This window comes from Faecalicoccus acidiformans (genome assembly GCF_014202635.1).
Classification (GTDB): Bacteria; Bacillota_I; Bacilli_A; order Erysipelotrichales; family Erysipelotrichaceae; genus Faecalicoccus; species Faecalicoccus acidiformans.
On record NZ_JACHHD010000005.1, the window covers coordinates 57672 to 108749 of the forward strand.

General features: G+C 41.9%; 63 protein-coding genes, 1 tRNA gene and 2 other annotated features (1 of these 66 cut by a window edge). Of the genes, 59 read left to right on the forward strand and 5 right to left on the reverse strand.

The features are described 5' to 3' along the window. The 8 genes from HNQ43_RS03385 to HNQ43_RS03420 form a co-directional block, all read left to right on the forward strand. Positions 1-126, forward strand: partial view of a 3'-5' exoribonuclease YhaM family protein gene (locus HNQ43_RS03385; protein WP_183374769.1) — the final stretch only. Its footprint begins 804 nt before the window's first position; 126 of the gene's 930 nt are visible here — the last part of the coding sequence; the start codon falls outside the window, past its left edge; the stop codon is at positions 124-126. Further along, positions 123-1427, forward strand: coding sequence for a 30S ribosomal protein S12 methylthiotransferase RimO (gene rimO / locus HNQ43_RS03390; RefSeq protein WP_183374771.1), 1305 nt, complete (start codon positions 123-125; stop codon positions 1425-1427). Before HNQ43_RS03385 ends, rimO begins: the two co-directional genes overlap by 4 nt. Then, positions 1412-1891 carry a DNA-deoxyinosine glycosylase gene (locus HNQ43_RS03395; RefSeq protein ID WP_183374773.1) on the forward strand — a complete coding sequence of 160 codons (480 nt, stop codon included), beginning with the start codon at positions 1412-1414 and terminating at the stop codon, positions 1889-1891. Before rimO ends, HNQ43_RS03395 begins: the two co-directional genes overlap by 16 nt. After that, entirely contained in the window at positions 1884-2384 is a 501-nt protein-coding gene (locus tag HNQ43_RS03400) for a dCTP deaminase/dUTPase family protein (RefSeq protein ID WP_183374775.1), read from the forward strand. Before HNQ43_RS03395 ends, HNQ43_RS03400 begins: the two co-directional genes overlap by 8 nt. 113 nt (positions 2385-2497) lie before the next feature. Further along, positions 2498-4159, forward strand: a complete 1662-nt coding sequence (locus tag HNQ43_RS03405) for a Na/Pi cotransporter family protein (protein ID WP_183374777.1) — start codon at positions 2498-2500, stop codon at positions 4157-4159. Between the two features lie 84 nt (positions 4160-4243). After that, positions 4244-5704 carry a DUF1846 domain-containing protein gene (locus HNQ43_RS03410; protein WP_183374779.1) on the forward strand — a complete coding sequence of 487 codons (1461 nt, stop codon included), beginning with the start codon at positions 4244-4246 and terminating at the stop codon, positions 5702-5704. An 11-nt stretch (positions 5705-5715) separates the two neighbouring features. Continuing rightward, complete coding sequence (locus HNQ43_RS03415; protein WP_183374781.1) at positions 5716-6009, forward strand: hypothetical protein; 294 nt, start codon at positions 5716-5718, stop codon at positions 6007-6009. After that, positions 6000-6299, forward strand: a complete 300-nt coding sequence (locus HNQ43_RS03420) for a hypothetical protein (protein WP_183374783.1) — start codon at positions 6000-6002, stop codon at positions 6297-6299. Before HNQ43_RS03415 ends, HNQ43_RS03420 begins: the two co-directional genes overlap by 10 nt. A gap of 12 nt (positions 6300-6311) precedes the next feature. On the opposite strand, the gene HNQ43_RS03425 is transcribed toward HNQ43_RS03420, so the two are convergent. Next, complete coding sequence (locus HNQ43_RS03425) at positions 6312-7820, reverse strand: NAD(P)H-hydrate dehydratase (protein WP_183374785.1); 1509 nt, start codon at positions 7818-7820, stop codon at positions 6312-6314. A 108-nt stretch (positions 7821-7928) separates the two neighbouring features. On the opposite strand from HNQ43_RS03425, the gene HNQ43_RS03430 reads away from it, so the two are divergent. From HNQ43_RS03430 to metK, 11 genes are all read left to right on the forward strand, one after another. Then, positions 7929-9551 carry an oligosaccharide flippase family protein gene (locus tag HNQ43_RS03430; RefSeq protein ID WP_183374788.1) on the forward strand — a complete coding sequence of 541 codons (1623 nt, stop codon included), beginning with the start codon at positions 7929-7931 and terminating at the stop codon, positions 9549-9551. Next, positions 9544-11397, forward strand: a complete 1854-nt coding sequence (gene mnmG / locus HNQ43_RS03435) for a tRNA uridine-5-carboxymethylaminomethyl(34) synthesis enzyme MnmG (protein WP_183374790.1) — start codon at positions 9544-9546, stop codon at positions 11395-11397. The genes HNQ43_RS03430 and mnmG overlap by 8 nt, the downstream gene beginning before the upstream one ends. A 32-nt stretch (positions 11398-11429) precedes the next feature. Continuing rightward, the gene (locus tag HNQ43_RS03440) at positions 11430-11789 is read left to right on the forward strand and encodes an FtsB family cell division protein (protein WP_183374792.1); all 360 of its coding nucleotides are present in this window, start codon (positions 11430-11432) and stop codon (positions 11787-11789) included. A gap of 146 nt (positions 11790-11935) precedes the next feature. Further along, a complete protein-coding gene (locus HNQ43_RS03445) occupies positions 11936-12463 on the forward strand; it encodes a winged helix-turn-helix domain-containing protein (protein WP_183374794.1) in 528 nt (175 codons plus the stop codon). Positions 12464-12528: 65 nt separating this feature from the next. Next, positions 12529-14943 carry a glycogen/starch/alpha-glucan phosphorylase gene (locus HNQ43_RS03450; protein ID WP_183374796.1) on the forward strand — a complete coding sequence of 805 codons (2415 nt, stop codon included), beginning with the start codon at positions 12529-12531 and terminating at the stop codon, positions 14941-14943. Positions 14944-15054: 111 nt separating this feature from the next. Then, positions 15055-16257, forward strand: a complete 1203-nt coding sequence (locus HNQ43_RS03455) for a hypothetical protein (protein WP_183374798.1) — start codon at positions 15055-15057, stop codon at positions 16255-16257. Positions 16258-16344: 87 nt separating this feature from the next. Then, the gene (locus HNQ43_RS03460) at positions 16345-17841 is read left to right on the forward strand and encodes a PHP domain-containing protein (RefSeq protein WP_183374800.1); all 1497 of its coding nucleotides are present in this window, start codon (positions 16345-16347) and stop codon (positions 17839-17841) included. Between the two features lie 49 nt (positions 17842-17890). After that, positions 17891-18091: a binding site (T-box leader), on the forward strand. 32 nt (positions 18092-18123) lie between these two features. Beyond that, a complete protein-coding gene (gene metG, locus HNQ43_RS03465) occupies positions 18124-20049 on the forward strand; it encodes a methionine--tRNA ligase (protein ID WP_244957031.1) in 1926 nt (641 codons plus the stop codon). A gap of 1 nt (position 20050) precedes the next feature. Then, entirely contained in the window at positions 20051-20257 is a 207-nt protein-coding gene (locus tag HNQ43_RS03470) for a hypothetical protein (RefSeq protein WP_183374804.1), read from the forward strand. Continuing rightward, positions 20254-20568, forward strand: coding sequence for a hypothetical protein (locus tag HNQ43_RS03475; protein WP_183374806.1), 315 nt, complete (start codon positions 20254-20256; stop codon positions 20566-20568). The genes HNQ43_RS03470 and HNQ43_RS03475 overlap by 4 nt, the downstream gene beginning before the upstream one ends. 182 nt (positions 20569-20750) lie before the next feature. Further along, complete coding sequence (gene metK, locus HNQ43_RS03480) at positions 20751-21842, forward strand: methionine adenosyltransferase (protein ID WP_183374808.1); 1092 nt, start codon at positions 20751-20753, stop codon at positions 21840-21842. Between the two features lie 20 nt (positions 21843-21862). On the opposite strand, the gene HNQ43_RS03485 is transcribed toward metK, so the two are convergent. Then, a complete protein-coding gene (locus tag HNQ43_RS03485; protein WP_183374810.1) occupies positions 21863-22564 on the reverse strand; it encodes a hypothetical protein in 702 nt (233 codons plus the stop codon). A gap of 65 nt (positions 22565-22629) precedes the next feature. Here HNQ43_RS03485 and HNQ43_RS03490 point away from each other — a divergent pair, with 65 nt between their 5' ends. Both HNQ43_RS03490 and HNQ43_RS03495 read left to right on the forward strand, forming a co-directional pair. Next, positions 22630-23151: a DUF3783 domain-containing protein gene (locus tag HNQ43_RS03490; RefSeq protein ID WP_183374812.1), complete on the forward strand. Its 522-nt coding sequence runs from the start codon at positions 22630-22632 to the stop codon at positions 23149-23151. 80 nt (positions 23152-23231) lie between these two features. Next, positions 23232-23307, forward strand: a tRNA-Glu gene (locus HNQ43_RS03495). Positions 23308-23340: 33 nt separating this feature from the next. Here the strand turns inward: HNQ43_RS03495 and HNQ43_RS03500 are convergent. Next, a complete protein-coding gene (locus HNQ43_RS03500) occupies positions 23341-24162 on the reverse strand; it encodes a choline kinase family protein (RefSeq protein ID WP_183374814.1) in 822 nt (273 codons plus the stop codon). A gap of 71 nt (positions 24163-24233) precedes the next feature. Between HNQ43_RS03500 and HNQ43_RS03505 the strand changes: the two genes are divergently transcribed. The 7 genes from HNQ43_RS03505 to HNQ43_RS03535 all read left to right on the forward strand — a co-directional run bounded on the left by HNQ43_RS03505 (position 24234) and on the right by HNQ43_RS03535 (position 28472). Beyond that, positions 24234-24653 (forward strand): hypothetical protein, encoded by a 420-nt coding sequence (locus HNQ43_RS03505; protein ID WP_183374816.1) that lies wholly within the window; start codon positions 24234-24236, stop codon positions 24651-24653. Positions 24654-24778: 125 nt separating this feature from the next. After that, entirely contained in the window at positions 24779-25195 is a 417-nt protein-coding gene (gene rplK, locus HNQ43_RS03510) for a 50S ribosomal protein L11 (protein WP_183374819.1), read from the forward strand. Positions 25196-25206: 11 nt separating this feature from the next. Beyond that, positions 25207-25893: a 50S ribosomal protein L1 gene (gene rplA / locus HNQ43_RS03515; RefSeq protein WP_183374821.1), complete on the forward strand. Its 687-nt coding sequence runs from the start codon at positions 25207-25209 to the stop codon at positions 25891-25893. A 29-nt stretch (positions 25894-25922) separates the two neighbouring features. Beyond that, positions 25923-26055: a sequence feature (ribosomal protein L10 leader region), on the forward strand. Positions 26056-26085: 30 nt separating this feature from the next. Further along, a complete protein-coding gene (gene rplJ, locus HNQ43_RS03520; RefSeq protein ID WP_183374823.1) occupies positions 26086-26670 on the forward strand; it encodes a 50S ribosomal protein L10 in 585 nt (194 codons plus the stop codon). 26 nt (positions 26671-26696) lie between these two features. Next, positions 26697-27065: a 50S ribosomal protein L7/L12 gene (gene rplL / locus HNQ43_RS03525; protein ID WP_183374825.1), complete on the forward strand. Its 369-nt coding sequence runs from the start codon at positions 26697-26699 to the stop codon at positions 27063-27065. A gap of 127 nt (positions 27066-27192) precedes the next feature. Beyond that, entirely contained in the window at positions 27193-27819 is a 627-nt protein-coding gene (locus HNQ43_RS03530; protein ID WP_183374827.1) for a hypothetical protein, read from the forward strand. Between the two features lie 38 nt (positions 27820-27857). Beyond that, positions 27858-28472 carry an ATP-binding cassette domain-containing protein gene (locus tag HNQ43_RS03535; RefSeq protein ID WP_183374829.1) on the forward strand — a complete coding sequence of 205 codons (615 nt, stop codon included), beginning with the start codon at positions 27858-27860 and terminating at the stop codon, positions 28470-28472. On the opposite strand, the gene HNQ43_RS03540 is transcribed toward HNQ43_RS03535, so the two are convergent. Continuing rightward, positions 28469-29278 (reverse strand): HAD family hydrolase, encoded by an 810-nt coding sequence (locus HNQ43_RS03540; protein WP_183374831.1) that lies wholly within the window; start codon positions 29276-29278, stop codon positions 28469-28471. The genes HNQ43_RS03535 and HNQ43_RS03540 overlap by 4 nt on opposite strands. A 216-nt stretch (positions 29279-29494) precedes the next feature. Here HNQ43_RS03540 and rpsL point away from each other — a divergent pair, with 216 nt between their 5' ends. The 8 genes from rpsL to HNQ43_RS03580 all read left to right on the forward strand — a co-directional run bounded on the left by rpsL (position 29495) and on the right by HNQ43_RS03580 (position 38441). Further along, a complete protein-coding gene (rpsL, locus tag HNQ43_RS03545; RefSeq protein ID WP_183374833.1) occupies positions 29495-29908 on the forward strand; it encodes a 30S ribosomal protein S12 in 414 nt (137 codons plus the stop codon). 24 nt (positions 29909-29932) lie between these two features. Further along, on the forward strand, positions 29933-30403 hold the full coding sequence (gene rpsG, locus HNQ43_RS03550; protein WP_022789367.1) for a 30S ribosomal protein S7: 471 nt from the start codon (positions 29933-29935) through the stop codon (positions 30401-30403). Positions 30404-30424: 21 nt separating this feature from the next. Beyond that, a complete protein-coding gene (gene fusA, locus HNQ43_RS03555; protein ID WP_183374835.1) occupies positions 30425-32521 on the forward strand; it encodes an elongation factor G in 2097 nt (698 codons plus the stop codon). A 72-nt stretch (positions 32522-32593) separates the two neighbouring features. After that, the gene (tuf, locus tag HNQ43_RS03560; protein WP_183374837.1) at positions 32594-33778 is read left to right on the forward strand and encodes an elongation factor Tu; all 1185 of its coding nucleotides are present in this window, start codon (positions 32594-32596) and stop codon (positions 33776-33778) included. A gap of 228 nt (positions 33779-34006) precedes the next feature. Beyond that, complete coding sequence (locus HNQ43_RS03565; RefSeq protein WP_183374897.1) at positions 34007-35422, forward strand: amino acid permease; 1416 nt, start codon at positions 34007-34009, stop codon at positions 35420-35422. Between the two features lie 104 nt (positions 35423-35526). Beyond that, positions 35527-36846: a M18 family aminopeptidase gene (locus HNQ43_RS03570; RefSeq protein WP_183374839.1), complete on the forward strand. Its 1320-nt coding sequence runs from the start codon at positions 35527-35529 to the stop codon at positions 36844-36846. Next, positions 36843-37472, forward strand: coding sequence for a hypothetical protein (locus HNQ43_RS03575; protein ID WP_183374841.1), 630 nt, complete (start codon positions 36843-36845; stop codon positions 37470-37472). The genes HNQ43_RS03570 and HNQ43_RS03575 overlap by 4 nt, the downstream gene beginning before the upstream one ends. Positions 37473-37529: 57 nt before the next feature. After that, the gene (locus HNQ43_RS03580) at positions 37530-38441 is read left to right on the forward strand and encodes an AEC family transporter (protein ID WP_183374843.1); all 912 of its coding nucleotides are present in this window, start codon (positions 37530-37532) and stop codon (positions 38439-38441) included. Here the strand turns inward: HNQ43_RS03580 and HNQ43_RS03585 are convergent. Beyond that, positions 38438-39652, reverse strand: coding sequence for an L-serine ammonia-lyase, iron-sulfur-dependent, subunit alpha (locus HNQ43_RS03585; RefSeq protein WP_183374845.1), 1215 nt, complete (start codon positions 39650-39652; stop codon positions 38438-38440). The genes HNQ43_RS03580 and HNQ43_RS03585 overlap by 4 nt on opposite strands. Positions 39653-39878: 226 nt before the next feature. On the opposite strand from HNQ43_RS03585, the gene rpsJ reads away from it, so the two are divergent. The 23 genes from rpsJ to rpmJ all read left to right on the forward strand — a co-directional run. Further along, positions 39879-40190 carry a 30S ribosomal protein S10 gene (gene rpsJ, locus HNQ43_RS03590; protein ID WP_022789358.1) on the forward strand — a complete coding sequence of 104 codons (312 nt, stop codon included), beginning with the start codon at positions 39879-39881 and terminating at the stop codon, positions 40188-40190. A gap of 14 nt (positions 40191-40204) precedes the next feature. After that, entirely contained in the window at positions 40205-40900 is a 696-nt protein-coding gene (rplC, locus tag HNQ43_RS03595; RefSeq protein WP_183374847.1) for a 50S ribosomal protein L3, read from the forward strand. Continuing rightward, positions 40900-41529 carry a 50S ribosomal protein L4 gene (gene rplD / locus HNQ43_RS03600; RefSeq protein WP_183374849.1) on the forward strand — a complete coding sequence of 210 codons (630 nt, stop codon included), beginning with the start codon at positions 40900-40902 and terminating at the stop codon, positions 41527-41529. Before rplC ends, rplD begins: the two co-directional genes overlap by 1 nt. Then, positions 41529-41825 (forward strand): 50S ribosomal protein L23, encoded by a 297-nt coding sequence (gene rplW, locus HNQ43_RS03605; RefSeq protein ID WP_183374851.1) that lies wholly within the window; start codon positions 41529-41531, stop codon positions 41823-41825. Before rplD ends, rplW begins: the two co-directional genes overlap by 1 nt. A gap of 58 nt (positions 41826-41883) precedes the next feature. Beyond that, a complete protein-coding gene (rplB, locus tag HNQ43_RS03610) occupies positions 41884-42717 on the forward strand; it encodes a 50S ribosomal protein L2 (protein WP_183374853.1) in 834 nt (277 codons plus the stop codon). Between the two features lie 17 nt (positions 42718-42734). Then, positions 42735-43013: a 30S ribosomal protein S19 gene (gene rpsS / locus HNQ43_RS03615; RefSeq protein WP_183374855.1), complete on the forward strand. Its 279-nt coding sequence runs from the start codon at positions 42735-42737 to the stop codon at positions 43011-43013. A gap of 9 nt (positions 43014-43022) precedes the next feature. Continuing rightward, positions 43023-43358, forward strand: a complete 336-nt coding sequence (gene rplV / locus HNQ43_RS03620; RefSeq protein WP_183374863.1) for a 50S ribosomal protein L22 — start codon at positions 43023-43025, stop codon at positions 43356-43358. Positions 43359-43368: 10 nt separating this feature from the next. Beyond that, positions 43369-44229 carry a 30S ribosomal protein S3 gene (rpsC, locus tag HNQ43_RS03625; RefSeq protein ID WP_183374866.1) on the forward strand — a complete coding sequence of 287 codons (861 nt, stop codon included), beginning with the start codon at positions 43369-43371 and terminating at the stop codon, positions 44227-44229. Further along, positions 44216-44632, forward strand: a complete 417-nt coding sequence (gene rplP, locus HNQ43_RS03630) for a 50S ribosomal protein L16 (protein ID WP_183374868.1) — start codon at positions 44216-44218, stop codon at positions 44630-44632. Before rpsC ends, rplP begins: the two co-directional genes overlap by 14 nt. Further along, positions 44632-44835 (forward strand): 50S ribosomal protein L29, encoded by a 204-nt coding sequence (gene rpmC / locus HNQ43_RS03635; protein ID WP_183374870.1) that lies wholly within the window; start codon positions 44632-44634, stop codon positions 44833-44835. Before rplP ends, rpmC begins: the two co-directional genes overlap by 1 nt. Before the next feature lie 12 nt (positions 44836-44847). After that, positions 44848-45105 carry a 30S ribosomal protein S17 gene (rpsQ, locus tag HNQ43_RS03640; RefSeq protein WP_204685150.1) on the forward strand — a complete coding sequence of 86 codons (258 nt, stop codon included), beginning with the start codon at positions 44848-44850 and terminating at the stop codon, positions 45103-45105. Between the two features lie 18 nt (positions 45106-45123). After that, positions 45124-45492: a 50S ribosomal protein L14 gene (rplN, locus tag HNQ43_RS03645; RefSeq protein ID WP_183374874.1), complete on the forward strand. Its 369-nt coding sequence runs from the start codon at positions 45124-45126 to the stop codon at positions 45490-45492. Between the two features lie 12 nt (positions 45493-45504). Continuing rightward, positions 45505-45819, forward strand: a complete 315-nt coding sequence (gene rplX, locus HNQ43_RS03650) for a 50S ribosomal protein L24 (protein ID WP_183374876.1) — start codon at positions 45505-45507, stop codon at positions 45817-45819. Between the two features lie 12 nt (positions 45820-45831). Next, a complete protein-coding gene (rplE, locus tag HNQ43_RS03655; RefSeq protein ID WP_183374878.1) occupies positions 45832-46371 on the forward strand; it encodes a 50S ribosomal protein L5 in 540 nt (179 codons plus the stop codon). A 12-nt stretch (positions 46372-46383) separates the two neighbouring features. Beyond that, entirely contained in the window at positions 46384-46569 is a 186-nt protein-coding gene (locus HNQ43_RS03660) for a type Z 30S ribosomal protein S14 (RefSeq protein WP_022093662.1), read from the forward strand. A 17-nt stretch (positions 46570-46586) separates the two neighbouring features. Further along, complete coding sequence (gene rpsH / locus HNQ43_RS03665; protein ID WP_183374880.1) at positions 46587-46985, forward strand: 30S ribosomal protein S8; 399 nt, start codon at positions 46587-46589, stop codon at positions 46983-46985. 18 nt (positions 46986-47003) lie between these two features. Continuing rightward, positions 47004-47549, forward strand: coding sequence for a 50S ribosomal protein L6 (rplF, locus tag HNQ43_RS03670; protein ID WP_183374881.1), 546 nt, complete (start codon positions 47004-47006; stop codon positions 47547-47549). A 23-nt stretch (positions 47550-47572) separates the two neighbouring features. Further along, a complete protein-coding gene (gene rplR, locus HNQ43_RS03675; RefSeq protein ID WP_183374882.1) occupies positions 47573-47929 on the forward strand; it encodes a 50S ribosomal protein L18 in 357 nt (118 codons plus the stop codon). 12 nt (positions 47930-47941) lie between these two features. Then, complete coding sequence (gene rpsE, locus HNQ43_RS03680; RefSeq protein WP_183374883.1) at positions 47942-48451, forward strand: 30S ribosomal protein S5; 510 nt, start codon at positions 47942-47944, stop codon at positions 48449-48451. Between the two features lie 16 nt (positions 48452-48467). Next, positions 48468-48905, forward strand: coding sequence for a 50S ribosomal protein L15 (gene rplO / locus HNQ43_RS03685; protein ID WP_183374884.1), 438 nt, complete (start codon positions 48468-48470; stop codon positions 48903-48905). Position 48906: 1 nt separating this feature from the next. Beyond that, a complete protein-coding gene (gene secY / locus HNQ43_RS03690; RefSeq protein WP_183374885.1) occupies positions 48907-50199 on the forward strand; it encodes a preprotein translocase subunit SecY in 1293 nt (430 codons plus the stop codon). A gap of 27 nt (positions 50200-50226) precedes the next feature. Further along, positions 50227-50874 (forward strand): adenylate kinase, encoded by a 648-nt coding sequence (locus HNQ43_RS03695; RefSeq protein WP_183374887.1) that lies wholly within the window; start codon positions 50227-50229, stop codon positions 50872-50874. 116 nt (positions 50875-50990) lie between these two features. Beyond that, on the forward strand, positions 50991-51078 hold an 88-nt coding region (gene rpmJ, locus HNQ43_RS03700; RefSeq protein ID WP_183374899.1), incomplete at its 3' end, for a 50S ribosomal protein L36.

Consider the following 51078-nt stretch of genomic DNA (forward strand, 5'->3'; position numbering starts at 1 on the left):
GATAACTTGGATGCTCGTTTGGATATGATGAAAAAGACGATCGAAACTACGCAGCCAGGACATTTTGGTCCCCGTGTTTTTGCTTTAGAGAATCGAATGATCTATCGAAAGAAGGATGCAGAATGAAAATTGGGTTTGTTTCGCTAGGATGTTGTAAAAATCTGGTCGATTCAGAAGAAATCATGGGGATGTTGCAAGCCAATGGTCATCAGATCGTCGCTGAGCCATCCCAAGCAGATGCGATCATCATCAATACATGCGGCTTTATAGAGCCGGCAAAAGAAGAGTCGATTGCCACGATTTTTGAAATGGCACAGTATAAGAAAAAGCATCTGAAAAAATTGATTGTTTGCGGATGCTTGGCTCAGCGGTATACGGATGCCCTGACGACTGAGATTCCTGAAATTGATGCGGTGATCCCGATTCGCGACTATGGACAGTTTGCAAAGCGCCTCCAAAGTCTTTTAGGGGAAGGATTCACAAAAGAAATGGATCCCGATCAACGAGTCCTGTCTTCCATGCCCTATCGAGCTTATTTGAAAATCAGCGATGGATGCTCCAACCATTGTACCTATTGTGCGATTCCTTTGATTCGCGGAGATCAAGTCTCGAAAACGATGGAAGAAGTGCTTGTCGAAGCTAGACACCTGGTACAACTGGGAGTCAAAGAACTGACTTTGATTGCGCAAGATACGACTAAGTATGGCCTGGACAATTATGGATCTTTAAAATTAGCCGATCTGATCCGAAAAGTGGATCAAATCGAAGGCTTGCATTGGGTCCGTATCTTATATATGTATCCGGATGAGATCGATGATGAGCTGTTGACAGCGATGAAAGAATCATCGAAGGTTTTACCTTACTTTGATATTCCGATGCAGCATGCCAATGCCAGAATGTTAAGAGCCATGAATCGCCGTTCTACGAAAGAAGAGGTTCAAAAACTGGTTTCTAAAATTCGGAATATGTTTGAAGAACCGACCTTAAGAACGACGATGATCGTGGGATTTCCTTCTGAGACAGAAGAAGAATTTGAAGAGTTAGTAGATTTTATACAAGAGATTCAATGGGATCGCATGGGTGCCTTCACGTATTCAAAAGAAGAAGATACTCCTGCTTATGATCTGCCGGATTCGATCGAACCGCAGGTTGCGCAAAGACGTCTGGAACGTCTGATGCAGATTCAGGAAGAAATCTCTTCGCAAAAAAACAAACAGAAAATCGGCCAGGTCTTGGAAGTGCTGGTGGAAGAAAAAGAAGCGTTGCGCAATCGCTATCGCGGAAGATCCAAAGCGGACGCTCCAGATGAAGTGGATGGTCAGGTCATTTTTACGAGTGAAAAAGATTTAGAAATCGGTTCGTTTGTCTTAGTTCAGATCACAGAAGCAAAGACTTTTGATTTGATGGGAATATGTCTAGAATCATAGGCTTTGATCCTATCGTCCATGGCAATGACCGAATCTTGATCTTAGGTTCTATGCCTAGTGTAGAAAGCTTGCATCAGGATTTTTACTATGCGAATAAAACGAATCGGTTTTGGCCGATGTTGTCAAAAATCTATGGGGTTGAGACGGATACCCGAATGCAGCGATTGGCTTTGTTGAAAAAAGAGAAAATTGCGTTGTGGGATGTTTGTCATTCTTGTGTTCGGCCAGGCAGTGCAGATTCGGCTATTCGGGATGTTCGCCTTAATCCTATTCAAGAGGTGCTGGAAACCAATTCCAGCATTCAAAAAATACTGTGCAACGGAAAAACAAGCGAGAGGTTGTTGAAATCATTAGATCTTTTTGTTCCTGTCGTTAGTTGCCCTTCTACTTCGGCGGCCAATGCACGATGGCGTTTAGAAGATCTGGTTGAGATCTATAGAAAGGAATTATTAGAAAATGGATAAATTATTTTGGGCAAAAGTCAAAGAAGATGCCATTATTCCTACCAAGAGAGAGGAAGATGCAGGATATGATCTGTATCCTTGTTTTGAAGAGGACTATCTTCGAATCGATCCCTTGACAACGAAACTCGTTCCTTTGGGAGTTGCCAGCGCATTTGATTCTCGCTATGTCATGTTTTTAAAAGAAAGAGGGTCTTCTGGAACGAAAGGATTGGCGCAGCGAAGCGGAGTGATCGATTCTGGATACAGGGGAGAATATATGGCCCCAATTACAAATGTGAATGACAAACCAATCTTTATTGTGAAACAGGAAGCCTTAAAGTCATGGTCGCAACAAGAAAAAGAGAATTGTTTGATCTATCCTTATGAGAAAGCGATCTGCCAAGGAGTTTTGTTGGTGATGCCGCAGCTCGAAAGTGAAGAGATTTCTTACGAAAAATTGCAGGAAATCGCATCTTTGCGAAAGACGGGGAAGCTAGGGAGTTCAGGAAAATAGAAAAATGTAAAAACAGGGTTAAAATTTCGTAATAAGTTCGTAAAATATGTGCTTGCAATCCATAGCTCTGCCTTTTATTATGTAAGAGTAGATTGCATTAAAGGAGAAGAGTTATGGATCTATCACTATTATTGGGACTATTAGGGGGCTTGGCCCTGTTTTTGTATGGCATGCAAATGATGTCTGATGGTCTGGAAAAAGCGGCTGGTGACCGGTTGAAGCAGATTTTGGAAAAATTGACATCCAATCGCTTTTTAGGTGTTGCCGTAGGGGCTATCATTACTGCGATTATTCAGTCAAGCAGTGCGACTACGGTCATGGTTGTCGGGTTTGTCAATGCTCGGTTGATGACGCTTCAGCAGGCTGTGTGGATCATCATGGGTGCCAATATCGGAACAACGATCACAGGGCAGCTGGTTGCCTTGAATGTAAGTGAAATTGCCCCGCTGATTGCTTTTGCCGGGGTAGTACTGATTGTTTTCTTAAAAAATCCAAAGTTGAATTATTTTGGATTGATCATCGCCGGTTTAGGGGTTTTGTTCATTGGTATGGATATGATGTCCACAGCCATGGAACCATTGCGTGAATCGCAGACCTTTATTTCATTGATCACAAATTTCTCCAACCCGGTGATCGGAATCTTGGTCGGAGCTGTATTTACCGCTATTATTCAGAGTTCTTCTGCGTCGGTGGGTATCTTGCAGGCGTTGGCGCGCAGCGGTTTGATTGGTTTGGATGGAGCCGTTTTTGTCTTGTTTGGACAAAATATCGGTACTTGCATCACTGCCGTTTTGGCATCGATCGGTACCAGCCGCGAAGCAAAACAAACGACAGTGATTCACTTGAGCTTTAATATCATCGGTACGATCATCTTTACAACAGTATGTCTTTTGACTCCGTTGACAGCCGTTGTTTCCGCGTGGTCGCCGGATAATGCAGCTCAGCAAATTGCCAACATGCATACGTTGTTCAATGTCGTTACAACGATTCTCTTGTTGCCGTTTGGTACATATCTGGCAGCCTTTGCCCAGAAGGTATTGCCGTCGGAACCGATGCAAGCCGATTCTGAAGGATTGATGTACTTGCAGCCTCTGCCAAAGAGCAATAAGATCATTGGTCTTTCTGCCATTAATATTCAGCAGGTCAATGATGAAGTAATGCGTATGATGAAGTTGGCTTATACCAATGTCAGTGATTCTTTTGATCAGCTGATCCACTATAAAGAAGAGCGTTCTGAACAAATTGAAAAGCGTGAAAAAACAGTCAATTTCTTGAATCGGGCAATTTCAAAATATATTTCAGATGCTTTCGGTTATGCGAGCATGAATATCGAAACTTCTCAAGCCTTGACCGCCTATTACACGATGCTGGTTGATCTGGAGAGAATCTCTGATTATGCGATCAATATGGATCGTCAGGCTGTGATCGTCAATAAAGAGAACATGAGCGATAACGAAAAACGGATCCTGAAAAAGATGAAAAAACGGACTTTCAAGATGTACGATTACATTTTCAATTTGGAAAAGGCCAATGCCTACAACAACGAGATCGATGAGAATACTCAAGAATGGAGAAATGTTCAGATCCAAGGTTTGAAGGACAAGAGCATTTCCAGTGAATTAGGAATCGCATTCTCAAGAATCTTGACAGATTATGACCGTATCAATGATCACGCTCTGAATCTGGCAGAAGAGATCGACAAGATCGATGACAGCTTACATGAAACTATGCTAGATGATGATCTTGTAGCACCTTATATCAATCAAAAAGCATGAGACCGTACCCAAAACGGTCTTTTCTTCTGTGCATTCAAAAGAGGGCTGTGGTAGAATAGACGTATTGAAAATGAAGGTGATGTTATGGAAATCGGGTTTGATAACCAAAAATATCTGGCTATGCAGTCAGAACATATCAAAGAGAGAATCAGTCAATTTGGCGATAAATTGTATTTGGAATTTGGCGGAAAGCTGTTTGATGACTATCATGCTTCCCGTGTTTTGCCGGGATTTCGTCCCGACAGCAAGCTGCAGATGTTGCTGCAGTTAAAAGATCAGGCAGAAATCGTAATCGTGATCAGTGCAAAAGATATCCAACAAAACAAAGTCCGAGCAGATTTAGGAATCACTTATGAGGAAGATGTATTGCGCTTGATCAAGGAGTTTAAAAAAGTTGACTTATTCGTTGGCAGCGTTGTGATCACACAGTATACAGGGCAGACGATGGCGGATAGTTTTAAACAAAAGCTGAAGCGCCGCAAGATCAATTGTTACTATCATTATTTTATTGACGGGTATCCAACGAATACGGAAAAAATCATCTCAAAGGATGGATTCGGCAAAAATGAATATATCAAGACACAGCGTCCTTTAGTTGTTGTCACAGCGCCGGGTCCGGGTTCAGGGAAAATGGCAACTTGTCTGTCTCAGCTGTATCACGATCATGTTCGCGGCATTAAAGCCGGCTATGCGAAATATGAGACTTTTCCAGTTTGGAATCTGCCGCTGAATCATCCGGTCAATTTAGCATACGAAGCAGCTACGGCTGATTTAAACGATGTGAATATGATCGATCCTTTTCATTTAGAAGCGTATGGAAAGGTAACGGTGAACTATAATCGCGATATTGAGATCTTTCCTGTATTACGAAATATATTTGAAGCAATTTATGGAAAGAGCCCTTATCAATCGCCAACGGATATGGGAGTCAATATGGCCGGGTTCTGTATCCAAGATGACAAGACTTGCCAAGAGGCTAGCCGTCAGGAGATCATTCGCCGCTATTTTGTCACCAAGACACGATTCGTAAAAGAAGAATGCGAAGAATCAGAGATCCAAAAACAAGAATTGGTCATGAAACAGGCGGATGTGACAGAACTGGATCGTCGCTGCGTGGTGGCAGCACGCCAAAAAGAAAAAGATACGCATTCCTTCAGCGGTGCTATGGAATTGCAGGACGGAACGATCATCACTGGTCGAACCACTCACTTTATGGGGGCTTGTTCTTCCGTCTTGATGAATGCGATCAAACATTTGGCTGGAATCGATGATGATGTTCTGCTGATAGAGCCAGAAGCATTTGGTCCCATCCAGAAACTGAAAACGAATTATCTAGGCAGTAAGAATCCTCGCCTTCATACCAACGAGATCTTGATTGCCCTTAGTCTGAGCGCCCAAAAGAATCCGCAAGCCAAAAAGGCCATGAGCCAGTTAAAACAGCTGCGGGGAACACAAGCGCACATCACATGCGATGTAGCCCATGTGGATGCCTCTGTCTATAACAGCTTAGGGATCCAGATCACATACGAAGCAGAAAAACATTAGGAGGTAAAGTTATGGGAAAATCAATTCCATCCAGCGGAGCCGGAGCGATACGTGTTTTGTTGAAGAACAAAAAAGATCTGCACTTTGAGCTGCAAAGCAAGAAAGAATCCGAAGCTCGCATCAGTTATTTATATGATATCTATTATGAAAATGTAACGGGCACATTAAATATGTCGGTAAGCGATGGAGAAGTGAAGATCGCCGCTTTAAATTTGAGTGTAGGGAAAGTTATCACGTTGGAAAATGATCAGAATCTGAAAAAATTCTGTCGTTATATCTTGGAACAGGACGGACAATGCGCATAAGACTGCATGTTGTGATCGATCAAGAGTCTGAAACTTTGGAAGCTGAGATCAAGAAACAACTATTGGAAAAGTGCCCAACGTTATCATTTTCGCCCAGCCGACCTCAGCCATCTTTAAAGGACTGTTTAGAGTTTTATGGAACGGCAGAATTGGATTCGAAACAAATCGATTCTTTGTTGGCAAAACTTAATAATGATTGGGACCAGGATGAGGATGATTATGAAGCTTACGGATTCAATACTCTCATGTTTCATCCGCATGTGTATTATTTACACCTTCAGATCTTATAAAAAAAGGGAAAATCAGTTTTCCCTTAATGATGAAAATACGATTGGAATCTGTTCAATCAGATCCTGCGGCATTACGCTGGCAGGATCTTTTTTGATGGCAGCGCATAAGTTATGGATCATCACACCTGTCGTCGCTGCTTGTAGAGGATCTCGGCATTGGCCGTACAGACCGGTTAAGATCCCGCAAAGAATGTCCCCGCTGCCTCCTTTTGCCAGAGCTGAATTGGCGTGATCGAATACATACAGTTTGTCTTGGTGACCAATCAATGTAAAGTCTGATTTCAAGATCAGGGTACATTGAGGATGCTCTTTGCAGAAGGTGGAAACCGTATCGAAAGGATCTTCCTGGATCGTTTTTAAATCTTTTTGACACAAATAAGTCATTTCTTTCAGATGCGGTGTCAAAAGGACAGGGGCCTCTCTATCCAAAAGATGGAGTTGATCTCTTAGGCCCCAGCAAGCATCGGCATCTAATAAGACACAGGCATCACTTTTTAAAGCGTGCTCGACAAAAAGTTCAGTTGCCTTGGTTCGCCCCATGCCGTTGCCCAAAGAAAGAATGTCATATTTTGATTTTTCCTGATCTAGACATGCCACACCTTCAAGAGCAAATGTCCCATCTTGAGAAGGGGCACAAAGATTCATCGCAAATTCCATTTTTTGACCGACGATCTCTTGGATGCAGTCTGGAATCATGCAAGTCAAAGTGCCGATGCCGCTGCGATAACAAGCTTGGCAGGCCATCGTGATCGCTCCGTGCATAGATTGACTGCCGCCGATCATCAAGGCTTTTCCAAAGGTGCCTTTATGACTGTGGCTGTTTCGCAAAGGAATTTGGACATCCTTTGTTTCAAGGAGAAGGGCTGTTTTCAATCGATCGTGAAGATGATCGGGAATGCCGATTGGAAGGCAGAAAAGCTGTCCGGAATATTGTCTTCCTTCATTTCGATAATGACCGGTCTTAAAACAGTCGATGGCTAAAGTCTGGTCGGCATGGACGCAGATGCCTAAAGCTTTTCCGGTAGTTGCCTGAAGACCGCTGGCAATGTCGATGCTGGCGACAAAAGCATTCGAAGTGTTGATCGTTTGGATGATTTTTGAATAAGGTTCCTGGATTGGCCGATCCAGGCCGTTGCCAAAGAGGGCATCAATGATTACATCGGCTTGCTCTATTTTTTTTAAAGCCGGCTCCAGATCGGATATATGCGGAATGTCCAGCGCTTGAATCATATCCCATTGAATTCTTTCATCCATAGACAGATGACAGGGGTCTGGTAAGAAGACGGTACACTGGATCTTGTGATCTTTACAAAGCCGGGCAATGGCCAATCCGTCTGCTCCATTATTGCCGGGGCCGCACACGATCACGGAAGATCTGGCGTTTTGAAGGCGCTTTTTTAGAAGACAGAAGCATTCTTGTGCTGCATGTTCCATCAAGAGCAAAGAAGGTATACGGTATTGTTGTATGGCAAGAGTGTCTGCCTGTCTGGCCTGATTGGCGGTGCAAATCGATTGTGTCATAGTATCCTCTTCTTTCTTTGATTTAACTATAACGCAAACAAGAAAAAAAATCTTCCATACAATCAACGTATGATATAATGAAGCTTACGAAGTAAAGGAGAGAAGTGCATGCAGGAATCCTCACGGGTTAAAAAATCAATCATTCTTAGCGGCCTGGTCGGTACTGGCGGCATGTTTGTTGCGAAGCTGATTGGAATCATTTATGCGATTCCTTTTTCCAGCATTCTTGGTTCGGATGCATATATGGGAATTTATGGGCAGGCATATAATATCTATTCTTATGTGTTGAGCGTGTTCACGGCCGGCTTTCCGTTTGCGATTGCGACTTTGGTGGCTCGTTATACTGTCTTGAAGGATGCGAGAGCAGTCCTTCTGATTCGTAAATGCTCAATCGGAATGTTAGCTGTTTTAGGCTTTTTCGGCATGCTGATGATGTTTGCTTTCTCAGGGGTGCTGGCTCCTTTGATGGTGGCGCAAAGCGTCGAAGTGATGTCTGTCAGTTTAAAGATCTTGTCTTTGGCGGTTTTTCTGGTTCCTGTGTTATCGGCGTTCCGCGGCTTTTATCAGGGCCGTAAGGAAATGGAACAATATGCATTCTCTCAGGCGTTTGAACAGGTTTTCCGTGTCGGCTTTTTGCTTTCTGTTTCATGCTTGTTTGTATACATTATTGGTCTGGAGAGAAAATGGGCCTTGTATGTTTCTGTGTTATCGACATCGGTTGCAGCCATTGCCGGGATTCTTCAGTTTATTCGTTTTGATAAGAACAAGATCAAAGGAATCAAAGCGCAAGCAAAAATACAATCAGAAACCACTCACTCATCCAAGGCTTTATTAAAAGAGATGTGTATCTTGGCTGTGCCTTATATGATCTCTGCCATTTTTGGATATAGCCAGCAGATCTTCAATGCTGTACTCCTTCCTACCGGTCTGCATCTTCATCAATATGATGAAGCTACGATCTCAACCATCATATCTGCTGCTAATTATGTCGGTGTCAAGATCACTGCGATTCCGATGATCTTAGCGCCGGGATTTACGGCGGCCATCATTCCGCATATTACAGAAGCTTTGACGAAAAAAGACTGGAAGCGGACAAAAAAGAATATCATTGATTGTTTGAATGTCGTATTGTGCATCGGCATACCAATTTCATTTTGCATCTTTTTGTATGCGCAGCCTATTAACTATACGTTATTTTATACTGAAAATCTTTCGATGAGCAGTTATGTTCTGGGTTGGATGGCATTCGAAGGATTTTTAGGGACTGTAGGACCGGTCACGACCAATCTGATGATGGCGTTGGGGCTTAAGAAAGCTTCGCTGAAGCGGATCATGATCGCAACTTTGATCAAAGGCTGTCTGATTGTTCCGCTGACGATGATTTTCGGATTTGCAGGCAGTGTTTTGAGTTCTTTGATTGGAGATGGCTATATGATCTTATTCAACTTGCGAGAAGTTCAGAAGAGCTATCAGGTAAATTTCAAAAAGACAGGCATTATCCTGATTCGAACCGGTGTGGTTGTGTTGGTCATGTGGATTGTTTGCAGCCTTTTGAACGCAATCGGATTCACTGGATCCGAAGGTTCAAAATTAATCGCCTTTTTGTTGATGTGCTGCAATGGCTTGATCACCTTTGTGGTAGGACTTGCAGCAGCATGCCTTTTGCGTTTGCCGCAGGCCGTGTTCCATATTCGTTTACGATTGCCTGGAAGAGGTGGGCGTCATGTATGATGTGATCGTTGTGGGGGCAGGTCATGCCGGTATTGAAGCGGTTATGGCTTGTTGTCGAATGAAAAAGAAAGCGGCCTTAGTGACATTGGATTTAAATATGGCAGGTTCTATGCCTTGTAATCCCAGCATAGGAGGTCCGGCCAAAGGAATCGTGGTTCGCGAAATCGATGCTTTAGGAGGCTTGATGCCGCTTGTTGCGGACCGGACGGCTTTGCAGTTTAAAATGTTGAATACGACCAAAGGCCCGGGGGTCTGGTCTTTACGTGTGCAAAGCGACAAAGTGGAATATAAGAAAGAGATGGCTCGAATCTTGTCGCAAACGCCAGGACTAGAGGTGATCGAAGAAGGGTGTGCTTCCTTGATCATAGAAAATCAGTGCGTCAAAGGGATTCGCCTGCAAAATGGTCGGGAGGTTTTCTCTAAGACCGTGATCCTTACTACTGGTACTTATATGGCTTCTACCATTCTGCGCGGGCATACTGCTACAGAATCGGGACCTGAGGATCAGCCGACGATTCAGACCCTTTCCGAGTGTTTAAGAAAACATGGTGTACGTACTTTTCGATTAAAAACAGGGACACCGCCAAGAATACAAAAAGATTCGATTGATTTTTCTCAAGCCGAAGTGCAGCCGGGAACAGATGATTTCTTTGCGTTTTCTGAAACTACAAAACCATCGGATGTCCTCTCTTTTGAAAATCAGGAAGTTTGTCATCTGATTTATACTGCGCCACTGACGCATCAGATCATTCGAAATCATCTTCACGATTCGGCAATGTATTCTGGCTTGGTCAAAGGGGTGGGGCCTCGTTATTGCCCGAGCATTGAAGATAAACTGGTCCGCTTTGCGGATAAAGAACGGCACCAGCTGTTTTTAGAGCCGGAATCTAAAAGCATGGATACGATCTACCTCCAAGGGTTTTCTACATCTATGCCAGTGGATGTACAAGAAGAAATGGTTCATTCGCTTCCGGGTCTTCAAAACGCTAAGATTGAAAAATACGCTTATGCGATCGAATATGATGCGGTGGATCCTTTGCAGATGAAGCCTTCGATGGAAAATAAGATCATAGAAAATCTTTTTACGGCTGGCCAAATCAATGGAACCAGCGGCTATGAAGAGGCGGCCGGACAAGGCTTGATGGCAGGCATCAATGCTTGTTTAAAAATCGATCAAAAACCTCCTTTTATCTTGAAAAGAGACGAAGCTTATATCGGGGTCATGATCGATGATCTTTGTACAAAGGGAACCAAGGAGCCGTATCGGCTTTTAACGTCTCGTGCTGAATATCGCTTGTTATTAAGACACGATAATGCGGATCAGCGCCTGCTGCGAAAAGGATATGAGATAGGGGTCGTATCCAAAGAACGATATGAGGATTTTTTAAAGAAAATGGATATGATCCAGTCAACCAAAGAAGCGTTGGCAACGGTTCATATCAAACCAGGGCCAGATATCGATGCCTATTTACATTCGCTGGGGTTTGATGGACTGGGTCACGGCATGAGTGCCTTAGAGTTATTGAAACGCCCTAAAGTGAAAGTGAAAGATCTTTTGCCGTGGATCCAGAAAACGATCGATCCTAAGATCGCATCCCAGATTGAGATCGAAGTGAAATATGCCGGCTATATTGAAAAGGCAAAACGGGATGCGCGCCATTTGCAGACTATGGAATCTAGAGTCTTGCCTTTGGATCTGGACTATCTGCATATGGATAACTTACGTTTAGAAGCGCGGCAAAAATTGGATCAGATCCGCCCCCGAACACTGGGACAGGCTTCCCGTATTTCCGGGATCAATCCAAGTGATATTGCGATTCTTTCGCTGTTTGTGAAAGGGAAATAAAAATATGCTATACTGTTATAAAGGGGAATACTATGGCTAAACAGTATAAGATCAAAAAAAATAAGGCGCTCAAACCAAAGCGATCACTAAAGGGCTCTCCCTTGAAAAAAATCGTTTTATGCGGAGCTTTATTAGGGGGAACAATGTATTTGACGTGGAGCGGGATCCAGGATCTGCAAACAACGGCTGAACTTCGTCTAAGCATTCAAGAAAATCAGCAGCAGATCGAAGATTTGAAAGAGGAAAAAGAGCAGTTGAAGAAGACTTATGAAAACCTCAGCAATCCGGATTATGCGAGTTTATATGCTCGAGGGCGATATCATGTGACCCAGGATGGAGATCAAGTCTTTATATTCCCGAAAACGGAGGATGAAGAAGAAAAAGAAGAGTAGCGAGTGATAAGATTCAGCTTTTAGTGGAATCTTATCGCTCTTTTTTTTTATTTTTTGTTCAAACAAAAATTTTTTGGTTTATTCAAGAATTCTTGTTTCAAAATGAAATCTATGCTTTCTTAGATGCGCAGAAAGGAGGAGAGATCATGCGTGATTTTGTCGAGATTCGGTTTATGGTGGAAAAAGAACTTTGGGAAAAGCTGGATCTTTCAAACAAGACAGAATGGTATGCCAAAGAGAAAAACAGAATTTATTTAAAAGGCGCTATCACTCGCCATCATATGCAAGTGCTTCGCCAACAGAAGATCTATGGACATCATGGCCTCTGGATAGATCCTGATCGCGTCTTGGAGCCGTCCATTAAAAAAATATTTTCTGGGAACCTTGTGGTAGATTTGCCTAGCCGAAAAGTTATGGTGCATACGAAAACGATTTCCTTGATGCCGGAACAATACGAGATGCTGCTTGTATTTTTGAAACATCCCGGACAGATCTTGACGCGGGAGCTTTTACAGGATCTGATTGAGATTCGCGGAAATAAACAAGTGGATACGAATGCAGTTTCGGCAAGTATCAGTCGGCTGCGACATGGCTTACAAGATGCTTCTATGATCAAAACGATTCATCAAAATGGTTATCAATGGACAAAAGAAGTTAAGATCGTCAAGGAATAGAAAGCGAAAAACCTTTGAAAAATAGGGCTGTGATAGTATAATTAAAACACTGTGGAGGAAAAGTTATGTCAAATCGATTTGATTCAAAAGAAGTTTTTATCGAGCGTTACAAACAAGAAGTATCCGAAACATACGGTCGTGAATTTGAAGAAACTTTTATGGCCGAACGTTATCAAGTCTTAGGGAAGATGATCCGTGATTACGTGGGGATCAATTGGAAGGAGACTAAAAACGCAATTAAAAAATCACAGTCCAAACAGCTGTATTATTTTTCAATGGAATTTTTAATGGGACGTCTGCTGACCAATAACCTGATGAATTTGGGGATCTATGATCTTGTTAAGGAAGGCCTCGAAGAGTTAGGTATGGATATCAATGAAATGGAAGAAATGGAAAGTGATGCCGGACTGGGAAATGGCGGTTTAGGCCGTCTGGCTGCCTGTTTCATGGACTCCTTGGCCTCTTTAGATTTAGCGGGGCACGGAAACTGTATTCGTTATCACTATGGTTTGTTCAAACAAAAGATCGTCAACAACGAGCAAGTGGAGTTGCCAGATTGCTGGTTGAAAAGCGGAAACATTTGGGAAGTATGGAAGCCTCAGCATGTCGTTCGTGTTCCGTTTGGCGGGCAATTAGATGCTTACATGGACCAGAATGGGAAATTCCGTTCCAACTATCGGCCAGAATTTGTGGTTCGCGCCGTTCCTTATGATGAACCGATTATCGGATATCATACGACAACAACGAATACGTTGCGCCTTTGGGATGCAGAGGTCGATGAGGATTCCGTTCAGTCGGGGCAACTGAATAAATATTTGAATGATGTTACGGCGATTACAGCTAACGTATACCCGGATGATTCTACGATAGAAGGAAAACTGCTTCGGTTAAAACAGGAATATTTCTTTGTCTGTGCCGGAATCAACCAAATCATTCGTTCGCATTTGCGTGTATATCCTACATTGGACAATTTAGGAGATAAAGTAGCCATTCAGCTCAACGATACGCATCCGGTCTTGGTAATTCCGGAATTGATGCGCGTATTGTGTGATAACTATGATTATGAATGGGATCAAGCTTGGGAAATCGTAACTAAAACCGTAGCTTATACAAACCATACGGTCATGGCGGAGGCGTTGGAAAAATGGCCGCAAGAGATGGTGCAGTCTCTTTTACCGCGTATTTATATGATTATCGAAGAGATCGATCGTCGTTTTAAATATGAAGTTGATCACAAAGGAATGGGTCACATTTGGAATAATGTAGCCATTCTAAAAGAAGGACAAGTTCACATGGCACATATTGCGATTGTAGGCAGTCACAGTGTCAATGGGGTTGCCAAACTGCATACAGAGATCTTGATCCACGATGTCATGAAAGATTTTGTGAGCTTATATCCAGATCGTTTTAACAATAAAACCAATGGGATCACACATCGGCGGTGGCTGTTGTATTCCAACCCGCAGCTGACAAAATTATTGGAAGAAACGATAGGAGATTCCTTCAAAAGGCATCCGGAAGATTTGGAAAAACTGATGGAACACATCGATGATCCGATTCTTCAGGAACGTTTCATGAACGTGAAAATGGAGCGGAAACAGATTTTAGCGGATTATGTCAAGAAAACATTGGGAATCGATGTCAATGTCAATTCGATCTTTGATTGTCAGGCAAAACGTTTACATGCCTATAAACGTCAGCTTTTGAACATTTTCCATGTTATGCATCTGTACTTAAAGATGAAAGAAGAACCAAGTTTCCGTATTTATCCGCGTACTTTCTTCTTCTCAGCTAAGGCGGCGCCTAGCTATATGTTGGCAAAAGAGATCATTAAACTGATCAATATGGTTGCCAATCGTGTCAACAACGATCCGGAGACGAATCATTATTTAAAAGTGGTCTTCATCCCGAACTATTCTGTTTCGGTTGCCGAGATTTTATTGAATGCTGCTGATGTCAGCGAACAGATCTCGACTGCAGGAAAAGAAGCCAGCGGTACGGGAAATATGAAATACATGATGAACGGGGCTTTGACATTGGGTACATTGGATGGGGCCAATGTTGAGATCGTTGAACGAGTAGGTTATGAAAATGCCGAAATCTTCGGCTTGCGTGTAGAGGATATCGAAGAAGTGCGAAAGGAAAACTCTTATAATGCGTGGGATATTTATCATAACAACTATCGTGTTCGTCGAGTGATCGATTCTTTGAAGAACTGTACATGGTCTAATAATCCGGATGAATTCCAGCTGATCTACAATGATTTATTGTTGCGCAACGATGAATTCTATGTTTTGGCAGACTTTGATGCGTATGTTTATGCACAACGCGAGATTGAAAACCGCTATCAACAAAAATCGAACTGGGCTCGTACCATGTTGATCAATATTGCACAGAGCGGTTATTTCTCCAGTGATCGTACAATCAAGGAATATGCCAAAGAAATTTGGGATCTTCAACCGATTCCATTTGAGAAGTAATTGAGAAAAGACAGGCGGTTTTTCGCTTGTCTTTTGTATTTATAGAGAAGGACTAGAAAATCTAAACATTTTAAGGTACAATTATAAAAGCGAAAAAAGGAGTGGTGGATCATGAAGAAACATCTTGCGTATACAATGGCCTCGTTAATGGCATTATCGGCTATATCGGCTCCGGCAGTGAGTGTATATGCCCAAACCGAAACGAGCACAGTAGAAACTGCAAACGAAACGGGTACGATCCAAACAGCAGAAGAGTTTCTAAATTTGTACTGCTCCTACAAAAATGAAATCAAGGATGCTCAGGGGAATGTGGTTCGGACAGAGTACCTTCGTTTTACAAAAATCGATGAAAAAAACTATCAGATCGTTCTTGAGGGAACAGAGGTCTATGAAGGCTTAAAAGAAGAGCTTAAAGAAGAAATCAATACGGCTTTAAGCGAAGTCATTATCGATCAGGATACTCAAGCTACGCTAAACAAAACATATCCTGAATTGGTAGTCGATGCTCAACAAATAAAAGATGAACAATCAAAGGATCAGACTCAGGAAGAGCCATCAATTCCAGAACAAGAACCGACAGATCCGGCAACGGAAATGCCGGACTCTAATCATGGAGCCATCAAAGAGGAAGGTTCCCTGGAAGAGACTCAGGAAGAGTCAAAAGAAGAATCGGATCCGGTTTCAGAAATGGATTCAAAGGATACAAAAGAGCCTGTGGAAGTTCAATCGTCGGACAATGCGGCCATCGAGACTCCGTTACAACGAACGCAACAAATTGAAACGATATCAGAGCCTGTTTTATTAAAAGTGGCGACGCCGCAACAAGAGTCAGTTTCTATTGAAGAAAAAGCGGAAATGATCTCGACAGCAGAGCCGGAGATCCAACCGGTGCAAGCAAAAATTGAAACAACGGCTCAACCGGTTCAGACAACTTCTTCGAATCGAACTTTGAGCTCCACGGATTCAGAAGTCCAAACTTTTGTGAAGACTTATCTGATGGATGCCAATTCTACTTTATATACATCGGTATCTTCTTATAATTATCAACAGATATTATCGGGAATGTCTGCTTATTCGAAGCTTTCTACTGATCAAGTGGCACAGCTGAACTCCTATTTGGAAACAAACGGGTCTTCAAAATATATCACATTGGTTTCGCAGGCACAGAGAATCGATAATACATCTACAACACCTGTACGCAGAAGTGTCAACACCGCAACATCGAGCGGCTTTGGATTGTATGGTGCTTTGATGACGCTCTCTTTTGTCGGTTTTGCAGGTTTGTGGAAAAAAATGAAAGAGAAAAAAGCTTAGATCGTCTGAATTGACGATCTTTTTTGTTGGCTTTTCTTGTTTCAGTAATTTTTGTATAATAGTAAACAGAAAGGCTGTGATCCTAACATGGTGATCAAAGAATATAGTTTAAAAGATTTGACTTTGGCATATTTCCAAAAGAAATCGCAGTTATACCGTAACGGCGGATATCATCGTGCCAAATATTTGAAACGAAATCTCGACGATATGCAGAGCCATTTTTTTGCGTTCTTGATGGACGTAAATATTTGTCTGCTTCCCGTATATATTTGGGTCATTGAATTCTTATTGATCCTGTGTGGACTGATTCCACCCAACTTTTTTGATTTGTTATTTTACATTATGTATGCTTTCTTGTTCATTGTCAGTGTGCTGCTTCTGCCTATTTTTACAGCCCGATGCAAAGGACAATCTTTAGGATGCATTTTTACGGATTTAAAACTGGTTCAAAGAAATAAAAAAGAAGCTTCCGGATTGAAATTGATCTTCCGGCAAATGTTGGGTTTTGGAATTCCACTGATGGTGTTTGGCTTCTTCTTTGAAACTTTAGGAATCTTGGCATGGTGGCTGCTCAATGGCCTGATCGTTTTGATTACGCCTCGTCAGCAGACTTTGGTAGATCTTCTCTTCCAGACGCTTCTGGTACATGAACCGCCACAAGAGATCCGCTTTGAAAAAGAACCGATTCAAGAAATGGTGCGTGAGATCACACCGATCGATTTGCACATTCGTTCCAATTATAGTGATGATTCCAATAATGATGTGGAAGAAATATTCAAAGAGGCAAAGCAACTGGGAATGGAGACGATATCGATTACGGACCATAACTGTGCCAGAGCCAATGCAGCCGCTGTTCGTTTTGCGCCGCTTTACGATATTCAATATATTCCCGGGGTGGAGATCGATGCGCAATATAGAACAAATCGGATTCGAATCTTAGGATATTATATCGATTGGACAAAAGATATCTTTGATGACATGGAAAGAGAATCTTTACGCCGCGAAAAAGATTTATCCATTGAACGGGTCAAGAAATTTGAAGCGTATTCCGGATTAAGAATTGATGTGGATTCGATTATGGAAGGCTCTCGTTTTCAGACAATCACGCCAACGGATATTACAAATATGGTTTTCAATAATGCGAAGGCACGAGAATTTTCGGTTGTGAAACCATATGTCGAGAAATATGAACCTAAGGAAGCCATGTTACACTTCCGCAGAGATGTATTTGGACCAGGAAGTCCATGTTATGTTCCGGCTGTTTATCCGGATGCTCAAAAGATCGTAGATGCGATCCATGATGCTGGCGGAATTGCGATTCTCGCAAGCTGGCATTTGGATAAGATCAGCGATGATTTGATTGAAGATATCATGGATCTGGGAATGGATGGCATCGAATGTTTTAGCCCCGAAATTCATGAAGAAACAATGGCGGCGGCAATCAAAATCGCCCAAAAACATAAAGCGTTTATTTCCTGCGGCAGTGATTACCATGGTTCTATAAAGCCAAATCGTCATATGGGCGTGACGAACTGTCCAAAAAAGGCGCTGCCTTTAGTACGTATTTTGACTAAGGCTGCTTAGGAAATCACTTGTTTAAAGCGATTTTCTATCGTATAATACGACCAGTAATCAAAAAGCAAAGAAAAGAAGAGTACTGTGGATTAGAACGACTAGAGAACGGGTGGCTGGTGAAAACCTTTCGTCTAAGAAACAGGAACATGGACTTGGAGCTGTTCTTTCGAATCGTTAGAAAGAAACGTTGCCGGCGTTAACGGATCAAGGTGCAGAGATGCATGAACTAAGGTGGTACCACGAAGCTTTCGTCCTTGGATGAAAGCTTTTTTTATTGAAGGAGAGGAAACTATGGAAAATAAAGGACCTTATTATTTAACAACTGCCATTGCGTATACTTCAGGAAGACCCCATATCGGCAATACTTATGAGATTATTTTGAGTGATGCGATTGCTCGTTTTAAGCGTGCACAAGGATATGATGTCTTTTTTCAGACAGGGACCGACGAACATGGAATCAAAATTGAAGAAAAGGCAAAAGATGCCGGGGTCTCTCCTCAGGCGTTCGTGGATGAGATCTCTAAAAAGATTCGCTCAAACTGGGATTTGATGAATACAAGCTATGATTACTTTATTCGTACGACTGACCAGGATCATATGAAACGGGTACAGCGTATCTTTAAAAAATTGTATGAACAGGGAGACATTTATAAAGGAGAATACGAAGGCTGGTATTGTACGCCTTGTGAATCTTTCTGGACAGAATCACAGTTAGTGGATGGTAAATGTCCGGATTGCGGACGCCCTGTCCAAAAAGCGAAAGAAGAGGCTTACTTCTTGAATCTGCAAAAATATGCGGATCGTTTGATTCAGTATATAGAAGATCATCCGGATTTTATTCAGCCAGAATCTCGTAAAAATGAGATGCTCAATAACTTCTTGCGGCCAGGATTACAAGATCTTTGTGTATCTCGTACTTCTTTTACTTGGGGAGTGCCGGTTGATTTTGATCCGGGGCATATTGTTTATGTCTGGATCGATGCCTTGTCGAACTATATCACTTCTTTAGGATATGATGCTTATGGTGATAGCGGCAAGATGTATAAAAAATATTGGCCTGCCACACATATTATCGGGAAAGATATCTTGCGTTTCCATACAATTTATTGGCCGATTATCTTGATGGCTTTAGGAGAGCCGCTCCCGAAAAAAGTATTCGGACATCCATGGCTCTTGATCGGAGATGGCAAGATGTCAAAATCAAAAGGAAATGTAATCTATGCCGAAGATCTTGTTCGTCATTTTGGTGTGGATGCGGTTCGTTATTATTGTCTGCATGAAATGCCTTTTGCCCAGGACGGAACCATCACGTGGGAACTTGTCGTAGAGAGAATCAATTCCGATCTTGCGAATATTTTGGGAAACCTGGTTTCTCGTACCGTGGCAATGACTGAAAAATACTTTGATGGAGAGATATTAAATCCAGGAATCAAAGAAGATGTGGATCAGGAATTGATCGAACTGGCGCAAAATACGTTGCCAAAAGTGGAAGCCAAAATGGATGAATTCCGTGTGGGCGATGCGCTGGATGAGATTTTTGCCTTGTTGCGAAGAGCAAATAAATATATCGATCAGACGATGCCATGGGCATTGGCAAAAGAAGAAGAAAAAAAGGATCGCTTGGCTACAGTGTTATACAACTTGATGGAATCGATCCGTATCTCAGCAGTTTTGCTTCAGAACTTCTTGCCGGAAACAGGAGAGAAGATTTTAGATATTCTCCATACGGAAAAACGCGATTTTGATTCGATTCGAACTTTTGGCCAGTTAGAATGTCATATTCATGTTGAAAAGAAACCGGGAGTTTTGTTTGCACGAATCGATGAAAAAAAATTCTTGGAAGAATTGGCAAAAGAAACAAAGCCGGCGGCCAAGAAGGAGAAATCTGAAAAGGCTAGTATCACGATCGATGATTTTTCAAAAGTAGAATTAAAAGTCGGGACCATTGTGGAATGTAAAAAACATCCTAAAGCAGATCGACTTTTGATAGAACAGATCGACCTTGGAGATGAAGTTCGGCAAGTGGTCAGCGGAATTGCCGGGACTTATAAGCCGGAAGATCTAGTGGGCAAACAAGTTGTGGTTGTGACCAATTTAGCACCTGCGAAGATTCGTGGGGTTGAAAGCAACGGGATGATCTTGTGTGCCAGTCAAAAAGATGAACTTTCGATTCTTTCGCCTTTGACAGAAATGCCAAAGGGATCCAAAGTCAGCTAATATGAATGATCGGCAAAAGGTTCTGTTTCGTCAGCTTCAGCTGATGATCTTGGGACTGGTCATTTTGGCAGGAGGAGTCTTAGCGGACCATCCTCCGTTTGTTCCCATTGGGATCCTTGTTTTGGTTTATGGATTGTTTCGCTTTATGATGTTGAAAAAAATAGTAGATCGTATCGATCAGAAAGATTCGAAAGGGAAATCAGAATGAAGAAGAACTATCAGGAGTTTGCTCGCGGAATACAGGATGCTTTGATTGAGAAAGGGTATGGAGATCTCTTTTCTCTGGAAGAATTGGAATCCTTTTGTTTGCGGCTTTTTCGATCGATCGTCAATAAAGCGGCGGTTCTGATAGGAATTGTGATCGTTACGGTTTTCTTTGGAATAAAGGGAAGCCTTCCTTCCTGGTTCTTTTCTACGGCGATCATCTTTTGGCTGGCGTGGCTGGTTTCAACCAGTGAAACGGCTAAAATTGTTCAAGAATTTAAAAAACGGAAAAATTCATCATCAAGCTTGAAATGATGAATGGTTTATGATTAAATAACTTTACATTATCCAGAGATGGGGTAGAGAGTTAGCTCGTTGATCCCACACCAACCTGGTATCCAAAGATACTAAGGTGGTCCCGCTAACAACGATAAGGAGTATAGACAAGCAACCATACTTCTTAGGGAGTATGGTTTTTTTTAGAGAATGGAGGACATATGAAAAATTATATTTTTACCAGCGAGAGTGTTACCGAAGGTCATCCGGATAAAATCTGTGATCAGATTGCAGACCGTATTGTCGATGCGGCATTATCCCAAGATCCTTATTCAAATATGGCTGTGGAGTGTACGATCAAAGATGATTTTGTGCTGATCTATGGAGAAGCCAATACAAAGGCAAGTTTAGATTATGAAAAAATTGCCTTGGAGGAGATTCGTCGAATCGGATATACGGAAGATTATAAAGTTCATATCGTTGTCAACGAACAGTCGCCAGAGATTCACAATGCGGTTAACCGTGATGAAATCTGTGCCGGAGATCAAGGAATCATGTTTGGATATGCTTGCGACGAGAGCCGCGAATATATGCCGCTGCCTATTTATTATGCGCATAAGTTAGCTCGCCAGCTGACAAAAGTTCGCCGTCAGAATCCGATCTTGAAACCCGATGGGAAAACACAAGTTTCCGTGGAATATGAAAACGATGAAATCAAGAGAATCGATACGATTGTTGTTTCTACTCAGCACATTGCCTCTGCTACGCAAGAAGAGATTCGTGAGCTCATCATGAATGAAGTGATCAAACCAAGCATCAATGCCAAATACTTGGATGAGAATACAAAATACTTTATCAATCCGAGCGGAAGTTTTGTCGTAGGAGGATCCTTTGGCGATTCAGGAACAACAGGACGCAAGATCGTCTGTGATACGTATGGCGGACGCGGGCGAATCGGAGGCGGCTGCTTCTCCAGTAAAGATCCTACGAAGGTGGATCGCAGTGCAGCTTATTATTGCCGTTATGTTGCCAAGAGTCTTGTTGCCAACAAACTGGCCAGAAGAGCAGAGGTTCAAGTCAGCTATGCGATCGGGAAGAGTGAACCGATATCTCTTTGCGTGGATACCTTTGGAACAGGGGTGTTAGAGGACGAGAAACTGTTGGAAATCGTTGAAAAGAATTTTGATTTTGATGTCAACAACATCATCAATGAATTGGATCTTCGTCAGCCGATCTATCATAAGACCAGCTGTTACGGCCATTTTGGAGATCCGCAATTCACCTGGGAAAAGATCAAAAAATTGTCAATTTAAAAAGCGCTCGATGCGCTTTTTTAATATGTCTCTAAATTATCCGGGAAGGAGATGGATTGTAATTGATCAAGGTCCTCGATCTGGCAATCGATTGTAAAACGAATGTTTTCAGACGTTTCTTCCAGAGATTGCGTTCCCGCAACGCTTAATGTAAAAGAGGATAGAGTTTCTTGTTCAATGACCGCATCTATCGTGGCAGATTCTACATTAACGGTTCCAAAACTATCCAGAAGCGTTGAAATCAAAGAAGGATCGATCGTAAGCGAATATGTATTTCCATCTTTTGAGCTTGATTCAATCAGATCACATAGTTCACTGTCTGAAAAATTCATAAACGGATCATATACCGATATCTTTTCAGAAGCATCGATTCCTAAGTTGGAGAGGACGCTTTGTGAAGTAGTTCCCATGGAATTCAGATACGTTTTGCCATCTCGCGTATAGAACTGAAGAAAATCTTCCTGACGGTTTCCGTTGGACTCCAGATCCATGCTTAGAGCTATTTGCAGATCTTCTTTCTGGAGCATTTGCAGATCAATATCAATGATGGACTGATCTGTCGAGTCCAGTTGTATCTGTGCAGTGATGTGACCAGATTGCGCATTTAATGTATTATGAAAAGCTTCAAAAAAAGCCAGGATATCTTCATCGCTTTTCGAACTGCAGCCTCCTATGCCGATCAATAAGAAAAAAGCGCAGACAATTGAGAGAATTTTTTTCATAAAATGGCCTCCTGTGATAGTATTGTATATATTTTTGAAACTGAAGTCAAAAGGAGGACTCAGCCATGATTTTAGTCTATTTAAAAGATGATTCACCCTATAAAGAAGAGATTCTTTCTACGTTGAAGAAATACGATTCGGATTATAAAGTCGTAGGGGATAATCATTTGGATCAAGTGATCACTTCGATTTTTTCCAGTGAGGAGAAGCCAAAACAGAGTCAAGAATTTGAAGATTTTCTGTTTTTAGATACGATGAGACCAGAAGTGATCCAGCAGTTTTCAAAAGAATTGATGCAGAAGGGGATCCGTTTAGGCAGAGTGGCCGTTCGAACGGAAAACAATGTGTCTTGGACGTTAAGAGATTTAATGGAAGAAGTGGAAGAAGAATTTCAATTTTTTCAGTTAAGAGAAAAACTCTATGATGTGATCTTGCATCCGGATAAAGATCGACTTCAAAAGGATGTCCGTTATATGCATTTGATGTCAGAAACATACGCCTTATTGGAAAACCGGACGACTGCCAAAAAGGATCTGGAACAAGCTTGGAGCTTTTTAGAAAAAGAAAAATTGATAAACAAGAAATAAATTCAAAAAAAGACTTGCACGAAAGAAAAAGCCATGCTAATATATGTGAGCACTTGTCAGAGGACAAGTTTCACATACATGGCGCGTTGGAGAAACGGTTAACTCACATGCCTTTCACGCATGCATTCACGGGTTCGAATCCCGTACGCGTCACCATTGAAAAAATACGCTCCGAAACAGGAGCGTTTTTTATTTTCTATTTGAGAATGAATGATAATGCGCTACTTTTTCAAGCGCGATCAGTTTATAGATGGGTTCTTTTCTTTTTTCATATAGCAGATTTGCCCAATATCCCCATAAAATATCTTCTAAGGCTTCAAACAAACGGATTTCGTGATCGTTGATCTCGGCATTGTAAGCCTTATAGAATTGGAGCCGGTTTTTTGAATCTGTAATCTGATTTTCGCTAAAGAAACTGGCTATGTCAAAGCGCCAGTCATTCATGGCTGCATATTCCCAGTCGATCAAATATTCGCGTTGACTAGTAAACAGAATATTTCCTTGTACAACATCGTTATGGCAAAGAGTTTGAGGGCAATAGAGCTTTCGGGCAAGTTCTAGGGTTTTTATTTCTTGTTCAAAATGAACAATAGGAGAGAGGGTCTGTTTTTTATAATGCATCAATTTTTTGAAAGGCTCGAAATGATGAGGGACCCATATTGTTTGTTCGTGGAGAGACTTTAAAAGTTTGGCCGCTTTTTCATATTTATAAGGGTCTTTCGATTCATGGAATTCTTTACAGTCCGGCACGTATTCAGTAACCTTGATACCGTGCTGTACATCGAAAATGACTGTTTTGACATCGAGAGCTTGAACGTGTTCGAGGACCTGCTTTTCCATATCGAATTGAACTTGTAAATGTTCATGGCCAGGCTTGGGAGCACGCAGAACGTATTTTTTTTGATCGACAGTCAAGAGATAGTTTTGATTGCTGATGCCCTTTTCCAGAGGAACAATTTGAAAATGGTCTGTATGAAAATGAGCTTGAATCCAGGAAGATAAAAAATGCATAGGCTAATTATACTATAATTCTCTAGGGAATCGTGGTAAAATATCAACAAAAATAAAGGAGGGGTTCTAATATGGAGCCAAAACCAATTCCACCAAAGATTCCGAAAAAGGAAGGACCTCAGGTACAGAATGTAGAAAACAAGACGAAGCCGCTAGGACCCAAAGAGTCCTTGGATATGAAAATCGTGTTGGCTTTTGTGTTTGCGGGTCTCTCGATCCTAACGTTGATTATTGGAAATGTCTGGGATTTTTTTAAAGTATTTGGTTTGATTTTTGGGATTGCTTCTGCTGTAATGGCGGTTTTGACCTTTAAAAAGGTGGAGAAGATATCTATTGCAGCTTTGATCGTTGGAATCACCAGCTGTATATTGGCGGTTTATGTTGCTGGTTCTGCGCTTTTTATGTCTTTATATATCAATATTACGACATATTCAGCTTATAACGATTATTATAATTCTTACGAATCGGATTATTTTGATTATTGGGATTAAAGAAAAAGAGAAAAAAGAACTTGCGCTTTTTTCTCTTTTTTTGTACTATAGTGTGGCATGCGTGGCAGAGTGCGCAACCACTCGTTGGACCACTGCATAAGATAAATTATAGGAGGTATTGTCTTATGAGCAAAAAAGTTGCTAAGGTTTGTAAGTTGCAATTCCCTGCTGGCGGAGCGAAACCAGGTCCGGCTCTGGCAAGTGCCGGTATCAACATGCCACAGTTCTGTACAGCATTCAATGATGCGACAAAAGACCGTAAAGGGGATCTTGTGCCAGTTGTGATCACTGCGTACGAAGATAAAAGTTTTGATTTCGTATTGAAAACAACCCCAGCTGCTGTTATGTTGAAAAAAGCAGCAAACATTCAGAAGGCCAGCGGTGACCAGAAACAGGTAGCTGGAACGATCACAGTAGATCAGTTAAAAGAGATTGCAGAATACAAGATGCCAGACTTGAACGCAAACGATGTAGAAGCTGCTATGCGTATCGTAGCAGGAACTGCTCGCAACATGGGTATCAAGATCGAAGGATTTGAATAGGAGGACTATCAATGGCAAAAGTAAGTAAAAGATATGCTGAAGCAAGCAAATTGGTAGATCGTTCTAAAACGTATTCTATTGAAGAAGCGGTCGCTTTAGCAAAACAGACAGGAAAATGTGGATTTGACGCCAGTGTTGAAGTCAACTTCCGCTTAAATGTAGACCCTCGCCATGCGGATCAGCAGATTCGTGGTGCTATGGTACTGCCTAATGGTACAGGAAAAACGCAAAAAGTTTGTGTTGTAGCACAAGGCGAAAAAGAAAAAGAGGCCCAGGAAGCTGGTGCAGATTTCGTAGGTGGAACGGATATCATCGAACAGATCCAAAAAGGTTGGATGGACTTCGATGTATTGATTGCTACGCCAGATATGATGGGACAGTTAGGACGCTTGGGACGTATCTTGGGTCCAAAAGGATTGATGCCTAACCCTAAGACAGGTACTGTAACAATGGATGTTGCAAAAGCTGTTGACGAAGTTAAAAAAGGGAAAGTCACTTATCGTGTAGACAAAGAAGGAAATATCAATGTCATGATCGGAAAATTGAGCTTCGAAGATGATAAATTGGTAGAGAACTTCCGTGCAATCTTCAGTACGATTGCCAAAGCCCGTCCGGCTACAGTAAAAGGAAATTACATGAAGAATCTTGTTCTTTCCACTACTATGGGTCCTGGCATCCGTGTTACGATCGAAAGATAATTGACAAAATAGCCAGAATCAGTAAAATTTAGATTGTTATCAATATTCCAAAGACAGTAACTGCCGAAGGGCTTAATTTGTTACCGAGGGTTGATGCTAAGAGAATTTTTGAATGCATTCCATTGACCCGTGTCTGAGAGATGCGGGTTTTCTTTTGGATATTGTTACAATAGTTAGAAAGAGGTGGAACGAATGAATCAAACGATCCTTGCACAAAAGGAAGCCAACGTTAACGCCTTAGCTGACAAGATGAAGGAAGCCAGCTCTATCGTAATGGTTGAGTATCGTGGTTTGACGGTTGCTGAAATCAATGAATTGCGTAGAAACCTTCGTGCTGAAGAAGTAGAATTCAAAGTTTACAAAAACGCAATTGCACGTCGTGCATCCGAAAAACTAGGGTATGATGATTTCGCTGGAGGATTGGTTGGACCAAACGCTTTGGCATTTGGTAAAGACCCTGTGGCTCCGGCTCGTGTCTTGGCAAAATTTGCTAAAGATCACAACGCTCTTGTCTTGAAGACAGGAATCGTAGACGGTGAAATGGTGGATGCCGATACGATCAAAAAGCTGTCTGCCTTACCAAACAAAGAAGGTATGTTGGCTAAGTTCGCTTCTTGCTTGAATGCACCATTGATCAAGTTTGCTATGACGGTCAAAGCTGTGGCTGAAGCAAAAGAAAATGGCACATTCGCTGTAAAAGAAGCGGAAGCGAAAGAAGAAGCACCTGCTGCTGAAGCAGCAGAAGAACCAGCTGTGGAAGAAGCAGCTGCAGAATAACAGAATAACATAGGAGGAAAAGAAAAATGGCTAAATTAACTCAAGAAGACATTCTTGCATACTTAGAAGAAGCTACAATTTTAGAACTGAACGATTTAGTAAGTGCTATCGAAGAAAAATTCGGTGTCGTAGCCGCAGCTGCTGTTGCAGCTCCAGCTGCTGAAGAAGCAGCTCCTACAGGACCAAGTGAAGTAACAGTTACTTTGACAGATGTTGGTGGAACAAAAGTTGCTGTCATCAAAGCTGTACGTGAAATCACTGGTTTAGGATTAGTTGATGCTAAGAAATTAGTAGATGGTGCTCCAGCTGCTATTAAAGAAAACATTAGCCCAGAAGAAGCTGACCAGATCAAAGAAAAATTGGTTGCTGCCGGTGCTACTGTTGAAGTTAAGTAATTTAACGAAGACAGAGAAAGCCTTTATCTAAATCTAGATAGGGGCTTTTTTTTCTGCACTTCAGCACGACGAATCAGAGCACACTTTTTTTTCGAGATAGAGTATAGAATAGTGTAGAATAAAAAAGATGAAAAAGAAGACTTTGTTGATGATCCCGCTGTTTATTTTTATTGTTGTTACTTTAGGGATCAGCTTGTATTCTCAGCAGGAAAAGCTGAATCAGGAAAATGAAGAGAAAAGACAAAAAGCAGAGGAAACCGCCAAACTGGCCCATGCCTTAATGGCATTAGGGGAAAGTGCTAAAGGGGAAACTTTCTTTTTTGATGCTATCGGTTGCGAAGTTGAGGTGGAAGCAGATATACAAAGGCAAGCAGTCAATTCCTATGTCTATGTTTTGGAGGATATGCCCCCATTTTATCTGGACATGATCACTAAAGTGATTCTGGTAGATGAGGGAACAAAGTTTGATGCCGATACTGGAGTTTTAAGGACATCGGGAAATCAGACGACGATTCGAATGGAACTGTCCCGAGCTTATGCACATAGGAGTCATATTCTGGATGAACCGGAATATCAGAAGTTTTATCAGACGTATAAGAATCAAATGGGGTACAAGGATGATCTAAGTCCGGAGGATTTTTTTGCTTATAGTGTAGAAAATTATTACATTGATCGTCAGCCTTATTTTGAAATGTGCGATGCATTGCCATATTATGAATACTTGTTTTCAATTTTTGGACAACAGGATCATTAAAGGATGGTCCAGAATTTGCTATATGATACAATGACATTATGATTGAAATCAAAAACGTAATAAAGCGATTCGAAAACGGAGTCGATGTACTGGGCGGGATTTCAGTGCAAATCCCAGAAAGAAAACGAACGGTTCTTTTTGGACCAAGCGGTTGCGGGAAGACCACATTGCTTCGAATTCTTGCGGGCCTGGAAACAGCAACAGCGGGAGAAATCTCTTTTCCGGCCTCGTATAAGATATCATTTATGTTCCAAAGAGATAGTTTGTTTGATCCGGTTTGTGTCTTTGAAAATATTGCCTATGGTATTGATCAGCGAACTCTCTGTAGAGATCAGCTGACAAAAAGAGTTCACAGTCTGGCTGCTTTAGTTGGAGTGGAGTCCATCCTGATGCAAAAGACAGAGAGTTTATCAGGCGGACAAAGGCAGCGCGTATCGTTGGCTCGGGCTTTGATGAAGGAACCGGATCTGCTTTTAATTGATGAAGGATTCAACTCTTTGGATCGGAAGACAAAAAATGAACTGATCGACAAACTGATTCAATTGCAAGAAGAAAAGAAGTTCACGCTTTTGTATGTGACGCATGATATACAGGAGGCCAGGCGAATTGGACAGAATTTCATAGAATTTAAAAAGGAAGAGGCAACAGACTAGCTGTCCTCTTCCTTTAAAATTTTAGCCACTGCATTGAATATTCCGTTGTCGTAAGTGCTGGTCGTTGACCAATCTGCAAAGCTTTTGACATAATCTGTAGCACTTCCCATCGCAACACCGATGTCTGCGTTTTGAAGCATTCCGATGTCATTGGTGCTGTCTCCAATACAGATTGTATCTTTCCATGACATGTTGAATCGGTCTAATACCATTTTGACTCCTCTGGACTTGTCGTTGTCGGCGTTAAAGATATCGAAACAGAAACCATCGGTCTTCACATTGATCAAATCAGACCGCAGGTTAGGGTGTGCCTTTAAGAATTCATCCAGACTGGATTTATCTTTGGTCATGATAACGGCATTGAAAACCCGGTGACGCTTATGGAAGGTTTGAGTTACGTCATAGAACAGAGAATCCAAGACATTACAATATTTACAAAAATCATACATTGGATAGAAATCATTATAGATATAAGTTGCATCTCCGAAATGGAACATCAATCCAAATTTTTTCTCTTTGCATAAGCTTACCAGATCTTCGACTGTTTTTTTATCGATGGGGTAAGCGCCAATTTCGTTGAATTCTTTATCTAATATGTAACTTCCGTTGATGAGTACATAGGCATCAAACTGAACGCGTTCCAGGATCAGCTTCATTTGATTCAGCGGTCTGCCTGTGGCAGCACATACTTTAAAGCCTTTGTCGCGCAAAAGATCGATGGCATCCAGAGCACTGTCCTGGATAATATCATTTTCTGTTTGATATAAAGTACCGTCCATATCTAGAAAGATGATTTTATGTTTCATATACATTCCTCACTTTGTACGGTACTATTATAATCGAAAATAACCCGGATGGGGATGAAAAACAAATTTTTTCAAAAAGTGTTTGACAATCTTTTTGAAAGAGTGTAATTTAATCGTGCATGCGTAAAGTTGGGATTCGAAAGAATCCTATATTAAACGGATGAAAAAGACACACCCGGAAACGTGTGTTTAAAAGATTTTGAAAGGAGGGTACTTATGCCTACAATCAACCAGTTGATTCGTAAAGGTCGTAAGGCCAGTCAGAACGTCTCAAAGTCGCCAGCTTTGAACCGTGGGTATAACTCACTGAAGTCTAGACCGACAAACTTGTCCAGCCCGCAAAAACGTGGAGTCTGCACTCGTGTCGGAACCATGACACCAAAAAAACCAAACTCAGCACTTCGTAAATATGCGCGTGTTCGTTTGAGCAACGGAATGGAAGTTACAGCTTACATCCCGGGAATCGGACACAACTTGCAGGAGCACAGTGTTGTATTGATTCGTGGTGGACGTGTTAAAGACTTGCCAGGTGTTCGTTACCACATTATTCGTGGTACATTAGACTGCGCCGGTGTAAATGACCGTAAACAATCTCGTTCACTGTATGGAACGAAAAAACCGAAAAAGTAATCAATCGTGAAAGGAGGAATTTAAATGCCTAGAAAAGGACACATTGCCAAACGTGATGTATTAGTCGACCCTATGTATAACTCTAAGTTGGTCACTCGTTTGATCAATAAAATCATGATTGATGGAAAAAGAGGGGTTGCACAAACTATTTTGTACAACGCGTTTGAAATCGTTGAAGTAAAAACAGGAAAACAACCAATGGAAGTTTTCGAACAAGCATTGGAAAACGTTATGCCTCAGTTGGAACTGAAGGTTAGACGAGTGGGTGGTGCCAACTATCAGGTGCCAGTAGAAGTTAGTGACGAACGTCGTTTGACATTAGGTCTTCGTTGGATCGTTAACTATGCACGTTTAAGAAATGAAAAGACAATGGAACAGCGTTTAGCTGCAGAGATCATCGATGCATCTAACGGAACAGGTGCCAGTGTTAAAAAACGTGAAGACACTCATAAGATGGCGGAAGCAAATAAAGCCTTTGCTCATTACCGCTGGTAAGAAAGGAGATAGTTTAGTTATATGCCTAGAGAATATAGTCTAGAAGATACTCGTAATATCGGGATCATGGCGCACATTGATGCCGGAAAAACGACTACAACTGAACGTATCCTTTATTATTCGGGTGTTAACCATAAAATTGGGGAAACACATGAAGGTGCCAGTACAATGGACTGGATGGAACAGGAGCAGGAACGTGGTATCACGATCACTTCTGCGGCCACAACTTGCCATTGGAAAAAACTAGATGGTACAGGGCATGAATGCCGTATCAATATCATCGATACACCAGGTCACGTAGACTTCACGGTTGAAGTTGAGCGTTCTTTGCGTGTATTGGATGGTGCTGTAACGGTATTGGATGCCAAAGCCGGTGTAGAACCGCAGACAGAAACCGTATGGCGTCAGGCGACAACATATGGTGTACCTCGTATCGTATTCGTTAACAAAATGGATGCGACGGGAGCTGACTTCATCATGTCTTGCAACACGATCATCGATCGTTTAGGTGCAAAATCTTGCCCGATCCAGTTGCCAATCGGTGCTGAAAGTGAATTTGAAGGAATCATTGATATCATCGAACGCAAGGCTTATACATTCAGTGGAGACTATGGACGTATTATCACAGAAGTAGAGATTCCTGAAGAAAGCCAGGATCTGGTCGAAGAATATCGTGCTAAATTATTAGAGTACTTGGCAGATTATGATGAAGATTTCATGATGATGGTCTTAGAAGGTGAAGAACCAGAAATCAGTGAAATCAAGCGAGTACTTCGTATCGCCGTATGTGCTGGTGATTTCTTCCCGGTATTATGCGGATCTGCATACAAGAACAAAGGGGTTCAGCAAGTATTGGATGCTGTTGTTGACTACTTGCCGAGTCCATTAGATGTACCGGCTATCAAAGGTACAACATTGGATGGAGAAGAAGATGCGCGTCATCCTAGTGATGATGAACCGTTCTCTGCATTGGCCTTCAAAATCGCAACCGATCCATTTGTAGGAAAATTAAGTTTCTTCCGTGTGTATTCCGGTACAGCTACGGCAGGAAGCTATGTATTGAACTCTACAAAAGATAAGAAGGAACGTTTTGGCCGTATCGTACAGATGCATGCCAACCATCGTAAAGAGATCGATCAGGTTTGGGCGGGAGATATCGCTGCCGCTGTAGGTCTGAAAGTCACTACGACAGGAGATACTCTTTGTGATGAAAAACATCCGATCATTCTGGAATCAATGGAATTCCCGGAACCAGTGATCGAATTGTCTTTGGAACCAAAAACAAAGGCTGACCAGGATAAGATGGGATTGGCTTTGAGTAAATTGGCAGAAGAAGACCCGACTTTCAAAACATATACAAACGAAGAAACAGGCCAGACGATCATCGCCGGTGTAGGAGAACTGCATTTGGACATCATCGTTGACCGTTTGCGTCGTGAATTTAAAGTGGAAGCCAATATCGGTAAACCACAAGTTGCTTATCGTGAAACGATTCGTGGTACAGCAGACTGTGAAGGTAAATATATCCGTCAGTCTGGTGGTCGTGGACAGTATGGTCATGTATGGATCAAATTCGAACCAAACGAAGGAAAAGGATTTGAATTCGTGGACGCTATTGTCGGTGGTACCGTTCCAAGAGAATATATCAAACCAACGGAAGAAGGTTTAAAGGACGCTCTGAACAACGGTATGATTGCCGGATATCCGGTTATCGATATCAAAGCAACATTGTTCGATGGTTCTTACCATGATGTCGATTCTAGTGAAATGGCATACAAGATCGCTGCCAGCATGGCATTGCGTGAAGCAGCTAAGAAATGTAAGCCAGTTATCTTGGAACCAATCATGTTCGTTGAAGTGACAGCGCCAGCTGAATACTTAGGAAGTGTCATGGGAGATGTTTCGAGTCGACGTGGACAGATCACCGAGCAGGAAGAACGAGGAAATGCAGTTATCGTTCGTGCTAATGTTCCATTATCAGAAATGTTTGGATACGTTACGGATCTGCGAAGCTTTACACAGGGACGCGGAACCTACTCAATGAAATTTGATCATTATTCAGAAGTTCCAAAGAGTATTGCGGAAAAGATCATCAAAGAGAATTCAAGCGAAAACTAGTTGCTTTTCAAGTAGTTCTAAAGTACAATGATTTTGCATGAATTTTTAAATTTCAATTAGGAGGAAACTAAAATGGCAAAGGAAAAATTTGACAGAAGTAAAACCCATGTTAATATTGGTACTATCGGTCACGTTGACCATGGAAAAACAACATTAACAGCAGCCATTACGAATGTATTGGCTCAAAAAGGTCAGGCTAAAGCTACTGCTTATGACCAGATCGACGGTGCTCCTGAAGAAAAAGAACGTGGAATCACGATCAACACAGCACACGTTGAATACGAAACAGAAGGACGTCACTATGCTCACGTAGACTGCCCAGGCCATGCCGACTACGTTAAAAACATGATCACTGGTGCTGCTCAGATGGATGGTGCAATCTTAGTTGTTGCTGCATCTGATGGACCTATGCCTCAGACTCGTGAACACATCTTGTTGGCTCGTCAGGTAGGTGTACCTTACATCGTTGTTTACTTGAACAAATGCGATATGGTTGATGACGAAGAATTAATCGACTTAGTAGAAATGGAAGTTCGTGAACTTCTTAATGAATACGGATTCGACGGAGACAACACTCCAGTTATCCGCGGTTCTGCATTGAAAGCTCTTGAAGGAGATCCAAAATACGTTGAATCTATCAATGAATTGATGGATGCTGTTGACAGCTGGATCCCAGATCCAGAACGTGACATCGACAAACCATTCTTGATGGCAGTTGAAGACGTTATGACTATTTCTGGACGTGGTACAGTTGCTACCGGACGTGTTGAACGTGGACAGGCTCATTTGAACGACGAAGTTGAAATCGTTGGTATCAAAGATACTCGTAAAACTGTATTAACTGGTTTGGAAATGTTCCACAAACAGTTGGACGTTGCTCAGGCTGGTGACAACATCGGTGCTTTGCTTCGTGGTATCGCACGTGATGAAATTCAGCGTGGACAGGTTTTAGCAAAACCAGGAAGTGTACATCCACACACTACTTTCAAAGCGCAGGTATACGTTTTGACAAAAGAAGAAGGTGGACGTCATACACCATTCGTTTCTAACTACCGTCCTCAGTTCTACTTCCGTACAACTGACGTAACTGGTGTTATCACTCTTCCAGAAGGAACAGATATGGTAATGCCTGGTGACAACGTTGAAATGTCAGTAGAATTGATTCACCCAATCGCTATCGAAAACGGAACTAAGTTCTCTATTCGTGAAGGTGGACACACTGTAGGTGCTGGAAACGTTACTGAAATCATTGGTTAATTTTTAACAGATGAATCATTGCCGCTGGAAACAGCGGCTTTTTTTTGATTTCAACGATGGATTCTTCTTGTATTTATTGATGGTTCGTTTTCACTTTTTGGATAAAATAGCGAAAAACTTCACCGTTTTTTGACAATTACGCAAAAATATGTGATTATATATGTACTTGTTTGCTTTGGGAAAGGAGTGTAAATAGTGGATAATTCTCAAAAGAAAATCAAGTGGTACATGTTAGCCTTTATGTGCTTCTCCACTCTATGGGGATTTGGTAACGTCGTAAATGGTTACATGTACTTCAACGGAATCCAGGTAATGTTCTCTTGGATCTTGATGTTCGTCCTGTTCTTCGTACCATATGCATTGATGGTCGGTGAATTAGGTTCTGCATTTAAAGATCTTGGTGGAGGTGTTACCTCTTGGGTTCAGGAAACAGCAGGTTCTAAAGTAGGTTACTATGCTGGTTGGACTTATTGGGCATGTCACGTTACGTACATCGCTTCTAAAGGTTCTGGTGGTCTGAAAGCGTTGAGCTGGATGGTGTTCCAGAACGCCGAAACATACGATACGTTCCCAACATTTTATGTTCAGCTTGCGACATTCGTCGTATTCTTGTTCTTCTGCTGGGTTGCCAGCCGTGGTTTGAACCCATTGAAGAAATTGGCTACTTTAGCTGGTTCTAGTATGTTTGTTATGAGTATTCTTTACATCTTGATGATGTTCGCAGCACCAGTTATCAATCCTAACGGCGGCTTCGTTAATATGGACTTCAGCTTAGACAATCTGATTCCAACATTCGATGTAAGTTACTTCACAAACTTGTCAATCTTAGTATTTGCGGTTGGTGGTATCGAAAAGATCTCTCCATATGTTAACAAAATGGAAGGCGATCCAGCTCGTGAATTCCCTAAGAGTATGATCTTTGCGGCAATCATGGTTATCGTATGTGCTATCTTCGGTACGATCGCTATGGGTATGATGTTCGATCCAGAAGTTGTATTCGCCAGTGCGGAAGCTCAGGAATCTTACATTGCCAACGGTGCTTATATCGCGTTCCAGAAATTGGGTGAATACTACGGTGTAGGTAACTTGTTGATGATCGTTTACGCTGCATGTAATGCTATCGGACAGTTCTCAACATTGGTTGTAAGTATCGATGCTCCACTTCGTATGTTATTGGAAGACCCGATCACAAGCCAGAGTGTTCCAAAACAATTGTTGAAGAAAAACAAATATGGTGCTTTTGTTAACGGTATCTGGATGGTAGTGATCTTGTCTGGTGCTATTATCGTTGCGCAGACAGTTGTTCCTGGAGCTGCTGCTGTATTGGCTCAGTTGAACAAATTGAACTCTGTATGTATGCCGCTTCGTTATTTGTGGGTATTCTTTGCTTACTTTATGCTTCGTAAAGTGGCTGATGAGAAATTCCCGCGTGCATACAAATTCGTTAAGAGCAGAGGAATTGGTAAATTCTTTGGTATTTGGTGTTTCTTAGTCGTATTAGTATGTTCTGTATTAGGAATGTATTCGCCAGATCCATTTACAATGTTCTTGAACGTTGTAACGCCAATCGTTCTGACTCTGTTAGGTCTGATCTTCCCTGTTATCCGTAGAAAACAGGACGAAAGAGACGGCGCTAACGCTTAATCAAAATGATTCAAAACGGTTCCTTCGGGAATCGTTTTCTTTTTGTGCAATACTTTTTGAGTTTTCAACTCGGATAGTTTAGAATATGGGAAGGAGGAATTATCATGAATAACATTGAAATTTCAAAAGAACTAATTGATTTTATCCAGAACAGTCCAAGTATGTTTCACTCCGTAAAAACGGTTCGTGATTATTTGGAAGAAGCTGGCTTTACATATTTGCCAGAAGGAGAGCCTTGGAGATTGGAAAAAGGAGAAGGGTACTACACGATCCGCAATCATTCCAGTATCATCGCTTTCAAATTAGGAAGCATCCTGGACGATTATCATTTCCAGATGACAGCCGCTCATACGGATTCTCCTACATATAAGGTAAAGAGCGTTCCGGAATTAACCGGGCCTAACGAATACCTTCGTTTAGATGTAGAGGCTTATGGAGGCATGATCGATTCTACTTGGTTCGATCGTCCGTTAAGCGTTGCCGGACGTGTTTTAGTACAGGAAGGCAATAAGATCGAAAGCCGCTTACTTTATATCGACAAAGATATTTTGATCATTCCGAACGTTGCGATCCATTTTAATCGCAATATCAACGATGGCTATAAATACAACCGCCAAATCGACCTTTGTCCATTGTTCTCAACAGGAGAATTGAAAAAAGGTGACTTTGATAAAATGGTTGCCGATGAATTAGGTGTAGAAGTGGATCAGATCTTGGCAAAAGATCTATTCTTGGTGAATCGTCAAAAACCAGTGATCTGGGGATTGAAAGATGAATTTGTTTCTACGCCAAAATTGGATGACTTACAATGTGCCTTTGTTTCTTTGAAAGCATTCCTGGAAACAGAAAACGCGCATGCGGTCAATGTATGCTGTGTATTTGACAATGAAGAGGTTGGATCGAATACAAAACAAGGAGCTATGTCGACTTTCTTATATGACACATTGCAGCGTATCAATCTAGGTTTAGGAAAAGAGGCGGAAGATTACTATCAAGCCATCAGCAAGTCTTTCTTGGTCAGCTGCGACAATGCGCATGCGGTACATCCAAACCATCCTGAAAAAACCGATGCGGTCAATTGCTCAATGATGAACAAAGGACCAGTGATCAAAGAAAGTGCAAACCAGAAATATACAACCGATGCCTTCAGTCGTGCTTTGTTCACTTGCATCTGCAACACTGCTGGTGTACCTTTACAAACTTTTGCGAACCGTTCTGATGTTGTCGGCGGTTCTACCTTGGGAAATCTTTCCAACACGCAAGTCAGTGTGCATGCGGTAGATATCGGTTTGCCGCAGCTGGCTATGCATTCTAGCTACGAGACGGCTGGAATCAAAGATACAGGTTATGCGGTTGAAGCTTTGAAAGCTTACTTCAGCACTAATATCGAAATCGACGAGGCAGAGAAAGCAGTTTTTGAATGATTGATCTGAAACAATACTCGTGGCTTAACCCGCATCATCCCATGCCGACGGCAGGGGATGAAGAACGGCAGTTTATCGATGTCTTAAAAGTAATCGAGAAAAAAGAGCCAAATCCAGCCCTTCGTAATATCTACGCAAATTATTATTTGGAACAAGTCGAAAAGGCAAAAGAAGAGGGCCGGGATTGGAAACTTGATAAGAATATAGGCAAAGAAGTACGTTCCTGGGCAAAAAGCCAGTCGTTCAAAAAAATGAAAGAAAACCTTTTGAAGGAAGACAAAGCGAAATTTCAATTGACTGGGATCGTGATCGTTGTGACTGGAACCCTGATCTTGTTCTTCTTGCGAGCGATTCTTGCCCAGAAATTTGTCGTAAACTTTAGTGTGGATGCGATCGTAGGAGCGATTGCACTGGTTTTCTTCTATCGAAATATGAAAATCAAGATACGTCTTTTAAAGAGCTATGAACAGTTAAAAGATTATGTCTATATGGATGTTGCCAGCTTTGTGATGTGTGTCCTTTTGAAGATGTGGCTGCCTGTAATGTTTGATGCTTCTTTGGTCATTCTAGTGATTTCTTACTATGTTCAAAGAAGAAAGTTTGAAAAGTATTTAAAAGAATTTTAGAATCGTGACCGCAAAGAATATTCTCTGCGGTCTTTTTTAAAGAGAGGATGAACGATCTTGTTTTCTTTGCAGCTGGAAATTTTTATATTGATATTGATTGGCTTTATTTTATCTAAACTGGGATATTTTTCGGCAGATACCCGAAAACAACTGACCAATATCGTGTTGTGGATCGTTCTTCCTTGTGCGACGATCCAGTCTTTTGAAATCGAAGTGGATCAGAATCTTTTGATTTCGATGGCTTTGGTTTTTCTGATTTCTACAGGAATTCAAGGTGTCTATTGGATCTTTTGTAAAACTTGTTGGAACAAGATCTATGATGATCGCAAGATTTCTTTACAATATGGGACGATGGTATCGAATGCCGGCTTTATGGGAATGCCTGTTACGCAAAGCGCATTTGGATCAACCGGTCTCTTATATGCTTCCATTTTTTTGATTCCGCAAAGAATCTGCATGTGGAGTTATGGCATATCTTTATATTCGAATGGTCAGAATCGCAAAGAAGTGGTTCGCAAAGTGCTGACCAATCCATGCATCGTCGCAATCTATATCGGTGTTGTCTTGATGATTTTAGGAATGTTTGATATTCACTTGCCGGACTTTTTGGATTCTACGATCGCTGCCATTGGTGACTGCAATACTGCCTTAAGCATGATTGTGATCGGGGGAATTTTAAGTGATGTGCCTAAAGATCAAATCTGGGATAAACTCTCTTTGTCTTACAGCGGGTTACGTCTTATAGGGATCCCGATGATTTTGTTCTTGATTCTGAATTGTCTACCGATCGATTCCATGGTTCGAAATGTCTGTGTTCTTTTATCTGCTATGCCGGCCGCTAGTACAACGGCGATGCTGGCTCAAAGATATGAAAAAGATCCTGAATTTGCATCCAAGATCATTTTTGTTTCAACGCTGTTTAGTATGGTCACTTTACCATTCATCTTTTTGTTATTAGAACGGTTTTAGCCGTTCTTTTTTGTTGGCACTACAATGGCCAAGCCGCCTAAAGCACTTTCCTTGAGCTCGAAGGGTAATTTGCTTCCGGTCAGATTCATCGTTTTGACGACCATATCAAAGCTGACACGATTTTTCTTAACATTGCGAAGGTATTTGGCTAATCTGGCGGCATCCAAAGATCGCAGGCTTGCCACGGCGTTTCTTTCAATACAAGGAATCATCACATAGCCGCCTACCGGATCGCAAGTCAAACCTAAATGGTGTTCAAGGCCGATCTCTGCTGCGCACTCGATCTGTTGATTGTTTTCGAAGTTGCAGGAACTTACAAAAGCGGCTCCCATGCTGCAGGCGGCGCCTACTTCGGCTTGGCAGCCGGCTTTGGCTCCGGATATCGTCGCATTGTGCTGGATCAAGTTTCCTATCAGTCCTGCCACTTTCAAGCCTTGGATCAGTGTATCTTTTGGATATTGCTCATCATAATAATAGTGATAGAGAAGGCTAGGCAATACGCCGCAGCTTCCCATAGTCGGTGCTGTGACGACCATGCCGCCGCCGGCATTTTCTTCACTGGCCGCATAAGCATAACTTGCCAGAAGAAGGCTTTTTCTTTCAATAGGGTCATCGCAGCTGTGGGCACTTTGATTCAGGGCAAAGGCAACACGGTCTATCTCCAGCGAACCGGGCAGCTTGCCGATCGTATTCAGACCTTTATTGACACAATCTAACATGGCATCAAAGATTTTATCCATATAAGAATTCAGGGTGTCATCTTCAAACTGATCAATGTATTTGTCAAGACGAAGGTGGTGCTGACGACAATAAGCTTGAATTTCATCCATTGTGTTATGAGGATAGATCGAGCTTTCTTCAGAGGCTCGTTCATCATCTTTTAAGATTTTGCCGCCACCAATAGATATATAGGTATGTTTTCCAAGCACCTTGTGATCTTTGAGTGCTTCGATCGTCATGGTGTTAGGATGATCGCATTCCGATTTGATATCAAAGGTAATTGTACAATGTTTTGGAAAAAAAGTTTTTTCGATGATTTGATCGGTCAGATGACCTTTGCCGGTCAATGCCAGCGAGCCAAACAGAGTGACATGAAAATCATCGGCTTGTGGATAGCGGCTCAAACTATCCTGACAAGCGCGCATCGGACCAAAGGTATGAGAACTGCTTGGACCGGGTCCGATCTTGTAAATATTTTGAATGCTTTGCATGGAAATATCTCCTTGTTTCTTCTTCTTGTAGAGTAGCATAACCGGGTTAAAAAAGGTAGAGAAGATTCGTAAAAAAAGCACTTGCACCAGGGTTTTATTTATGGTATCATCATTGCGCACTGCGTAGAAGTGCGAGGTTGCTGACCCACTGAAAAGCGTTGTCATGGGTGGCGTCAGGTAATTCGCATGGAGCATGTATATCTCGAATATACGAAAGGAGTTAAACATGGCAAAAAACACAATTCGAATTCGCTTAAAAGCGTATGAGCACCGCATCTTAGATGACAGTGCCAAGAAGATCGTCGAAACAGTGACGAAACACGGAGCTAAAAAAGTAGTTGGTCCCGTTCCGTTACCAACGGAAAAACAAGTTGTAACGATTCTACGCGCTGTTCATAAGTACAAAGATTCTCGTGAACAGTTTGAAATGCGTACGCACAAGCGTTTGATTGAGATTGTTGCACCAACAAAGGAAACGATGGATTCTTTACAGAGACTAGAACTTCCTAGCGGTGTCGACATCGAAATTAAACTTTAATGGAGGTGTCGAAGATGAAAGGATTATTAGGAAGAAAATTAGGAATGACACAAGTCTTTACAGAAGACGGTGTATTGATTCCGGTAACCGTTGTTGAAGCAACTCCAAACGTTGTTCTTCAGAAGAAAACGGTAGAGACAGATGGATATAATGCCATCCAGTTAGGTTTTGAAGAAGTTAAAGAAAAACGCACGACAAAAGCTAACATTGGTCATTGTGCCAAAGCTAACACGTCTCCTAAACGTCGTATCCAGGAAGTTCGTGATTGCGAATTGGATGTCAACGTAGGTGACTTGGTAGATGTAACGATCTTTGAAGCCGGTGAAACGGTCGATGTGATCGGAACAAGCAAGGGTAAAGGATACATGGGTACGATCGTTCGTAACAATGCTCACCAGGGACCGAAGAGTCATGGTGGTTCTAAGAACATTCGTCATATCGGTTCTTTAGCCACAAACGGTATTACTTCACGTCAGGGACGTATCATGAAGGGTACGATCATGGCTGGTCAAGAAGGTGGATATCGCACAACCAACCAGAACTTGACAGTGATCAAGGTCGACAAAGAAAACAACTATCTGTTGATCAAAGGAAATGTGCCTGGACCTAAAAAAGGATTTGTGATGGTTCGCACCGCAAAAACTTCTAAAGGAAACAAAGCGCCTGTAACTTTGGTCGACTATAGTGCGAATAAGGAGGTTCAGGAATAATGGCAAAGATTGATGTAATCAACCAGGAAGGAAAAGTTGTTTCTTCTCTTGAACTCAATGATGCAGTGTTTGGTATCGAACCAAATCAACAAGCTTTATACGATGCTCTGAAAATGCAGATGGCTTCCTCTCGTCAGGGTACAGCTGATACAAAAGGACGCAGCGAAGTAAGCGGCGGAGGACGTAAACCTTATCGTCAGAAAGGAACCGGACGTGCTCGTCAGGGTTCTATTCGAGCTACGCAATTTCGCGGCGGAGGAACTGTATTTGGAGCAACACCACGCAGTTATGCTTACCGCATCAACAAAAAAGTTCGCCGTTTAGCATTGAAATCGGCTTTGAGTGAAAAAGTCGCTGAAACGGCATTCAGCGTTTTAGATAAATTTGAAATCGCTGAACCTAAAACAAAAACGTTTGTTTCTATCATGGAAGCAATCGAAGCACCAAAGAAGACATTATTCGTTGTTGGACAGGAAGAAGATGTTCAGAACGCTTACTTGTCAAGCCGTAACGTTCCAGGATGCCAGATGATGACAAGCAACCTGATCAATGTTTACGATCTAGTCAATGCTAACAAGATCGTTATGACAAGCGCTGCGGTCAAAGAAGTTGAGGAGGCTCTTGCATAATGACAGATTACAGAGATGTTATTCTTCGCCCTATCATCACTGAAAAAACGATGAAGATGATGGCGGAAGACAACAAAGTTACATTTGAAGTTGCCAAAGGTGCCAACAAAGTATTGGTACGCCAGGCGGTAGAAGCTCTGTTCAAGGTTGACGTTGAAAAAGTTAACATGCAGAATACAAAGCCAAAAACAAAACGTGTTGGAAGATACACAGGAAAAACGAGTGCTGTGCATAAAGCAATCGTAAAAATCAAAGAAGGACAGTCAATCGATTTATTTAACGAAACGGCTGAATAATCAGGGAGAAGACGCTATTTCCTGAATAAATATTGCGAATAGGAGGAAAAAGAAGTTTATGCCAATCAAGACGTATAAACCAACGACACCTGGACGTCGCGGGATGACAAGCTTGACTTATGAAGAAATCACAACTTCAAAACCTGAAAAAAGTTTGTTGGCACCGTTGAAATCAAAAGGTGGACGTAACAACACAGGACGTATCACAACACGTCATAAAGGCGCAGGCCACAAGAGAACATATCGTATTATCGATTTCAAACGTAATAAGGATGATATCCCTGCACGCGTAAAAACAATCGAGTACGATCCAAACCGTTCTGCTAACATCGCATTGTTAGTTTATGCTGATGGTGAGAAACGATACATCATCGCTCCAAAAGATCTACAGGTTGGAATGACAGTTGTTTCTGGTAAAGAAGTGGATATCAAAACAGGAAATGCAATGGAATTGCAGAATATGCCAGAAGGTACTTTTGTTCACAACGTAGAATTGAAACCTGGAAAAGGCGGACAGATGGCGCGCAGTGCCGGATGTTCAGCTCAGATCTTAGGTATTGAAGAAAAATATGTTACTTTGCGTTTGACTTCTGGAGAAGTACGCAAGGTATTAGGAAATTGTCGTGCTACTGTTGGTATCGTAGGAAATGAGGATTACAGCTTGGTAAACATTGGTAAAGCTGGGCGTAATCGTCATAAAGGAATCCGCCCAACAGTTCGTGGTTCGGTTATGAACCCGAACGATCACCCTCATGGTGGTGGTGAAGGCCGTACGCCAATCGGACGTAAATCACCAATGACTCCATGGGGCAAGAAAGCTCTTGGTGTTAAGACCCGTCGTACTAAGAAGGCTAGCACGAAGCTGATCGTACGTCGCCGCAATGGTAAATAAGAGAAGGAGGAAAGACAATGAGTCGTAGTTTGAAAAAAGGACCTTTCTGTGATGAACATTTAATGAAAAAGGTCATTGCGCTCAACGAAGCCAATAAAAAAGAAGTAATCAAGACTTGGAGCCGTCGTTCGACTATCTTCCCTCAGTTCGTAGAACACACATTTGCGGTCTACAACGGAAAAGAACACGTTCCGGTTTATGTAACAGAAGACATGGTTGGACATAAATTAGGTGAATTTGTTCCAACACGTAAATACGCTAGTCATGGATCTGATGACAAGAAATCACGTAAGTAGGAGGACATTATGGAAGTAAGAGCAACAGCGAAGACACTACGTATTCAGCCTCGTAAAGCAAGACTTGTCTTAGACTTGATCCGCGGCAAAGACGTAGAAGAAGCAAAAGCAATCTGTAAGTTCACTCCTAACAAAGGTGGATACCTGGTAGGAAAAGTATTGAACAGTGCAGTTGCCAATGCGGTAAACAACAATGATTTAAACGAAGAAAAGCTTTATGTTAAAGCTTGCTGGGCTGATGAAGGAATCACTTTGAAGCGTTATATGCCTCGTGCAAAAGGTAGCGCAAGCCCAATCAACAAACGTACAAGCCACATCACAGTTGTAGTGGCCGAGAAAGAGTAGGAGGTTCGCTATGGGACAGAAAGTAAGCCCGATCGGGATGCGTGTTGGTATCATTCGTGACTGGCAGTCCAGATGGTATGCAGACGATAAAGAATTTGGATCTTTATTGATCGAAGACGTTAAGATCCGTGAATTCATCGAAAACTATTACCAGAAATTGTCGAACGCTGCTCAAGATAAAAGAAAAGCAGATCCTCAAATTTCTCGTATTGAAATCGAACGTACGAAGAATCGCGTTATGATCGTAGTTCGTACAGCTCATCCAGGGGTTGTGATCGGACAAGATGGAAAATCTATTGAAGGATTGAAAAAACAACTGGAAAAATTGGTAAATGCCGGAATCAAAAAAGATTCTAAAAACAGAAAAACGATCCAGATCAATGTGGTTGAAGTTGCCAACCCTAATTTGGATGCTCGCTTAGTAGCGCGTTGGATCGCCAATGAATTGGAACAACGTAAGAGCTTCCGTGCAACACAGAAAAAAGCGATCCAGAATACAATGCGTGCTGGAGCCAAGGGTATCAAAACTGCTGTTTCTGGCCGCTTAGGCGGAGCAGATATGGCTCGTACGGAAGGATATTCTGAAGGTGTCGTTCCTTTGCATACATTGCGTAGCGATATTGATTACGCTTGGGAAGAGGCAGCTACAACTTATGGCCGTCTTGGAGTTAAAGTTTGGATCTGCCGCGGTGAAGTTTTGCCTGGAGAAATGGTAAAAGAACCAGAAGCTCCAAAACAGCGCCCAATGCGTGGTCGCAAAAACAACCGCAATCGTCGTCCTGGCGGACGTGCTCCTATGCAGAATGCAGCAAAAAATGAAACAGCTGCTCCTGTAGAAAACAAAGGAGGTAACGAAAATGTTAATGCCTAAACGTACTAAATACAGACGTCCTCATCGTCTTAGCTATGAAGGACGTTCAAAGGCAGGCCGTACGATCGACTTTGGTGAATTTGGTTTGGTTGCAGAATCTGGTAACTATATCAGTAACCGTCAGATCGAAGCTGCCCGTATTGCCATGACTCGTTACATGAAACGTGGCGGTAAAGTTTGGATTCGAATCTTCCCGCACATGGCCAGAACAAAGAAACCTCTTGAAGTTCGTATGGGTTCTGGTAAAGGTGCTCCTGAAGGATGGGTTGCCGTAGTACAGCCTGGACGAGTAATGTTTGAAGTTGGCGGAGTTAGTGAAGAAGTAGCTCGCGAAGCTCTTCGTCTTGCTAGCCACAAACTTCCAGTGAAAACTCGTTTTGCGAGAAAAGGAGAAGTGAAATAATGTTAGCTAAAGAAATTCGTGAAAAGACAAATGAAGAACTTCTTGCTCAGATCGATGCTTTAAAAGAAGAATTATTCAATCTCCGTTTCCAACAGGCTACGGGGCAGTTGGAAAACACAGCACGTTTGAAAACCGTTAAGAAGACGATCGCACGTATTAAAACGGTCATGACAGAACGTGAAAATACGAAAGGTCAAGAGTAGGAGGGTTTGGACATGGAAAGAAACGTACGTAAAGTATACCGTGGAACCGTTGTAAGCGATAAAATGGATAAGACGATCACGGTAGTTGTCGAAACAAAGAAAACACACCCTTTATACGGAAAACGTGTTAAATATTCTAAAAAATTCAAAGCGCATGATGAGAACAACGAAGCTCATGTAGGAGATTTTGTAGAGATCATGGAAACACGTCCATTATCTGCTACGAAACGTTTCCGCTTAGTAAGCATCGTTGAGAAAGCGCGTGTATAGAACTAGGAGGGCGAAACAATGATTCAAAACGAGAGTCGTTTACGTGTCGCTGACAATACGGGAGCTAAGGAAGTTCTGGTTATCCGTTGTTTAGGCGGCAGCGTAAGAAAATTTGCAAACATCGGTGATATCGTTGTGTGTTCTGTAAAACAGGCCACTCCTGGTGGAACCGTTAAAAAAGGCGATGTTGTCAAAGGTGTTATCGTTCGTACAAGACGCGGCGTTCGTCGTGAAAATGGAACTTATATTCGCTTTGATGACAATGCCGTTGTATTGATCAAAGATGATAAGACGCCAAGAGGAACACGTATTTTTGGGCCAGTTGCTCGTGAATTGCGTGATCACGATTTCATGAAGATCGTATCTCTGGCTCCGGAAGTATTATAGGAGGTGTGCCCGGTGAGAATTAAAAAAGGTGATAGAGTCAAAGTTATTACTGGTGCTTACAAAGGCACAATCGGTGAAGTGACTTCCGTATTCCCTAAAGAAGATAAGGTCATTGTTGAAGGGGTAAACATGGTAAAAAAACACCAGAAACCTACACAGGCCAATCCGGATGGTGGAATCGTTGAAAAGGAAGCCAAGATTCATGTTTCCAATGTAATGCTTTGGGATGAAAAGAGCAAAAAAGCGTCTCGTATCCGTATGGAAATCAAAGACGGTAAAAAAGTCCGTGTCTATAAGACAAGCGGTAAAGAAGTCAAAGGAAAATAAGGAGGATAAGACATGAACCGTTTACAAGAAAAATATAAAAACGAAGTCGTTCCTCAGCTTATGAAAGACTTCAACTACAAATCTGTAATGCAAGTACCGAAAATCGAGAAAGTCGTTGTGAATATCGGTGTCGGAGATGCGATTCAAAACGCGAAGCTGCTGGATGAAGCCGTTGAAGAATTGGCTGCAATCACAGGACAGGCTCCAGTCATCACAAAGGCTAAGAAATCCATTGCCAACTTTAAGTTGCGTGAAGGGATGCCGATCGGATGTAAAGTAACATTGCGCAAAGAAAAAATGTATGACTTTTTAGACAAGTTGTTCAACATCTCTTTGCCTCGTGTTCGTGACTTCCGCGGTGTTTCGGATACAGCTTTTGACGGAAGAGGAAACTATACTTTGGGTGTCAAAGAACAGATCATCTTCCCAGAAATCGATTTTGATAAAGTCAATCGTACACGTGGTATGGATGTCGTAATTGTAACGACGGCAGAAACAAACGAAGAGGCTAAAGCCCTGTTAACAAAGATGGGCATGCCTTTTAAGAAGTAGGAGGAACGGGTTATGGCTAAGAAATCAATGATCAACAAACAGCAACGTCCTCAAAAATTTAAAGTACGTGAATATACACGTTGTGAAAGATGCGGACGTCCGCACGCTGTACTGAGAAAATATAAACTGTGTCGTATTTGCTTCAGAGAATTGGCTTATAAAGGTCAGATTCCTGGTGTGAAGAAGGCCAGCTGGTAAGAAGGAGGCATATAACAATGATTATGACTGATCCAATTGCGGACATGCTGACAAGAATCCGCAACGCTTTGCAACAGAAGCATGAAACTGTTAGTATGCCTGTCAGCAAAGAAAAGAAAGCAATTGCCGAAATCTTAAAAGAAGAAGGCTATATTACAGACTACAAAGTAGAAGGAGAAGCTCCTAAAAAGACTTTGACGATTACTTTGAAGTATACAGAAGATAAGAAGGGGATCATCACTGGTCTTCGTCGAATCTCTAAACCTGGTCTGCGTGTATATGCGAAGGTTGACAAACTGCCTCGTGTATTAAACGGATTAGGAATTGCCATTATCTCTACAAGCAATGGCTTAATGACCGATAAGAACGCAAAGAAAAACCACTTAGGTGGCGAAGTTGTTGCGTACGTTTGGTAATAGGAGGAACAATTAGAAATGTCACGTATCGGGAATAAACTGATTACCATTCCTGCAGGCGTCAGTGTGGATGTTGCTGCAGGGAATGAGGTGACTGTAAAGGGTCCTAAGGGAACTTTAACTCGCAAGTTTTCTGATTTGATGGAAATCGTTGTCGAAGAAAATGAAGTCACTGTAAAGCGTCCAAATGATGCAAAACACACAAAACAATTACACGGTACGACTCGTGCTTTATTGCACAATATGGTCGTTGGAGTTTCCGAAGGATTCACTAAGAGTTTAGAATTAGTCGGAATTGGTTTCCGTACCGCAATCAAAGGAAATAAACTAACTATGAATGTTGGTTATTCTCATGCAGTAGAAATGGATATTCCAGAAGGTTTGGATGTAACTTGTCCAAGTGCAACTGAGATTGCAGTCAGCGGTATTGATAAACAACAAGTTGGTGAATTTGCTGCCAATGTACGTGCTGTTCGTAAACCAGAACCTTACAAAGGAAAAGGTATTCGCTATAAAGGTGAGCATATCCGTCGTAAGGAAGGTAAGACAGCTGGTAAGAAGTAATAGTGGGAAGGAGAAACTAAGACATGATCAAAAAAGAATCTAGAAATGCACAACGTCTTCGTCGTCACGCTCGCGTACGTGCAAAAATCAGCGGAACTCCTGAATGCCCACGTTTGAATGTGTTTAGAAGTAACGCTCATATCCATGTTCAGATCATCGATGATGTGAATCAGAAGACTTTAGTATCTGCCAGTTCTTTACAGATGAAGTTGGAAAATGGCGGAAATATCGAGGCTGCAAAAGCAGTTGGTGCTGAAATCGCAAAACGTGCGAAAGAAGCAAACATCACACAGGTTGTATTCGACCGTGGTGGATATATTTATGCAGGACGTGTAAAAGCTCTTGCCGAAGCCGCTCGTGAAGCCGGCTTGGAATTTTAGGAGGTCACACACATGGCAGAAAGAAAACAACCTAGAAGAGAGCAGAAAGAATTTGAAGAACAAGTAGTAGCGATCAACCGTGTTACGAAGGTAGTCAAAGGTGGACGTCGTTTCCGTTTTTCTTGTTTAGTTGTTGTCGGAGACCGCAAGGGTCGTGTCGGCATGGGAACTGGAAAAGCTAACGAAGTTCCGGATGCAATTCGTAAAGCTGTTGAAGATGCTAAGAAAAACTTGTTTACTGTACCGATCGTTGGTACAACGATCCCTCATGACACAGTTGGAAACTATGGAGCAGGAAGTGTATTCTTGCGTCCTGCCAGCGAAGGTACTGGTGTGATCGCCGGTGGTGCTGCCCGTTCTGTTTTGGAACTGGCTGGTATCTCTGATATCATCACTAAATGCTTGGGATCTCGTACTAAGATCAATGTAGTGCGTGCTACTGTTGAAGGATTGAAGTCCTTGAAGACATTAGAAGAAGTTGCCGCTCTTCGTGGTAAAAAACCTGAAGAGATCCGCGGATAATTAGGAGGTTGAACGAATGAAATTACATGAAATGAAACCACTCCAAGCTTCCCAAAAACGCAATCGTGTAGGACGTGGCCCAGGAAGCGGAAATGGAAAAACTTCCGGACGTGGACAAAAAGGGCAGAAAGCTCGTAGCGGCGGAGGCGTACGTTTAGGATTTGAAGGTGGACAGACACCTTTAGCCAGACGTCTTCCAAAACGAGGATTTACAAACTTTAACCGTGTAGAATATGCTATAGTAAATGTAGAAGCTTTAAATCAGTTTGAAGATGGAACTGAAATCACAGCTGCATTATTATTAGATAAACGAGTAATTCGTAAAGAATTAGGCGGTTTAAAAGTTTTAGGAAATGGAGAACTGACTAAAAAGTTGACGGTTAAGGCAACGAAGTTCTCTGCATCAGCTAAGGAAGCAATCGAAAAAGCAGGCGGAACAGCCGAGGAGATCTAAAATGATATCGAGCATTAAGGCAATTTTTCAGAATAAAGATATTCGCAATCGAATACTCTTTACTCTGTTTGCCTTTCTTGTATATCGTCTGGGGTCGGCCATTACGGTCCCGGATGTTGATACAAGCGATTTAGTGGCAGGTTTATCGGACAATTCCTTGTTTGCTATGCTCAATCTATTAGGAGGTGGAGGATTAGAACAGTTCTCCATCTTTGCCTTAGGTGTAACTCCCTATATCACTGCATCCATCATCATTCAAATGCTGAGCATGGATGTTATTCCACCTTTGTCAGAACTTGCTAAGTCAGGAGCCAAAGGCCGTAAACAACTGGATAAATATACGCGTTATCTCACAGTTATTTTCGGGTTTGTACAATCTTTTTCCTTGGTTTATGGATTTTCAACAGCGTATACCGGATTGATTGAAGGCGGAGCCACCGTCAGCAAGATTTTGTATATTGCTACGATTTTTACAGCTGGAACGATGTTCTTAGTTTGGATTGGAGATCAGATTTCTACAAAGGGAATTGGAAACGGGATTTCCATGGTGATCATGGCAGGCATCGTTGGCCGTTTGCCGCAGCAATTTAGTTCGGCATGGTCAAGTTTGATTGGCGAAGAAGCAAATGGAGCAGGAATTGGTCTATTTGTCGGATATATAGTTGTCTATTTGATCATTATTGTTTTTGTAACATTAATCAATACGGCAGAAAGACGAATTCCGATTCAGTACACATCCAGTTCGATTGCTCTATCAAAACAGAGTGAATCGAATTATCTGCCGCTGAAATTAAATTCAGCCAGTGTCATTCCTGTAATTTTTGCCAGCTCTTTGATGATGGCGCCATTACAGATTGCAAGTTTTTTCGCATCGAGCGAAGTAACAAGTATAATGAGTAACTGGTTGGGATTGCGAACTTGGTATTCTTTAGTGATTTATGTTTTCTTGATCTTGTTCTTTACTTTCTTCTATACGAAGATGCAGGTAAATCCAGAAAAGATTGCAGAAAACTTAGGAAAATCGGGAGCTTATATCCCTAGTGTTCGTCCGGGAAAAGAAACAGAAACATATATTAATCGCGTTCTTTCTCGTTTGACTACTTTAGGATCTATTGCTTTAGCTCTCATCGCGGTTTTGCCGCATATTATGCCGTTGATTTGGACGGATATGTCTACATCGATGGCTCTGGGAGGAACTGGTATGATCATCGTTGTCGGTGTAGCTATCGAAACCGTTCGACAAGTACAAGGATTGATCACACAGAAATCCTACAAGAATTATTTTCAAGACTAGCGTACGGATAGTCGAAGGAGCAAGAGTATGAACATCTTTATCATGGGTGCCCCAGGAAGCGGAAAAGGGACATTCTCAAGCCGTATCAAAGAGGAATTTGATTTGAATCATATCAGCACAGGAGATATTTTCCGTGCTAATATTGCTGGAGGAACTGAATTAGGTAATCAGGCAAAAGCTTACACAGAAAAAGGTTTACTGGTACCTGATGAGATTACCAACAACATGGTTAAAGATTACTTGAGCCACTTGAAAGATAAGAAAAATGGATATTTATTGGACGGGTATCCGAGAACATTAGATCAGGCAAAAGCATTTGAACAAATGACAGAGGGCACGGATCTGATGGTTGATGAGATTATCGTCATGGATGTTCCATTTGAAGAGTTAACGCGTCGTATTACGGGTCGCCGTATGTGTAAGCAGTGCGGAGAAATCTACAACATTTATTCCAAGCCGCCAAAACAAGAAGGAGTTTGTGATAAATGTGGATCTGTATTGACCCAACGAAAAGATGATAATGAAGAAAGTCTGAAAACGCGTTTATCAGAATATGCAAAGAACACAGAGCCGGTTATTGCATATTATGAAGAAAAAGGAATGGTCAAAAAAATCGATGCCACATCCAGCATCGAAGAGATTTGGCCAATTCTGAAAGAAGCTTTGAGCCAATAGTAAATTGCGCATCTTTGCGCAATTTACTTCTGTATTTTATACTACGTTACTTTTAAAATCCGCATAGGATGATACGCATTTTAAGAGGAATGAAACGTGGGGAAAGGATAAGACAAATGAAAGTAAGACCATCCGTAAAACCGATGTGTGACAAATGTCGCGTAATCCGACGCAAGGGACGCGTCATGGTGATTTGTGAAAACC

Coding starts and splice junctions, on each gene's coding strand:
- rimO (WP_183374771.1), top strand. CDS start 123: ATGAAAATTGGGTTTGTTTCGCTAGGATGTTGTAAAAATCTGGTCGAT.
- HNQ43_RS03395 (WP_183374773.1), top strand. CDS start 1,412: ATGTCTAGAATCATAGGCTTTGATCCTATCGTCCATGGCAATGACCGA.
- HNQ43_RS03400 (WP_183374775.1), top strand. CDS start 1,884: ATGGATAAATTATTTTGGGCAAAAGTCAAAGAAGATGCCATTATTCCT.
- HNQ43_RS03405 (WP_183374777.1), top strand. CDS start 2,498: ATGGATCTATCACTATTATTGGGACTATTAGGGGGCTTGGCCCTGTTT.
- HNQ43_RS03410 (WP_183374779.1), top strand. CDS start 4,244: ATGGAAATCGGGTTTGATAACCAAAAATATCTGGCTATGCAGTCAGAA.
- HNQ43_RS03415 (WP_183374781.1), top strand. CDS start 5,716: ATGGGAAAATCAATTCCATCCAGCGGAGCCGGAGCGATACGTGTTTTG.
- HNQ43_RS03420 (WP_183374783.1), top strand. CDS start 6,000: ATGCGCATAAGACTGCATGTTGTGATCGATCAAGAGTCTGAAACTTTG.
- HNQ43_RS03425 (WP_183374785.1), bottom strand. CDS start 7,820: ATGACACAATCGATTTGCACCGCCAATCAGGCCAGACAGGCAGACACT.
- HNQ43_RS03430 (WP_183374788.1), top strand. CDS start 7,929: ATGCAGGAATCCTCACGGGTTAAAAAATCAATCATTCTTAGCGGCCTG.
- mnmG (WP_183374790.1), top strand. CDS start 9,544: ATGTATGATGTGATCGTTGTGGGGGCAGGTCATGCCGGTATTGAAGCG.
- HNQ43_RS03440 (WP_183374792.1), top strand. CDS start 11,430: ATGGCTAAACAGTATAAGATCAAAAAAAATAAGGCGCTCAAACCAAAG.
- HNQ43_RS03445 (WP_183374794.1), top strand. CDS start 11,936: ATGCGTGATTTTGTCGAGATTCGGTTTATGGTGGAAAAAGAACTTTGG.
- HNQ43_RS03450 (WP_183374796.1), top strand. CDS start 12,529: ATGTCAAATCGATTTGATTCAAAAGAAGTTTTTATCGAGCGTTACAAA.
- HNQ43_RS03455 (WP_183374798.1), top strand. CDS start 15,055: ATGAAGAAACATCTTGCGTATACAATGGCCTCGTTAATGGCATTATCG.
- HNQ43_RS03460 (WP_183374800.1), top strand. CDS start 16,345: ATGGTGATCAAAGAATATAGTTTAAAAGATTTGACTTTGGCATATTTC.
- metG (WP_244957031.1), top strand. CDS start 18,124: ATGGAAAATAAAGGACCTTATTATTTAACAACTGCCATTGCGTATACT.
- HNQ43_RS03470 (WP_183374804.1), top strand. CDS start 20,051: ATGAATGATCGGCAAAAGGTTCTGTTTCGTCAGCTTCAGCTGATGATC.
- HNQ43_RS03475 (WP_183374806.1), top strand. CDS start 20,254: ATGAAGAAGAACTATCAGGAGTTTGCTCGCGGAATACAGGATGCTTTG.
- metK (WP_183374808.1), top strand. CDS start 20,751: ATGAAAAATTATATTTTTACCAGCGAGAGTGTTACCGAAGGTCATCCG.
- HNQ43_RS03485 (WP_183374810.1), bottom strand. CDS start 22,564: ATGAAAAAAATTCTCTCAATTGTCTGCGCTTTTTTCTTATTGATCGGC.
- HNQ43_RS03490 (WP_183374812.1), top strand. CDS start 22,630: ATGATTTTAGTCTATTTAAAAGATGATTCACCCTATAAAGAAGAGATT.
- HNQ43_RS03500 (WP_183374814.1), bottom strand. CDS start 24,162: ATGCATTTTTTATCTTCCTGGATTCAAGCTCATTTTCATACAGACCAT.
- HNQ43_RS03505 (WP_183374816.1), top strand. CDS start 24,234: ATGGAGCCAAAACCAATTCCACCAAAGATTCCGAAAAAGGAAGGACCT.
- rplK (WP_183374819.1), top strand. CDS start 24,779: ATGAGCAAAAAAGTTGCTAAGGTTTGTAAGTTGCAATTCCCTGCTGGC.
- rplA (WP_183374821.1), top strand. CDS start 25,207: ATGGCAAAAGTAAGTAAAAGATATGCTGAAGCAAGCAAATTGGTAGAT.
- rplJ (WP_183374823.1), top strand. CDS start 26,086: ATGAATCAAACGATCCTTGCACAAAAGGAAGCCAACGTTAACGCCTTA.
- rplL (WP_183374825.1), top strand. CDS start 26,697: ATGGCTAAATTAACTCAAGAAGACATTCTTGCATACTTAGAAGAAGCT.
- HNQ43_RS03530 (WP_183374827.1), top strand. CDS start 27,193: ATGAAAAAGAAGACTTTGTTGATGATCCCGCTGTTTATTTTTATTGTT.
- HNQ43_RS03535 (WP_183374829.1), top strand. CDS start 27,858: ATGATTGAAATCAAAAACGTAATAAAGCGATTCGAAAACGGAGTCGAT.
- HNQ43_RS03540 (WP_183374831.1), bottom strand. CDS start 29,278: ATGAAACATAAAATCATCTTTCTAGATATGGACGGTACTTTATATCAA.
- rpsL (WP_183374833.1), top strand. CDS start 29,495: ATGCCTACAATCAACCAGTTGATTCGTAAAGGTCGTAAGGCCAGTCAG.
- rpsG (WP_022789367.1), top strand. CDS start 29,933: ATGCCTAGAAAAGGACACATTGCCAAACGTGATGTATTAGTCGACCCT.
- fusA (WP_183374835.1), top strand. CDS start 30,425: ATGCCTAGAGAATATAGTCTAGAAGATACTCGTAATATCGGGATCATG.
- tuf (WP_183374837.1), top strand. CDS start 32,594: ATGGCAAAGGAAAAATTTGACAGAAGTAAAACCCATGTTAATATTGGT.
- HNQ43_RS03565 (WP_183374897.1), top strand. CDS start 34,007: ATGTTAGCCTTTATGTGCTTCTCCACTCTATGGGGATTTGGTAACGTC.
- HNQ43_RS03570 (WP_183374839.1), top strand. CDS start 35,527: ATGAATAACATTGAAATTTCAAAAGAACTAATTGATTTTATCCAGAAC.
- HNQ43_RS03575 (WP_183374841.1), top strand. CDS start 36,843: ATGATTGATCTGAAACAATACTCGTGGCTTAACCCGCATCATCCCATG.
- HNQ43_RS03585 (WP_183374845.1), bottom strand. CDS start 39,652: ATGCAAAGCATTCAAAATATTTACAAGATCGGACCCGGTCCAAGCAGT.
- rpsJ (WP_022789358.1), top strand. CDS start 39,879: ATGGCAAAAAACACAATTCGAATTCGCTTAAAAGCGTATGAGCACCGC.
- rplC (WP_183374847.1), top strand. CDS start 40,205: ATGAAAGGATTATTAGGAAGAAAATTAGGAATGACACAAGTCTTTACA.
- rplD (WP_183374849.1), top strand. CDS start 40,900: ATGGCAAAGATTGATGTAATCAACCAGGAAGGAAAAGTTGTTTCTTCT.
- rplW (WP_183374851.1), top strand. CDS start 41,529: ATGACAGATTACAGAGATGTTATTCTTCGCCCTATCATCACTGAAAAA.
- rplB (WP_183374853.1), top strand. CDS start 41,884: ATGCCAATCAAGACGTATAAACCAACGACACCTGGACGTCGCGGGATG.
- rpsS (WP_183374855.1), top strand. CDS start 42,735: ATGAGTCGTAGTTTGAAAAAAGGACCTTTCTGTGATGAACATTTAATG.
- rplV (WP_183374863.1), top strand. CDS start 43,023: ATGGAAGTAAGAGCAACAGCGAAGACACTACGTATTCAGCCTCGTAAA.
- rpsC (WP_183374866.1), top strand. CDS start 43,369: ATGGGACAGAAAGTAAGCCCGATCGGGATGCGTGTTGGTATCATTCGT.
- rplP (WP_183374868.1), top strand. CDS start 44,216: ATGTTAATGCCTAAACGTACTAAATACAGACGTCCTCATCGTCTTAGC.
- rpmC (WP_183374870.1), top strand. CDS start 44,632: ATGTTAGCTAAAGAAATTCGTGAAAAGACAAATGAAGAACTTCTTGCT.
- rpsQ (WP_204685150.1), top strand. CDS start 44,848: ATGGAAAGAAACGTACGTAAAGTATACCGTGGAACCGTTGTAAGCGAT.
- rplN (WP_183374874.1), top strand. CDS start 45,124: ATGATTCAAAACGAGAGTCGTTTACGTGTCGCTGACAATACGGGAGCT.
- rplE (WP_183374878.1), top strand. CDS start 45,832: ATGAACCGTTTACAAGAAAAATATAAAAACGAAGTCGTTCCTCAGCTT.
- HNQ43_RS03660 (WP_022093662.1), top strand. CDS start 46,384: ATGGCTAAGAAATCAATGATCAACAAACAGCAACGTCCTCAAAAATTT.
- rpsH (WP_183374880.1), top strand. CDS start 46,587: ATGATTATGACTGATCCAATTGCGGACATGCTGACAAGAATCCGCAAC.
- rplF (WP_183374881.1), top strand. CDS start 47,004: ATGTCACGTATCGGGAATAAACTGATTACCATTCCTGCAGGCGTCAGT.
- rplR (WP_183374882.1), top strand. CDS start 47,573: ATGATCAAAAAAGAATCTAGAAATGCACAACGTCTTCGTCGTCACGCT.
- rpsE (WP_183374883.1), top strand. CDS start 47,942: ATGGCAGAAAGAAAACAACCTAGAAGAGAGCAGAAAGAATTTGAAGAA.
- rplO (WP_183374884.1), top strand. CDS start 48,468: ATGAAATTACATGAAATGAAACCACTCCAAGCTTCCCAAAAACGCAAT.
- secY (WP_183374885.1), top strand. CDS start 48,907: ATGATATCGAGCATTAAGGCAATTTTTCAGAATAAAGATATTCGCAAT.
- HNQ43_RS03695 (WP_183374887.1), top strand. CDS start 50,227: ATGAACATCTTTATCATGGGTGCCCCAGGAAGCGGAAAAGGGACATTC.